Origin of the sequence: Amycolatopsis sp. NPDC051373 (assembly GCF_040689465.1) — a bacterium.
Lineage (GTDB): Bacteria > Actinomycetota > Actinomycetes > Mycobacteriales > Pseudonocardiaceae > Amycolatopsis.
In genome coordinates, this window is record NZ_JBFBAE010000008.1 from 1 (window position 1) to 57227 (window position 57227).

The 57227-nt window shown below is 68.1% G+C and carries 53 protein-coding genes, 3 tRNA genes and 2 pseudogenes (1 of these 58 running past the window's edge); 24 read left to right on the forward strand and 34 right to left on the reverse strand.

The features are described 5' to 3' along the window. Positions 1 to 388: 388 nt before the first annotated feature. Positions 389 to 592 (forward strand): hypothetical protein, encoded by a 204-nt coding sequence (locus tag AB0383_RS16085; protein ID WP_366187653.1) that lies wholly within the window; start codon positions 389 to 391, stop codon positions 590 to 592. Between the two features lie 196 nt (positions 593 to 788). Here the strand turns inward: AB0383_RS16085 and AB0383_RS16090 are convergent. From AB0383_RS16090 to AB0383_RS16105, 4 genes are all read right to left on the reverse strand, one after another. Then, a tRNA-Phe gene (locus AB0383_RS16090) sits at positions 789 to 862 on the reverse strand. A 31-nt stretch (positions 863 to 893) separates the two neighbouring features. Beyond that, positions 894 to 967 (reverse strand) — tRNA-Asp (locus tag AB0383_RS16095). A gap of 23 nt (positions 968 to 990) precedes the next feature. Then, positions 991 to 1063, reverse strand: a tRNA-Glu gene (locus tag AB0383_RS16100). A 349-nt stretch (positions 1064 to 1412) separates the two neighbouring features. After that, a complete protein-coding gene (locus tag AB0383_RS16105) occupies positions 1413 to 1667 on the reverse strand; it encodes a hypothetical protein (RefSeq protein WP_354873124.1) in 255 nt (84 codons plus the stop codon). A 485-nt stretch (positions 1668 to 2152) separates the two neighbouring features. On the opposite strand from AB0383_RS16105, the gene AB0383_RS16110 reads away from it, so the two are divergent. Beyond that, positions 2153 to 2572 (forward strand): hypothetical protein, encoded by a 420-nt coding sequence (locus tag AB0383_RS16110; RefSeq protein WP_364171729.1) that lies wholly within the window; start codon positions 2153 to 2155, stop codon positions 2570 to 2572. 207 nt (positions 2573 to 2779) lie between these two features. On the opposite strand, the gene AB0383_RS16115 is transcribed toward AB0383_RS16110, so the two are convergent. Beyond that, entirely contained in the window at positions 2780 to 2983 is a 204-nt protein-coding gene (locus AB0383_RS16115; protein ID WP_020669570.1) for a cold-shock protein, read from the reverse strand. A 460-nt stretch (positions 2984 to 3443) separates the two neighbouring features. Between AB0383_RS16115 and AB0383_RS16120 the strand changes: the two genes are divergently transcribed. From AB0383_RS16120 to AB0383_RS16135, 4 genes are all read left to right on the forward strand, one after another. Then, positions 3444 to 4643, forward strand: coding sequence for an Ig-like domain-containing protein (locus tag AB0383_RS16120; protein ID WP_364171731.1), 1200 nt, complete (start codon positions 3444 to 3446; stop codon positions 4641 to 4643). Between the two features lie 1207 nt (positions 4644 to 5850). Next, entirely contained in the window at positions 5851 to 6171 is a 321-nt protein-coding gene (locus AB0383_RS16125; protein ID WP_364171733.1) for a hypothetical protein, read from the forward strand. An 8-nt stretch (positions 6172 to 6179) separates the two neighbouring features. Then, positions 6180 to 6725: a SigE family RNA polymerase sigma factor gene (locus AB0383_RS16130; protein WP_366187654.1), complete on the forward strand. Its 546-nt coding sequence runs from the start codon at positions 6180 to 6182 to the stop codon at positions 6723 to 6725. A gap of 233 nt (positions 6726 to 6958) precedes the next feature. Then, positions 6959 to 7510: a hypothetical protein gene (locus AB0383_RS16135; protein ID WP_366187655.1), complete on the forward strand. Its 552-nt coding sequence runs from the start codon at positions 6959 to 6961 to the stop codon at positions 7508 to 7510. A gap of 1175 nt (positions 7511 to 8685) precedes the next feature. On the opposite strand, the gene AB0383_RS16140 is transcribed toward AB0383_RS16135, so the two are convergent. Beyond that, positions 8686 to 10044 (reverse strand): MFS transporter, encoded by a 1359-nt coding sequence (locus AB0383_RS16140; protein WP_364171739.1) that lies wholly within the window; start codon positions 10042 to 10044, stop codon positions 8686 to 8688. A gap of 202 nt (positions 10045 to 10246) precedes the next feature. On the opposite strand from AB0383_RS16140, the gene AB0383_RS16145 reads away from it, so the two are divergent. Then, on the forward strand, positions 10247 to 10840 hold the full coding sequence (locus tag AB0383_RS16145) for a PaaI family thioesterase (RefSeq protein ID WP_366187656.1): 594 nt from the start codon (positions 10247 to 10249) through the stop codon (positions 10838 to 10840). Here the strand turns inward: AB0383_RS16145 and AB0383_RS16150 are convergent. Further along, entirely contained in the window at positions 10830 to 11552 is a 723-nt protein-coding gene (locus AB0383_RS16150) for a helix-turn-helix domain-containing protein (RefSeq protein WP_366187657.1), read from the reverse strand. The genes AB0383_RS16145 and AB0383_RS16150 overlap by 11 nt on opposite strands. Before the next feature lie 216 nt (positions 11553 to 11768). On the opposite strand from AB0383_RS16150, the gene AB0383_RS16155 reads away from it, so the two are divergent. Next, positions 11769 to 12434, forward strand: a complete 666-nt coding sequence (locus tag AB0383_RS16155) for a DUF4097 family beta strand repeat-containing protein (RefSeq protein WP_366187658.1) — start codon at positions 11769 to 11771, stop codon at positions 12432 to 12434. Positions 12435 to 12977: 543 nt separating this feature from the next. On the opposite strand, the gene AB0383_RS16160 is transcribed toward AB0383_RS16155, so the two are convergent. The 10 genes and pseudogenes from AB0383_RS16160 to AB0383_RS16205 form a co-directional block, all read right to left on the reverse strand. Further along, the gene (locus AB0383_RS16160; RefSeq protein WP_364172004.1) at positions 12978 to 15305 is read right to left on the reverse strand and encodes a tetratricopeptide repeat protein; all 2328 of its coding nucleotides are present in this window, start codon (positions 15303 to 15305) and stop codon (positions 12978 to 12980) included. A 1990-nt stretch (positions 15306 to 17295) separates the two neighbouring features. Next, positions 17296 to 18264: a glutamate ABC transporter substrate-binding protein gene (locus tag AB0383_RS16165; RefSeq protein ID WP_364171743.1), complete on the reverse strand. Its 969-nt coding sequence runs from the start codon at positions 18262 to 18264 to the stop codon at positions 17296 to 17298. Between the two features lie 148 nt (positions 18265 to 18412). Beyond that, positions 18413 to 19825, reverse strand: coding sequence for a hypothetical protein (locus tag AB0383_RS16170; RefSeq protein WP_364171744.1), 1413 nt, complete (start codon positions 19823 to 19825; stop codon positions 18413 to 18415). Between the two features lie 95 nt (positions 19826 to 19920). After that, entirely contained in the window at positions 19921 to 20232 is a 312-nt protein-coding gene (locus AB0383_RS16175) for a DUF397 domain-containing protein (RefSeq protein WP_364171746.1), read from the reverse strand. Positions 20233 to 20327: 95 nt separating this feature from the next. Then, entirely contained in the window at positions 20328 to 21092 is a 765-nt protein-coding gene (locus tag AB0383_RS16180; protein WP_366187659.1) for a helix-turn-helix transcriptional regulator, read from the reverse strand. A 121-nt stretch (positions 21093 to 21213) separates the two neighbouring features. Continuing rightward, a pseudogene (locus tag AB0383_RS16185) lies at positions 21214 to 22460 on the reverse strand (GAF domain-containing protein). Between the two features lie 265 nt (positions 22461 to 22725). Beyond that, complete coding sequence (locus AB0383_RS16190) at positions 22726 to 23868, reverse strand: acetoin dehydrogenase dihydrolipoyllysine-residue acetyltransferase subunit (RefSeq protein WP_366187660.1); 1143 nt, start codon at positions 23866 to 23868, stop codon at positions 22726 to 22728. Beyond that, on the reverse strand, positions 23868 to 24881 hold the full coding sequence (locus AB0383_RS16195; RefSeq protein ID WP_366187661.1) for an alpha-ketoacid dehydrogenase subunit beta: 1014 nt from the start codon (positions 24879 to 24881) through the stop codon (positions 23868 to 23870). The genes AB0383_RS16190 and AB0383_RS16195 overlap by 1 nt, the downstream gene beginning before the upstream one ends. Before the next feature lie 14 nt (positions 24882 to 24895). Further along, positions 24896 to 25852, reverse strand: coding sequence for a thiamine pyrophosphate-dependent dehydrogenase E1 component subunit alpha (locus tag AB0383_RS16200; protein WP_364171753.1), 957 nt, complete (start codon positions 25850 to 25852; stop codon positions 24896 to 24898). Further along, positions 25849 to 26898 (reverse strand): NAD(+)/NADH kinase, encoded by a 1050-nt coding sequence (locus AB0383_RS16205; protein WP_366187662.1) that lies wholly within the window; start codon positions 26896 to 26898, stop codon positions 25849 to 25851. The genes AB0383_RS16200 and AB0383_RS16205 overlap by 4 nt, the downstream gene beginning before the upstream one ends. 248 nt (positions 26899 to 27146) lie before the next feature. Between AB0383_RS16205 and AB0383_RS16210 the strand changes: the two genes are divergently transcribed. Further along, complete coding sequence (locus AB0383_RS16210; RefSeq protein ID WP_366187663.1) at positions 27147 to 27905, forward strand: LLM class flavin-dependent oxidoreductase; 759 nt, start codon at positions 27147 to 27149, stop codon at positions 27903 to 27905. A gap of 80 nt (positions 27906 to 27985) precedes the next feature. Here the strand turns inward: AB0383_RS16210 and AB0383_RS16215 are convergent, their stop codons facing one another. From AB0383_RS16215 to AB0383_RS16230, 4 genes are all read right to left on the reverse strand, one after another. Then, entirely contained in the window at positions 27986 to 28207 is a 222-nt protein-coding gene (locus AB0383_RS16215; protein ID WP_366187664.1) for a heavy-metal-associated domain-containing protein, read from the reverse strand. Between the two features lie 220 nt (positions 28208 to 28427). After that, a complete protein-coding gene (locus AB0383_RS16220) occupies positions 28428 to 28631 on the reverse strand; it encodes a cold-shock protein (RefSeq protein ID WP_013222289.1) in 204 nt (67 codons plus the stop codon). 224 nt (positions 28632 to 28855) lie between these two features. Further along, entirely contained in the window at positions 28856 to 29086 is a 231-nt protein-coding gene (locus tag AB0383_RS16225; protein WP_364171759.1) for a hypothetical protein, read from the reverse strand. A 279-nt stretch (positions 29087 to 29365) separates the two neighbouring features. Beyond that, positions 29366 to 31027, reverse strand: a complete 1662-nt coding sequence (locus AB0383_RS16230; protein WP_366187888.1) for a thiamine pyrophosphate-dependent enzyme — start codon at positions 31025 to 31027, stop codon at positions 29366 to 29368. Positions 31028 to 31144: 117 nt separating this feature from the next. On the opposite strand from AB0383_RS16230, the gene AB0383_RS16235 reads away from it, so the two are divergent. The 4 genes from AB0383_RS16235 to AB0383_RS16250 all read left to right on the forward strand — a co-directional run bounded on the left by AB0383_RS16235 (position 31145) and on the right by AB0383_RS16250 (position 34977). Further along, positions 31145 to 32425, forward strand: a complete 1281-nt coding sequence (locus tag AB0383_RS16235; protein ID WP_366187889.1) for a hydroxyacid-oxoacid transhydrogenase — start codon at positions 31145 to 31147, stop codon at positions 32423 to 32425. Beyond that, positions 32419 to 32832 (forward strand): thioesterase family protein, encoded by a 414-nt coding sequence (locus tag AB0383_RS16240; protein ID WP_364171761.1) that lies wholly within the window; start codon positions 32419 to 32421, stop codon positions 32830 to 32832. Before AB0383_RS16235 ends, AB0383_RS16240 begins: the two co-directional genes overlap by 7 nt. 88 nt (positions 32833 to 32920) lie before the next feature. Further along, positions 32921 to 33544, forward strand: a complete 624-nt coding sequence (locus tag AB0383_RS16245) for an isochorismatase family cysteine hydrolase (RefSeq protein ID WP_366187665.1) — start codon at positions 32921 to 32923, stop codon at positions 33542 to 33544. A 218-nt stretch (positions 33545 to 33762) separates the two neighbouring features. Further along, positions 33763 to 34977: a cytochrome P450 gene (locus AB0383_RS16250; protein ID WP_366187666.1), complete on the forward strand. Its 1215-nt coding sequence runs from the start codon at positions 33763 to 33765 to the stop codon at positions 34975 to 34977. Here AB0383_RS16250 and AB0383_RS16255 read toward each other — a convergent pair whose 3' ends face one another. The 8 genes and pseudogenes from AB0383_RS16255 to AB0383_RS16290 form a co-directional block, all read right to left on the reverse strand. Further along, positions 34978 to 36228, reverse strand: a complete 1251-nt coding sequence (locus AB0383_RS16255; RefSeq protein ID WP_366187667.1) for a cytochrome P450 — start codon at positions 36226 to 36228, stop codon at positions 34978 to 34980. After that, positions 36225 to 36755: an ATP/GTP-binding protein gene (locus tag AB0383_RS16260; protein ID WP_364172009.1), complete on the reverse strand. Its 531-nt coding sequence runs from the start codon at positions 36753 to 36755 to the stop codon at positions 36225 to 36227. Before AB0383_RS16260 ends, AB0383_RS16255 begins: the two co-directional genes overlap by 4 nt. A gap of 52 nt (positions 36756 to 36807) precedes the next feature. Continuing rightward, positions 36808 to 37167 (reverse strand): DUF742 domain-containing protein, encoded by a 360-nt coding sequence (locus AB0383_RS16265; protein ID WP_220245825.1) that lies wholly within the window; start codon positions 37165 to 37167, stop codon positions 36808 to 36810. After that, on the reverse strand, positions 37164 to 37577 hold the full coding sequence (locus AB0383_RS16270) for a roadblock/LC7 domain-containing protein (protein ID WP_364171770.1): 414 nt from the start codon (positions 37575 to 37577) through the stop codon (positions 37164 to 37166). Before AB0383_RS16270 ends, AB0383_RS16265 begins: the two co-directional genes overlap by 4 nt. A gap of 67 nt (positions 37578 to 37644) precedes the next feature. After that, entirely contained in the window at positions 37645 to 39096 is a 1452-nt protein-coding gene (locus AB0383_RS16275) for an ATP-binding protein (RefSeq protein ID WP_366187668.1), read from the reverse strand. 535 nt (positions 39097 to 39631) lie between these two features. Further along, positions 39632 to 40411 carry a glycosyltransferase 87 family protein gene (locus AB0383_RS16280; RefSeq protein ID WP_366187669.1) on the reverse strand — a complete coding sequence of 260 codons (780 nt, stop codon included), beginning with the start codon at positions 40409 to 40411 and terminating at the stop codon, positions 39632 to 39634. 98 nt (positions 40412 to 40509) lie between these two features. Next, a pseudogene (locus tag AB0383_RS16285) lies at positions 40510 to 40809 on the reverse strand (hypothetical protein); the annotation flags it as partial. 149 nt (positions 40810 to 40958) lie between these two features. Next, complete coding sequence (locus AB0383_RS16290; protein ID WP_366187670.1) at positions 40959 to 41669, reverse strand: LysR substrate-binding domain-containing protein; 711 nt, start codon at positions 41667 to 41669, stop codon at positions 40959 to 40961. Positions 41670 to 41706: 37 nt separating this feature from the next. On the opposite strand from AB0383_RS16290, the gene AB0383_RS16295 reads away from it, so the two are divergent. From AB0383_RS16295 to AB0383_RS16310, 4 genes are all read left to right on the forward strand, one after another. Continuing rightward, positions 41707 to 42078: a DUF5997 family protein gene (locus tag AB0383_RS16295; protein WP_364171778.1), complete on the forward strand. Its 372-nt coding sequence runs from the start codon at positions 41707 to 41709 to the stop codon at positions 42076 to 42078. A 126-nt stretch (positions 42079 to 42204) separates the two neighbouring features. Continuing rightward, a complete protein-coding gene (locus tag AB0383_RS16300) occupies positions 42205 to 43011 on the forward strand; it encodes a metalloregulator ArsR/SmtB family transcription factor (protein ID WP_364171780.1) in 807 nt (268 codons plus the stop codon). Continuing rightward, positions 43008 to 43595, forward strand: coding sequence for a dihydrofolate reductase family protein (locus AB0383_RS16305; protein ID WP_366187671.1), 588 nt, complete (start codon positions 43008 to 43010; stop codon positions 43593 to 43595). Before AB0383_RS16300 ends, AB0383_RS16305 begins: the two co-directional genes overlap by 4 nt. A gap of 536 nt (positions 43596 to 44131) precedes the next feature. After that, on the forward strand, positions 44132 to 45196 hold the full coding sequence (locus AB0383_RS16310; protein WP_366187672.1) for a hypothetical protein: 1065 nt from the start codon (positions 44132 to 44134) through the stop codon (positions 45194 to 45196). A 426-nt stretch (positions 45197 to 45622) separates the two neighbouring features. On the opposite strand, the gene AB0383_RS16315 is transcribed toward AB0383_RS16310, so the two are convergent. Genes AB0383_RS16315 through AB0383_RS16325 form a run of 3 tightly spaced genes read right to left on the reverse strand, consistent with a single transcriptional unit; the run spans position 45623 to position 48515 of the window. Continuing rightward, positions 45623 to 47350, reverse strand: a complete 1728-nt coding sequence (locus AB0383_RS16315; protein WP_366187673.1) for a DUF2326 domain-containing protein — start codon at positions 47348 to 47350, stop codon at positions 45623 to 45625. Then, on the reverse strand, positions 47347 to 47595 hold the full coding sequence (locus AB0383_RS16320; RefSeq protein WP_366187674.1) for an ABC-three component system middle component 6: 249 nt from the start codon (positions 47593 to 47595) through the stop codon (positions 47347 to 47349). Before AB0383_RS16320 ends, AB0383_RS16315 begins: the two co-directional genes overlap by 4 nt. Beyond that, positions 47592 to 48515, reverse strand: a complete 924-nt coding sequence (locus AB0383_RS16325; protein ID WP_366187675.1) for an ABC-three component system protein — start codon at positions 48513 to 48515, stop codon at positions 47592 to 47594. Before AB0383_RS16325 ends, AB0383_RS16320 begins: the two co-directional genes overlap by 4 nt. 242 nt (positions 48516 to 48757) lie before the next feature. Between AB0383_RS16325 and AB0383_RS16330 the strand changes: the two genes are divergently transcribed. Further along, a complete protein-coding gene (locus tag AB0383_RS16330; protein ID WP_366187676.1) occupies positions 48758 to 49279 on the forward strand; it encodes a hypothetical protein in 522 nt (173 codons plus the stop codon). Between the two features lie 25 nt (positions 49280 to 49304). On the opposite strand, the gene AB0383_RS16335 is transcribed toward AB0383_RS16330, so the two are convergent. After that, on the reverse strand, positions 49305 to 49751 hold the full coding sequence (locus AB0383_RS16335) for a hypothetical protein (RefSeq protein WP_366187677.1): 447 nt from the start codon (positions 49749 to 49751) through the stop codon (positions 49305 to 49307). 121 nt (positions 49752 to 49872) lie between these two features. On the opposite strand from AB0383_RS16335, the gene AB0383_RS16340 reads away from it, so the two are divergent. Beyond that, entirely contained in the window at positions 49873 to 50013 is a 141-nt protein-coding gene (locus AB0383_RS16340) for a hypothetical protein (protein ID WP_366187678.1), read from the forward strand. A 101-nt stretch (positions 50014 to 50114) separates the two neighbouring features. Further along, on the forward strand, positions 50115 to 50588 hold the full coding sequence (locus tag AB0383_RS16345) for a DUF3800 domain-containing protein (protein ID WP_366187679.1): 474 nt from the start codon (positions 50115 to 50117) through the stop codon (positions 50586 to 50588). Between the two features lie 443 nt (positions 50589 to 51031). On the opposite strand, the gene AB0383_RS16350 is transcribed toward AB0383_RS16345, so the two are convergent. Then, entirely contained in the window at positions 51032 to 52297 is a 1266-nt protein-coding gene (locus tag AB0383_RS16350; protein WP_366187680.1) for an ATP-binding protein, read from the reverse strand. A 326-nt stretch (positions 52298 to 52623) separates the two neighbouring features. Between AB0383_RS16350 and AB0383_RS16355 the strand changes: the two genes are divergently transcribed. The 4 genes from AB0383_RS16355 to AB0383_RS16370 all read left to right on the forward strand — a co-directional run. Further along, positions 52624 to 53169, forward strand: a complete 546-nt coding sequence (locus AB0383_RS16355) for a hypothetical protein (RefSeq protein ID WP_366187681.1) — start codon at positions 52624 to 52626, stop codon at positions 53167 to 53169. Between the two features lie 86 nt (positions 53170 to 53255). Continuing rightward, positions 53256 to 54830, forward strand: a complete 1575-nt coding sequence (locus tag AB0383_RS16360; RefSeq protein ID WP_366187682.1) for a class I SAM-dependent DNA methyltransferase — start codon at positions 53256 to 53258, stop codon at positions 54828 to 54830. Beyond that, the gene (locus AB0383_RS16365; protein ID WP_366187683.1) at positions 54823 to 56010 is read left to right on the forward strand and encodes a restriction endonuclease subunit S; all 1188 of its coding nucleotides are present in this window, start codon (positions 54823 to 54825) and stop codon (positions 56008 to 56010) included. The genes AB0383_RS16360 and AB0383_RS16365 overlap by 8 nt, the downstream gene beginning before the upstream one ends. A gap of 4 nt (positions 56011 to 56014) precedes the next feature. Further along, positions 56015 to 57227: the start of an HsdR family type I site-specific deoxyribonuclease gene (locus AB0383_RS16370; RefSeq protein ID WP_366187684.1), read on the forward strand. It continues 1868 nt past the right edge of the window; only the first 1213 of its 3081 coding nucleotides appear in the window; it begins with the start codon at positions 56015 to 56017; its stop codon lies beyond the right edge, outside the window.

Sequence of the window (57227 nt, forward strand, 5' to 3'; positions counted from 1 at the left end):
ACCGGCCCGGCTCGATTCCGAAACCCTGAAGCCATGAACAACCCCTGATCACTCAGGTGTTGCAACGACCCCTAGAAACCGCCGGAGGGCGGGGGGCGTCCCCGATCCCATTCTACCGAGGTGAGGGGCCAAAAATCGGCGTCAGCCGGATCTGTGGACAACTCCGGTCGCAGAGGGCCGAGTGTGGATGGATCGCAGAAGTTCGCGACGTTACGGCAGTCGACCTGGTACCCCCGGACCGCCTGCGCACCTCAAGTGGTTCCAGCGCAAGCCTGCCCCATTCAGGCTCGGCTGATCACCACGTACCGCTCGTCGTCGATCTCCGCGCCCCACAGCGCCGGGTCGTCCAGCTGCCGAACGTGCGCCTCTCGCCGGTGGGCCAGCACCAGTGCCCGGCACTGCGCCGCCGTCAACCCGGCCCCGGTGGACCACCGCCTACTGCCTCAGCAAGGACAACGGCACCGCGATCACGGTCGCCGTGCCGAGCCACGGTGTAACTCGCATCGCCATGTTCTCCTTGGCCGCGCCCGTCAACGACAGTTACCGCGACGGCTACGTGACCTTGGCAAAAACCCTCGCCGACCGGCTGTGATCACCACAACGCCGGAGGCCGGACCGAAACGCAGCCAGTAGCACGATCATCGGGGATGTCGCGTCCCGTCGGGGCAGCACAAGCCGCTTCCACCGCGACATCCCCGCGATCGTCGACCTAGCGTTGGTGCCGCGCGCCGAGTTCACCCCAAACACGAGAAAACCGCCCCGACCTAAGTCGAGGCGGTTCTGGGCTGTGGCCAGGGCCGGGGTCGAACCGGCGACCTTCCGCTTTTCAGGCGGACGCTCGTACCAACTGAGCTACCTGGCCGGGAACGCCGGCTAGTAGCCGAACGATCTTGCGACCCTGACGGGACTCGAACCCGCGACCTTCGCCGTGACAGGGCGACGCGCTAACCAACTGCGCCACAGGGCCTTACTGGTACTGCGTTTACTGCGTACTCCCAACGGGATTCGAACCCGCGTTGCCGCCTTGAAAGGGCGGAGTCCTAGGCCACTGAACGATGGGAGCCCAGCCGGTTTCGGCGAACCGACCAGCTGCGCTCTCAGGTTCCCCCGGGAGCGATTACAAGCATAGGGCACGCCCCCACCGCTTTACACCGGGGGGTGACTAACTCTCCGGCAAGCTCATGACCTGCAACAACAGTGATCCTACGCGTCGGCGAGGCGGCCGAGCCGAACGTCGGCCCCGCCGGGGGTCGATCAAGCCCTCGGCGGCCGCGAAGCAGGCGAAGCGATCAACCCCGGGCCCTCGGGTGCCGAAGAGCCGGCGTCTCGAGAACCGTCAACAAGTCACACGACAGCCCACGCCGAGCCACCGAGTCACTCCGAGCAACCCCGACCCCAACCGACGACGGACCTCAGCGCTGAACCGGCGCCTGTCCACCCTCGTCGAGATCGAGGCCGAGCATCTCCAACAGCTGGGAGCAGTCCTCGACCCCCAGTGCGCCGTTGGCGACGGCAAGGCGGGCTCGCCGCACTTGATCGTCGGAGACGCGTTGGCCGTCGGTGGCCCCGCGTTGCGTCGGCACGCCGCCGCCGGTCAGCGACGTGCTTCCGCCATCGGCACCTTCGTACCGAAGGAGGAACTGTCGAACTTCCACAGACCCGCTCATGGCCCCTCCGCCCGGTTCTGAACAACTGGCCGCGAGGCTAGCCAGAGCGAAGCGCCACAGGCAGCCCCCCGGAGAGTGAACCTGGGAACACTCTCCGCACAACCCTGCGCAATCGCCGAACACATTCACAAGATCGTGAATGTGAACCGGAGTGTGGATTTCTCACAGGTTCCACTCGCCCAAGCCCGGAACTCGTGCAACAATCGATGGTGCTGACACACCCCCGGTCAGCGCCTGTGGAGATCCCCTCCGACCCCCGCGTTCCTCCCCCTGGCGCGGGGGTCTCTCCATTTCCGCACTTTTGTGTGACGACCTGCTGAAACTCGCCTTGCGCGAGGCGTGAACAGCACATCCACAGACGGTCATTGAACAGCGTTTACCACTGGGCTGATCAGGTGATCGAATAGGCTCAATGAGCGACTGAATTGCTTGTGTCGTGTCTCACAGTCGATTGTTTGCCGAGACCCAACCGTTATCGTGTCCGGGTGCCTCTTCCCTCACTCGGCCGCCTCGGCAGCCGTACGAACCTCAAGGCCGTCTCGTCCGGACGGCACCGCAACGCCGCCAAGTCGGCGGGCGAAGAAGTCGTCGAGGACAAGGAGCTCACCAGCTACCTCGCGGCTCTCGCTCCGGACTCCGACCCCGAAAGCACCGGGACCGGCAAGCGCTTCGGCGAAGCGCAGGTCTACCAGCTGCGCATGAACCTCATCGCGAGCCAGCAGCTCAAGGACATCGCCAACGAGCGCGACATTTCCCCTCAGGCGCTGGCGATGGAGTGGATCCTGGAACGCCTCTCCTGGGAGGGCCAGGCCGCGTCGGCGCAGGAACGCCGGCACTCCGACGCCATGACCGACGAGTTCAGCTTCCCCCAGGGCTCCTTCGACGAACCGCTTCTCCCCCGCTGATCGAAGCGCAACGAACGCAGGCGAGAAAGCCCCCGGTGCACCAGTGCCGGGGGCTTTTCCATGATCGGAAGTCACGCTGCGTCAGTGAAACCACGCTGTGTCAACAAAACGGTGTCACACAACAACTTGTCACGAAAAAAGGAACTCCCGGCGAGTGACTCACCGGGAGTTCCTTACTCAGGCCTGAGCAAACGCGTTGGGCTTGTCTCAGATCGGGCGGACCTTCTGGGCCTGCGGGCCCTTCTGGCCCTGGCCAACCTCGAACTCCACTCGCTGGTTCTCCTCGAGGGTGCGGAAGCCGCGCCCGTCGATCTCCGAGTAGTGCACGAACACGTCACCCTCACCGCCGTCCTGAGCGATGAAGCCGAAGCCCTTCTCCGCGTTGAACCACTTCACAGTGCCTTGCGCCACCGCTGTACTCCTCGTAACAGATCCGCTTCGAATGCCACCGAAGCGGCACCCCAGGCCGTCCCGGGCGGTTCCAACGAGTCGAGCGAAGAGCTGTCGGGCCCCACGGCTCGCGTCAGAAGTTCCGCGAGTGTGAAGCCACGAACACGCAAAACGACGGCCTGCTCAGCAGCCTACCGAGATCTGGCCAAATCTGAAGCCCGTGATCTCGCAGATCGGTTCACAGACTCGCACGTCACCGGAACGTCGTATTGCCGCCTACGGAGCGCGGTCGGTCCATCCGGTTAGGCTGACCGCGCACGGCCGCGCCGGACATCACCGTGCACGTCTTGAAGTCGCCTGGGCCCCGTACGTGAGCTTCGCGAGGGTTGGTGTGACATTGGTCACTACCCAATCGATCAACGTTCGGGCTCTTCGGGACGTCTGGGTGGTTGGGGTTGTCCAGGGGAGATTGGGGATCGGTGTGACTATCCGACACTTCGCGCGCCGTAGAGCGGGCATCGCGGTTCTGGGGGTCGTCGCCGCGCTCACGCTCGGTGCGTGCAGTAGCGATCCGACCACCGTGAGCGCCAGCGGCAACACGGGCGGGGGCCCGACGAAGGCCGCGCCGGTCGCCAAGCCGGCCACCCTCACGCTCGCACCCGCGGCGAACGCCAAGGACGTGGCGCCGGGTGACCCGGTGAAGGTGACCGTCACGGACGGCACGCTCGACTCCGTCACGCTGACGAACCCGGACGGCAAGCAGGTGCAGGGCCAGCCGTCGGCGGACAAGAAGAGCTGGGCCACCACCGAGGACCTCGGCTACAGCAAGACGTACACGTGGTCCGGCCAGGCGACCGGCAGTGACGGCAAGCCGGTGCAGATCAGCGGCGCCTTCACCACCGTGAAGCCGCGCCGGCAGATGGCCGGCAGCCTGAACGTCGGCGACGGCCAGACGTACGGCATCGCGATGCCGATCGCGCTGACGTTCCCGAGCGCCGTGAAGGACAAGGCGGCCGTGGAGAAGGCGCTGTCGGTGGAGACCACGCCGAAAACCGAGGGCTCGTGGGCCTGGCTCAACGGCGACACCTCCGTGCACTGGCGGCCGAAGGAGTACTTCGCGCCGGGCACCGAGGTGAAGGTCAACGCGAACATCTACGGCGTGTCCATGGGCAGCGGCACGTACGGGCGCCAGGACCTCTCCGCGAGCTTCAAGATCGGGCGCTCGCAGATCGTCAAGGGCAACACCACGCAGCACCGCATGCAGGTCATCCGCGACGGCAAGCAGGTGATGGACTTCCCGGTCAGCTACGGCCTCGACTCCGACCCGGGCCGCGTCACCCACAGCGGCGTGCACGTGGTGATGTCGAAGCACGCCACCTACTCGATGAGCAACCCGCGCTACGGCTACACCGACGTGAACGTCCCGTGGGCCGTCCGCATCTCCAACAACGGCGAGTTCATCCACGGCCTCGCGGGCTCCATCTGGGCGCAGGGCAAGAAGAACATCTCCCACGGCTGCCTCAACCTGTCCCCGGCGAACGCGAAGATCTACTACGACAGCGTGCTGCCGGGCGACCCGGTGGAGATCACGGGCAGCACCCAGACGCTCACGTCGAAGGACGGCGACTACAGCGACTGGACTTATGACTGGGCTTCGTGGAGCAAGTTGTCCGCGGTGTGAGTTCGAGTCGTGCGGTGAACGGCCGGGGGTTGGTGCCTCCGGCCGTTTGTCGTTGATGGGGGTTGTCTGGTGGGGCGCAAGCGTTTGCGGTCTGGCCGGGGTGGGCGGGTCAGGCCCGGTTCGCAGGTCGGCGCCGGGCACTCGGCTGCGAGTCACAGCGAAGCGGGGGTGGACCTCTGGCAGAGCCTTGTAACCCAGCGAGGCGCCCGGTCCTGCTGCCGGCCCCGGGGCGGGTCGCATTTGGTTCGACCACGATGGCCAGCGAGGCAGCGGGTGTCGGCGGCCAAGTCGCATTGGTTGTGCTCCGGCCGAGCCTCACGGCAGAGGCACGGCGCCAATCCACGAAGCCGCGACCCCCTCCGAGACCCGCAGCCAGGCCGCGCGTGGTTCGACCACGGTGGCCAGCGGGGTAGTAGGTGTCGGAGGACAGCTCACATGGGTTGTGCTCCGGCCGAGCCTCACGGCGCAGGCACGGCGCCAATCCACGAAGCCGCGCCTCTGCGAAACTCGCGGCCACGCCGCGTGGGTTCGACCACCGCGCCCGGCGGGACAGCGCGCAGCGGCCGCCAGCTGGCACGGTTTGCGCTCCGGGTCGAGCCGCATGGCGGAGGCGCGGCGGCGATCCGCGAAGCCGCGACCCCCTCCGAGACTCGCAGCCAGGCCGTGCGTGGTTCGACCACGGTGGCCAGCGGGATAGTGGGTGTCGGCGGCCAGCTCGCAACGGATTGTGCTCCGGTCGAGCCTCACGGCAGAGGCACGGCGCCAATCCACGAAGCCGCCCCCTCGGAGGCTCGCGGCCAGGCTGCGTTTGGTTCGACCATGGGGCCCGGCGAAACAGCGCAGCGGCGGCCAACTCACATGGGTTCCGCTCCGGGCCGAGTCTCATGGCGCAGGCACGGCGCCGATCCGCGAAGCCGCGCCCCTTCGAGACTCGCGGTCAGGCCGCGCCGGCTGGGCTCCGGGGCGGGCCGCGGTCGACCCCGGCGACCGGCGGAACATGTGTCGGCGGGCAGCGTGGGCGTCAGGCTTGGTGGGGCGTCGGTGAGGGCAGGGCGTTGGCGGGGTGGACGTGGGATGGGCCCGAACGCCGGCGTGGGATGCGGGAAAAACTTGGCGAACTCGATGCAACCCGGTGCGACACCGGCGGCATGACTAGGGGCAGAAGAGGCGCCGCCGACCGGGGTGCTCGTGAGTCTGAGGAGCTGTTTTGCGTATTCGTTTCGCGTTGAGTGTCGGTGCGTTGCTGCTGGTCGGGGGTGCCGTGACGGGTGGGGCGGTGGCGTTCGCGCAGCCGGCGCCGCCGAGCGCCGCGACGCAGCCGACGGTGCCGGCCCAGGAGCCGCCGTCGGCTACGACGCGGCCGACCTTGCCGGCGCAGCGTCCGACCGAGGTGGCGCCTCCGACCGCAGTGCCGACGCGGATGCCGGCGCAGGCTCCGGGTGTGCGGGCGCCGAGCGGCGTGCGCGTGCCGACGGCGATCCCCGCGGGGCCGACCGGCGACCTGAACCTGCCGGACATCTGGGGCTGATCGCGCAGGTGATCTCCCGCTCCCGTCCGGTGTCCGGGCCGAGCTCGCCGTGGGACGGCGAGTTCGCCCAGTACTTCGGCGAGCGCGCGCACAGCCTGCGCGCCACGGCATACCTGCTGTGCGGCGACTGGCATCGCGCCGAGGACCTCACGCAGGCCGCGCTGCTGAAGCTGTACCTCGCGTGGCCGCGCCTGTCGCGGCACGACAGTCTGGACGCGTACGCGCGCAAGATCGTGCTGCGCACGTTCCTCGCCGAGAACCGCCGCAGCCGCTGGAAGCGGGAGCGCCTGACCGACGCTCCACCCGACGTCCCCACCACGGACGCCGAAACCGAACACGACATGCAGGTGCGCCAGGCCCTCGCGGTGCTGGCGCCCCGTCAACGCGCCGTGCTGGTGCTGCGGTACTTCGAGGACCTGTCCGTCGACGAGACGGCCGCCGCCCTCGGCTGCAGCACCGGCACGGTGAAGAGCCAGGCCGCCCGCGGCTTGGCCACTTTGCGCAACCGGCTGGGGCCGCACTTCGTGGCTGTGGCTGTTCCTGGAGGGAGGTGACTGTTCCGGTGAACCGTGATTTTGGTGGTGTTGACGGCTTTGGGCGAAGGCCGGGGTCGGGAGGCTCTGACGGCTTTGGCCCGGGCCCAGGCTCGGGCGACTTCGGCTCGCGCTCGGGCGGGTCTGGCGGCTACGGCGGTGACTCGAAAGGCTCGGGCGGCTGTGGCTCGGGCGGCTCTGGCTCTGGCGGCTCTGGCTCTGGCTCTGGCTCTGGCCGCGACTTCGACTCGAGCTTGGATCGCGACTTCGGCTCGGGCTCTGACCGCGACTTCGCCCTCGGCTCGGATCCCAACACCAGCTCCGACGCCGACCCGACCTCCAGCACCGACATCCGCGCCCTGTTCTCCACCCTCCCGGACGGCCCGCCTCTCACCCTCTCGGCCGCCGACATCATCAACGACGGCGCCCGCATCCGACGCCGCCGCAAACGCTTGGCCGTGGCCGGCACCTCCGGGGCCACCGCGGCGGTCCTCGTGGTGGCCGGCCTGGCCGTGAGCTTCGCCGCCGGCCACCACGGCCCGCCGACGCCCGTCCAGCCCGCCGGCCCCGGCTTGTCGACCATCGCGCCGACCCCTTCGCCGTCGAGCTCCCTGCCGACCACCGCACCCACCGCCGACACGACCGCTCCGCCCGGAAACCCGACGCCGACCCGCTCGGCGGTCCAGGCACCGGGCAAGCCGCCGGAGTCCCTTCCGTCTTTCCCCCGCACGCCGGTCCGTCTGCCCCCGTCGGCCACCACGATCCCCACGCACGCAAGCGCCCCACCGATCGCCACAACGCGCTGAGACACCGCCACCCCGCGCGAGTGGACCGCTGGGCCTGGCAGATCCGCGCGACTGGCCCTTGGAACCGCGCCCGTCGCACGAGGGGACCCATCGAGCCACCACCGCTGCACGAGTCGACCACTCGCGCACAGCTCCCAGCGCCAACGCACCCGCCGCGCGACCCGGCGCGCGACCCGGCGCGCGACCCGGCGCGCGACCCGGCGCGAACGGACCAGCAGAGCCACAGCCACCGCGCGACCGGCCACTTCGTGCCGCGCCCGTCGCACGGAAGGCCCCATCGAGCCCGAGCCACCACCGCTGCACGAGTGGACCACTCGCGCACGACTCCCCGCCCCAACGGACCCGCCACACGGCACGGCACGAACGGACCCGTCGAGCCGACAACCACCACACGATGGGCGCTTTCGAACCGCGCCCGCCGCACGAAGGGACCCATCGAGCCACCACCGCTGCACGAGCGGATCAGTCGTGCAGGGCTCGCAGCGCCAACGGACGTGTCACGCGGCCCGGCACGAACGGACCGGTCGAGCCACAACCACCACACGACAGGACCATTCGAACCGCGTTCGCGCCGCGACTGGACTGGTCGAACCATGTCAGCGCCGCGAGGGGCCCGGTCGCGGCGTGCGGTGCGAGCGGACCGGTCGCGCCGAGCCGAGCGGTGCGGTGCCGTGCGATGCGAGGGGACCCGTCGCGCCAGCAGGCGAGGCGGCGGGAGGCAAAAGCCGAGCCACCAGCGCCCCAAACCTCTCACTCAGTGAGGCACCAATCCCCTGTTCAGACCACAGTTACCGCCCCACAACCAGGGTGGCCGACGTCACCCCAGCTAAGTGGGTTTTCGGCGAAATATCCGGGCGCCTTGTGGCGATGTTTCCTGTGGTGGTCGACGAAGGCCGCCGACATCCGTGCTCAGCCGGTCGAACAAGAGCGAGCCGGCCCGAGAACTCGAGGAGGAAGCAAAAATGGTGTTCGCCGCACTCGTGATCGAAACCGTAGTAGCTGTTGTGGTCGCCGGTGGGTTGGCGACTTGGGCGCGCAAGCGTTTCGCTGCTCCTCGCCCGGTCGAGGTCGCCGAGGTTCGCTGAGCGGAGCAGCCCACGGGCTGTCCACAGTAGACATAAAGCGGCCCGTCCCCCAGTACAAGGGGGACGGGCCGCGAACCAATAGACCCGAACTCAGCGAGCAGCACCCGCCAGCTTGCCACCCGTGTCCGCGGTGTCGATCTGCTCGATCGGCACCTGCGAAGTCTCCGGGATCTTGAAGATCGGCACCAGCGCGATCACGGCGGCGATCATCAGGTAGTACGCCGGCCAGTCCTTGTTGCCCGTGCTCTGGATCAGGGCCGTCACGACGACACCACATGTACCACCGAACAGCGACGTCGAGATGTTGTAGCCGATCGCGAACGAGCCGTAGCGCACGCGGGTCGGGAACATCGCCGGGAAGGTCGAGCCGATCACGGCCAGCATCAGCACCAGCAGGAACGCGACGATGCCGAACCCGACGATCAGCCACAGGATGCTGCCCGACTGCATCAGCTTGATGCTCGGCCAGCTCAGCACCAGGAACCCGATCGCGGCCGTGATCAGCAACGGTTTTCGCCCGATGCGGTCGGACAAAGCGCCCAGCGGCAGGATGATCGCGGCCTGCACGATCTCCACGCCGATGATGATCAACGTGGACGTGTTGTCGTTGATCTTCAACGTATCCGTGAAGTACGTCGGCATGGTCGTGAGCAGCATGTAGTCCGCGATGTTCAGCAGCAGCACGATGCCGATGAGGTTGAGGATCATCCGCCAGTTGCGGGTGAAGGTCTCCTTCAGCGGCGCCTTCTTCGGCTTGTTGCCCGAAGCCTCGAGCCGTTTGAACTCCGGCGTGTCCTCGAGCCTCGAGCGCAGGTACAGACCGATGAGGCCCAGCGGCAGCGCGACGAAGAACGGGATCCGCCACGCCCACGCCTCGACCTGGTCGGCCGGCAAGGAAAGCGTGACCGCGAGCACGACGACGTTGCCCAGCACGTAGCCGCTCAGGGTCCCCAGTTCCAGGAACGATCCGAAGAAACCACGGCGTTTCGTCGGCGCGTACTCGGCGATGAACGTCGCCGCGCCGCCGTACTCACCGCCCGTGGAGAAGCCCTGGATCAAGCGCAGCAACAAGATCGCGATCGGTGCCGCGATGCCCATGCTGTACGGGCCCGCGTACGTCGGCAGCACGCCGACCAGGAAAGTACAGCCCGACATCAGCAGAATGGTGATCGCGAGGACCTTCTGCCGCCCCAGTTTGTCGCCCAACGGGCCGAAGAACGCCCCGCCGAACGGCCGCACGATGAACCCGACGGCCACCAGCGCGAGCGACTTCAGCACCGCGTTGCCCTCGCCGGGGAAGAAGACCGTGCCGATGCTCGTGGCGATGGCGCCCGAGGTGAAGACGCCGTAGTCGTACCACTCGGTGGCGTTACCCATCGCCGACGCGAGGACCGCCCGTTTGACGGTTCTCGGGTCCACGTCCGGTGTTTTCGCCGTTGCCTCGCTCATCCCCGCGACGACCTCCTCGTACGCGACCCAGTAGCTCCGATGCAGCTCATTTCCCGAGTGTTGCCCCGCTGGGATTAATCGGCAGTGTGAGTCGCGAAAGTTCTACCGTACGGAATTTTCCGACTACTGTGCGCTTAGGAAAACGCGCGCCGCAGGTCAGGCCGCGTACCGCGAACGGCTACTCGCGGGTTAACGTCAGCGCATGAGTCGTGTTTCTGGACCGTGGCCGCCGGTGTCCGTGGAGCCACCCGCCGTGCACCCGAAGGCCCCCGCTCCCGGCACCGAGCTCGGCGTGCATTTCGACGAGTGTTTCGGCTGCGGCGACGAGGTGGACGCGGGCCTGCGCCTGCGTTCGGCCGTCGGCGAGGGGCACACGGTGCTCTCGAAGTTTACCGTCACGCCCGCTCACCAGGGCGCGCCCGGCCTCGCGCACGGCGGGCTGCTGGCGTGCGCGTTCGACGAGGCGCTGGGCAGCGCGGTCGGCAACCTGCTGCGGCGCCCGGCCGTGACCGGCAAGCTCGAGACGGACTTCCGCCGGCCCGTGCCCGTCGGCTCGACGCTGCATATCGAGACCCGTTTGGACGGCACGGCTGGGCGCAAGATCTACGTTTCCGCTGATGGTCACCTCGACGCGCCCGACGGGCCGGTCGCCGTGACCGCGCGCGCCCTGTTCGTGGCGGTCGGGTTCGAGCACTTCACCACGCACGGTGACCCGGCAGCGTTGCAGAAGCTGGCCGACGCGCGCGAGAAGCAGCGGCGCGCGCAGGACGGTCAGGAGTGGGAGATCAATCCCTGACCTCGGGTTTCGCGTAAAGGATCTCGCGGGCCTGCTCCGCGGCGCGGGCGATGCTCTCGCCGACGAAATCGACAAACCGGGCAATGTTCTCCAGGCGCGCGGCCGCGGGAGTGTCGCGGCCGAGGATCGCGACGCCCTGGCGAGCGGTCTCGGCGAGCTGGGCGTTGGCGCGCGCGCCGGCGAGGACGGACTGGTACCAAACGTCGTTGTCGGCCACGTAGCGCTCGCGGCGGCGCTCGTCGCGCTCTCTGCTGAGCAGACCCAGGCCATCGAGGAGTGAGACGGCCTTGGAGACCGACGCCGGGCTGACCCGCAGGTGGCGGACGAGCTCGGCGGCGGTGACGCTGCCGTCGTCGCTGATGTAGAGGCAGGTCAGGACGCGGGCGGCCATCCGGGGGAGGCCGGATTGCATGAGGAGGACGGTGAAGGTCTCCTCGTACTCGCGGACTGCTTCGGCGTCGCGGCCGTGGGGTTGCGGGGCTTCTTGGCTCAGGGGTGCTGCTGTCTTCTTCCGGCGCCGGGTGCGGTGCTCGGTGGCGTGGTGAGCCAGATCGGCGCGATATGAGGTGGGGCCGCCGTTGCGCATGACCTCGCGGGTGATGGTCGACGTGGGGCGGTCGAGACGCCGGGCGATTTCCGCGTAGGCGAGGCTGTCGGCAAGACCCAAGGCGATCTGCTGGCGCTCTTGCTGGGTGAGTCGGCCGCCGGGCATCTCTTCTCCCTCGGGGTTGCTTGCTGGGTCTTCAGCGTAGCGTTTTGCTGTGGCTCATTGCAACGGCCGTGTTGCGTTAGATTTTGCTCCATTGCAATGATTGCGAGCCTCTGAACTGGTATTTTGCAGTTACTGTGCAACGTTCTTGTTGCCTGATTTTTGAACGCAACGTAGCGTTTCTCATGTCAGAAACAACGAGCACAGGAGCTGATCCAGATGCAGAAGTTCACCACCACCGCCCCGATCTCCGCCTTCGTCACCATCCCCGCGGGGCGCGTTCAGTTCATCGCCGCGGACCGCGGCGACACCGCCGTCGAGGTCCAGCCGGCGGACGCTTCGAAGGCCCGCGACGTGAAGGTCGCGGAGCAGACCACGGTCTCCTTCGCGGACGGCGTGCTGCGGATCGAGGCCACGGCGAAGAACCAGATGCTCGGCGCGTCGGGCTCGATCGAGGTGACGGTGCAACTGCCCGCCGACTCGCGCGTCTCCGCCTCGGCCGCGAGCGCCGACTTCCGCGGCGTGGGCCGGCTGGGCCAAGTTTCGTTCGAGGGCTCGCACGGCGCGATCAAGGTCGACGAGGCGGCCGGCCTGCGTCTGTCCACTCAGGCCGGTGATGTGTCTGTCGGCCGGCTCAACGGCCCGGCTTCGATCACGACGGGCAAGGGAAACATCGACATCGCGGAGGCCGTGCGCGGGTCGGTTGTGCTCCGGACGGCGGCCGGCGACGTGTCGGTGGGTGCCGCTCCGGGCGTCTCGGCTTCACTGGACGCGGGGACGTCGTATGGGCGAGTCCGGAACTCGCTGCAGAACGCCGGCGGTCTGGCGGACCTGACCATCGAGGCGACGACGGAGTACGGGGACATCAACGCGCGCAGCCTGTGACTGCAGGGTTGGTGCTGGGGATGGCGGGGGGCTGGAGTGGAGCCGGACGGTTGGGTCGGCTCTGCTCCTTTGCCATATGCCCTTAGGCCCGGCCTGGACAGGCCCCCGCCCTCCCGAGGGGGGCGTCCCCGAGTCCATTCTATCGACCCCCACCGACAAAAAGCCTGGTGAGACCCGGTTTAGGGGTAGTTGTCCACAACCCGGACGAGTGAATGAAGTCAGCGTAGGGCGAGCGAATGCCGAGGTCGGGTGGGTCTGCGATGGGGGGCTGAAACCGACCTGGCCGGCGGGCTGTCGCAGGCCGAGTAGCCGACAGACGCCTACGCGAGGGAACCGAACCTGCGTAGCGCGGCTCAGCGCGAACTCAGTGCACGTCCAGGTGGCCGGGACCCGAAGCGCGCAGCCCAGCCCAAACTCAGCCCACACCCAAGCGGCCTGAACCCCAAGCGCACAGCCCAGCCCAAACTCAGCGCACACCCAAGCGGCCTGGACCCGAACCCGCAAGCACGCAGCCGAAACCCACAACACGACCCCGAGAACGACCTACGTGAACGTCCGCGGACGGATCGAGTTGGCTCGGTCCACCAGCGCTACCCGGTCCTCCGTAGTCCCCGCCAAGCGAGCCAAAGTGCGGTAACACCGCTCCAAACCGAACCGCACATCGCGCTCCTCCAGGGCGTACCCGAGGACTTTCGAGGTCTCGGCCGGGGAAGGCGCGGAGGGCGTGCGAAGCCAGTCGTACGCGGCTTCGAGGACTTCGGCGGACAGGCGGGTTCGGCGTTCGGCGTCGAGGTTGAGGCGTTCGAGGCGCAGGGAGGCGTCGAGGAGGTCCTGTTCGGAGATGCGGGACTGCTCCGTGGCGGCGCTGGATTGGGTTTTGATCTTGATGGCGGCGACCTGGGCGTCGATGTAGTGCGTGGAGGTGGCGGGGACCATCTCCAAGACCTCGACGGCGCCGGCTCGGGCGCCCTGGGCCAGGTAGACGCGGGCGAGGCCGAAGGCGGCGCTCACGTAGGTGCGGTCGGTGCGCCAGACCAGTTCGTAGTAGCGCGCGGCGCCGAAGTAGTCGCCGACGCCCTCAGCGCTGACAGCCAAAGCGAGTTTGGGCGCGATTTCGCCGGGGAGGTCGTCGTACACGGCTTCGAAGGCGACGTGGGCGACGCGCGGGCGGGCGCCGGCCAGCTCGATCAGGCCGCGGTACCAGTCGATGCGCCAGTCGTGCGGGAAACCGTTGCGAATGGCCAGGTACTGGGCCGCCTGGAGCTGGCGCTGGGCTTCGACGAACTCGCCCAGCTCGATGCGCGCGCGGACGATGCGCAGGCGCACCTCGATGGACTCGCGCGGCGCGCCGGCGAGGGCTTCGATGGCTTCGCGCGGGTCGAGCGCGGTGGTGGTCGCCAGGACGCCGGCCGCGGGGTCGTCCGTGTCGACCTGCGGGATCGGCAGGCCGGCGACGACCTCGGCGGGCTCGGGCAGCGGCACGGTCGTGCCGGCTTCGGGGACGACGAGGTGCACGCCGAACGTCCGGCTCTCCGGCCCGAAGACCGTCGACGCGGCGGGCCGCGGTTTGCCCGTACCGAGCGCCATGATCTCGCGCAGCACGCCCGTGAGCTGGTCGGCCATGTCCTCGGCGGCGAGGAAGCGGCGGTCCGGGTCGACGTGCGTCGCGCGCTTGAGGAAGCGGTAATACGAACCGAAAAGCGCGAACAGCGGCACGGCGTCAGGGCCGGGCAGCGTCGACTTGAACTTCGTGGTGTAGCCCTGGAACTCGAAGCTCAGCACGGCGAGCGTGCGGCCGACGGTGTAGAGGTCGCTCGAAATCGACGCACCCTGCGTCGCCAGCTCGGGCGCGCTGTAGCCGGTGGTGAAGAACAGCGGGCTCTCGTAGTCGTCGAGCCGCCGGACGGCACCCAGGTCGATCAGCTTGAGCTGCTCGTGGGTCTGGATGACGTTGTCGGGCTTGAGGTCGCAGTAGAGCAGGCCCTGACTGTGGAGGTAGCCGAGGGCCGGGAGGATCTCGAGGCCGTACGCGATGACCTGCCCGATCGGCAACGGCTCGGGCCGCTTGCTCTCCCGGTGGTGCTGCAGGGCGAGCTGGCGCAGCGACTGGCCGCCGACGTACTCCATCACGATGTAGCCGACGGACGTGCCGGTCTGCGCGTCCGGGTGCTGCACGAAGTTGTGGATCTTGACGATGTTCGGGTGCTCGACCTCGGCGAGGAACCGCATCTCGTTGGCGGCGGCGGCCATGGCGGTCGCGTCGCCCGTGTCGATCAGGCCCTTGAGGACGACCCACCGGTCGGAGACGTTGTGGTCCTGCGCGAGGTAGATCCAGCCGAGGCCGCCGTACGCGAGGGCGCCGAGCACCTCGTACTGGCCACCGACGAGCTCGTGGGGCTGCAGCTTCGGCAGAAACGAGAAGGACGTGCCGCAGTTGTCGCACTTGCCTTCGGGGGTGGCAGGTTTGCCGTCCTTGGCGCGGCCGACTTTCGAGCCGCAGTTGCCGCAGAAGCGCTTTTCCTCGGAGACGACGGGGTTCGCGAGCACGGCCGTCGCGGGGTCGCGGTACGGCACGGGCGGGACGTCGATGAGGCCGGCGCCGAGGCGGCCGCGACGGGAGCGTCGGCTGGAGGTGCGGGAGCCGGTGCGCCGGGAGGTGCCGGGGAACGAGCCGGTGCCGCTGCCCTGGGAGCCGCTGCCGGTGCCGGTTCCTTCGCTGCGGGTGCCCGTGCCGTGGCCTTCGCTGCGGCTCGCGGCGACGACGCTGTCCGTGCCCGGGTCCGGCAGGGATTCCTGCGGCTGGAGGCGCGGCGACGGCGGCATGATGCTCTGCGTACCGGGGCTCGGGTTCGCGAGGACGCTGGTGGGCATCGGCGCGGCGGGGTCGACGGGGGCGACCGGCTGCTGGGACTGCGGGAGGATGACCGGAGCCAGGTCGCCCGGGGGGCGGGTGGGGTCTTCTGGCTTGGCTTCGGCGTTTTCCGCGCGGGCCGGGTCTTGTAGCTGCGCGGGGTCTCGTTGCTGTGCCGGGTCTTGTTGCTGTGCCGGGTCGTCGGTTGCGGTCGGTTCGGCTACGCGGTTGGCCTGCTCGGAGGGCTGGCGGCCGGTGAAGGTGGTCTGGTTCGGGTCGGTGGCTTCGCTGCCGCGGTTTCCGGGCTGGGTCTCGGAAGACTGCTGGGCGGAGCCGGCCTGGTTCGGGGTGTCGGACTCGGGGGCGCGAGTTCCGGGCTGGACTTGCTTCCAGGGAATCGCGGTGGAGTCGGGGGTGCGGCTGGGCTGCGCGGAAGTGCCTGGGTTCGGGCCAAGCTCGGCCGGGCGGCCGGGCTGCGCGGAGGTGCCCGGGGTTTGGACGCCGGTCGCGCTCGGGTCAGCGGCGCGGTTCGGCTGCGCGGAAGTGCCCTGGTTCGGGGTGCCGGTCGCACCTGGGTCGGCCGGGCGGCCGGGCTGGGGCGAGGTGCCGGGGTTCGAGCCGGGCTCGGCGACGCGGTTGGGCTGCTCGGGGGCCGGGCGGCCGGGGGCGTACTGGGAGCCGGGGTAGGGCTGGCCCTGGGTGCCGGGCCGGGCGGGGTGGCGTTGCTGGCCCGTGTGGGACGGGGGCGGGTAGCCCGGAGTCTGCGGGTACGCGCGGGATGGGGACTGCGGGTGAGGCGGGTAGGGCTGGCCTTGTGACGGGGGCTGCTGGCCGTAGGGAGGCTGGGGGTAGCCGTGTTGGCCCTGCTGGCCTGGACCCTGCTGGCCGGGAGCGCCCTGCGGCTGGCCCTGCATCTGCTGGCCTGAACCAGGTTGACCCTGGCCGCCCTGAGGCGGCTGGCCCGGACCAGCTTGGTACGGCTGGCCCGGGTACTGCGGCTGCTGCGCACCTTGCGCCGGAGTCTGCTGACGGTAGACCGGGGTGTTGATCACGGTCGGCGACTCGGGGTCCGGCCGAGCGGCCGGGTCGAGGCGCCCGGGCACCGACGGCTCCGGCGTGTCCCAGCGGACCGGCGGCGGCGGAGTCCACGAGGGCGTCTCGGCGCCCGCGTTCTCGTCCGGCGCGGCGTGCCGAGGACGGCGCGGCTCCTCCGACACAACTACCTCCCGAGATCCCCGCGGAAAAAGTCCCTCATTGATCCTAGTCGGGCACCACGACGCGGGGGTCCAGACGCCTCAGGTCCGCCCGAAGGGACCTGCCGCGCGCCGGCGCTTGGCCGACGGAACCGGCTGCGGAGCTGGGAACCGGCGCGACTGGACGATTCGCGCACGGATTCGGGACCGCCGGTCCACTCGCGCGCGCCGCCGCGAACGGTCGAGTCGCGCGGCCGCCGCGGTGCGAGAGGTCCAGTCGCACGGCCGAACCGGTGCAAGCGGTCCCCTCGCACACCGGCATTGGTGTGAGAGGGCCAGTCGCGAGGCTAGAGCGGCCGAGCGGTCCCCTCGCACTGCCGAACCGATGCGAGAGGTCCAGTCGCGCAGCGGCGGTGGTCCGAACGGTCCCCTCGCCAGGCTAGAGCGGCGCGAGCAGTCCCCTCGCACGACCGAACCGATGCAAGCGGTCCCCTCACGCACCGACACCGATGCGAGAGGGCCAGTCGCACGGCCGAACCGGTGCAAGCGGTCCCCTCGCGCACCGGCTGATGCGAGAGGGCCAGTCGTGCGGCCGCCGCGGTGCGAGAGGGCCAGTCGCGCAGCGGCGGCGGTCCGAACGGTCCCCTCGCGAGGCTAGAGCGGCACGAGCAGTCCCATCGCGAGGTGAGAGCGGCACGAGAGGTCCAGTCGCGCGGGCACGAGAGCGGCGCGAGAGGTCCAGTCGTGCGGGGTGCGCGGCGCCAAGGGGCCGTTCGGGCGAGGGGCCGTGGCGGAGGGGTGCGCGAAGCGCATCGGGCTACTTGTACGTCGGCGAAGGGGGCGTGGCCGGGCCGAGGCGGGCGCCGACCCATTTCTGGTAGCTGGAGGACCACGTGCCGTCGGTGCGGGTGGTTTCGAGGACCGAGTTGACGTAGCGGACGAGGTCCGGTTGGTCCTTGGGGATGCCGATGCCGTAGTTCTCGGTGGTCATGGGCGCGCCGGCGACCTTGACGGTGGGGTCTTGGGCGGCCATGCCCGCGAGGATGGTGTCGTCGGTGGAGACGGCGTCGACCTGGTGTTGCTGGAGCATGATGAGGCAGTCGGACCAGTTGTCGACCGAAACGGCTGTGGGGTGGGCCGGGTCGGTGGCGATTTTGGCCAACGAAGTCGACTGTTTGGTGGCGCAGACGCGTTTGCCCTTCAAATCAGACAGGGATTCGGCGTTGGAGGCTTTGGGGACCAGGATCTTCTGGCCGGCGACGTAGTACACCGACGAGAAGGCCACGTCCTTCAGGCGCGCACACGTGATCGAGTAGGTGCGGACGACGATGTCGACCTGGTGGTCCTTCAGCACCTGCTCACGTTGCGACGACGCGATCGCCCGGAACTGCACGTGGCCCTCGGCCGAGCCGAAGATCGCGGCGGCGATCTGGTTGACCATGTCGATGTCGAAGCCCTCGAGGTTGCCCGACTTCGGATTCCGGAAGCCGAACAGGTACGTGGTCTGGTCGACGCCCGCGATGAGCTTGCCGCGGGCCTTGATCTTCGCGACCGAAGGCGAGCTGACCGAAGCGCCGGCGGGAGAAAGGCTGGCCGTCGGGTCGCAGCTGGAGTCGGACGAGCCACCGGCGGAGGCGTCGGGGCCGCCGACGTCCGCGGGCATCGGCCAGGCCGCGTCACTCACCGGGGCCGGGTCGATCGGCTGGGGTGCCGAGCCGCACGCGGTGGCCAATACCGCGACCACCGCCAGTGCGGCCGCCCGGAACAAGTGACGCGACCGAATCACCGGGACTCCCTCAATCTCCGCCGTCCGCAGGTCACGATGCCCGCAGTCGCCGATCTCCATCTCACGCCGTCAGCCCACGCCGAACCCCGCCGAGCGCACGACACGGCAGCCGCCGGCCGTGCGGAGGACGTCGGGGAGGGAGCCGGGGTCACCGGTACTCCCTCAGGCGTTCGCGGACGCCGACCGTCACGCCGCCGGCGGCGAGCACCGCGAGGAAGCCCACGCCGGGGGCCAACGCCGTCAACGCGTTGTCGCCGGCCTGGGTGTCGTCCAGGAATTCCTGGCGGCAGACTTCGATGGCGTCCTGGAGGTTGGCGTCGAGGCGGGCGAAGGCGGCCGCGGCGCTGCCCTGGCTGACGGAAGTCGCGAAGTCGACGGCCTGCTGGTACTGGCCGGAGTCGTCGAGTTTGCGGACTTCCAGGTGGGCCAGGGACCACTCGCGGGCGGCTTCTTCGGCAGCCTCGATCTTCTGCTGGCCGGGGGTGCCGGCGGCGAGGTCACGGGCCTGGCCCAGCAGGCCGCCCGCGCCGTCGGCGCCGACCAGCTTCTCGGCGAGCTTGATGAACTGCTGTTCGTACGTGCCGCCGTCGCCGCGGGCGACCAGGGTCAACGTCTCGTCGGCGCGGGCCTGCAGGGCGGCGATGCGCGCGCGGGCGAGCACGTCGACCTGCGAGCTGCCGTCGGTCTTGCCCGCGCCGACCAGGCTGCCCTGCACGATGAGCGCCACGGCGCCCCACAGCATCGACAGCACGATGCACGCCGTCGCCACCAGCAGGCCGATGTTGACCACGCGGTTGGTCTTGCGCGTGAGGTACACCTGCGTGACGACCAGCGCAGCCACCAGCGCGAGCAACAGCGCGACGGCCGCCCACGGAAAACCGGTGCTGTCGTCCTGCTCGGCGGAGAGCTTGTCGGTGTCCGCGCGGTACAGCGCTTCCGCCGCGGGCAGGATCGTCGTCCGCATCAGCTGCGAAGCCTCGCGAAGGTACGAAGCACCCGAAGGGAAGCCCTGACGGTTGTTCGCGCGCGCCGTCTCGACGATCCCGGTGTACACGGGGATCTTCTGGTTCAGGATGTCCACCTGGTGAGCGGCGTCACCCACATCGGCGGTGTCCGACGCGGCCTTCGCCAGCGCCGAACCCGCCTCCGCGATGTCCTGCTCGTACTTCTTGCGAAGCTCCGGCGGCTCGGTGCCCACCGATAGGAACGTGGTCGCCGCCGTCGCGTCCGCGTCGGACAGCGAGCGGAACACCTGCTGCGCCGCCGATGCCAGCGGTTCGCGGTAGCTGATCAGTCCACCGATGGTGTCGTCTTTGTCCTGTGCCGACAGCGTGCCCACAAGCCCCGCCACCAGCGACAGCAACACCAAGCCCACGGCGATCACCGAAAGACGGCCCGGCGTCGTCGCCGCCGATCTCACGATCGCGCGCACCGCCTGGCCCGGCAGCTCCAGCAAGCCCGCGATGCCGCTGCGGCCTTCCGGTTCCTCAGGCGGGGGCGCGGAAGCACCCGTACCGCCAGCGCCCGCAGACGTCTCCGGCCGCGTCACCGTGCTGGTCATCCCCGATCCTCCCCGTACGCCACCCGCAGAAGGTAGCCGGTCGCGGAGAGCCGGGCGAACCTCACCCGGAAGGTGTCACCAGCACGTGATCTCGATCAGCGCCCGGCAGGGGCGGCTGCAGAGGCGAGGAACGCGGTCCAGGCTTCAGCCGAAACGGTGAGGTGACCCGCGCCACGGTCCTTCGTGTCTCGCACCCCGATCTCGACCGACGGGGTGGCAATCACCTCAACGCAGTTCGCCTGGGTGGAGCTGTGGGAGCTCTTGTTCCACGCGCCGACCTCCACACAGTTGGACTCGGAGGTGCTGTACGAGCTCTTGTGCCAGGCACCAACCTCGACACAGTTGGCCTCGGTGGAGCTGTAGGAACTCTTCCGCCAAGCGGCCTGGACGGGATCGGTGGCGATCATGGTTCGGGCTCCTCGGTCGCGTTGAGATTGCCGATCAATCTGGCAATCAGACTAGCGGAGTCCGCCGGTGACAAGGCGCAGCGAAGTAGGCCACGTCAGGCATGCTGAACGCGAGCCATGGAGGCTTCGTCCTCCAGAAAGCTGCTGGCTCCGCGAGTTTCCGCGTAGGCGAGAGTGGGCTGCGCGGCGAAGTCGAGCAGGACCAAGGGCCCTTCCAGCCCGGGGTGGCCGCCGACCGAGAACGGCACGACTTGGATGGTGACATTCGAGCGATTCGCCATCAGCTGCAAGTGTTGCAGCTGCCCGCGCATCACTTCTGGACCACCAACCAATCGCCGCAACACACCCTCTTCGATCAGCAGGTGCACGACAGGACCGTTCAACCGGCCGAGCACAAGCTGGCGGCTCACCCGCGCAGCGATCAGCTTCTCGACATCGAGCTCCTCCAACCGCCGATCGATGCTCTGCATCAAGGCGCGCGTGTACTCGGGAGTCTGCGCGAGGCCTGGAATCAAGAGTGGCTCGTAGTTTTTGATTCCAGCTGCTTCGTCCTCGAAGCGGATCAGCTGCTTCCAATTGGGTGGCAACTTGCCGTGGATCTCGTGCCAGTTCCGCTCTTCCCCTTCGCGCAGCAGGGTCAGCAGCTCCTGGCGTTTCTCCGTTGGAGCGTGCAGGAACCCGAGGATCGCGGAGACGTCGTCGACGTAGAGGCCGCGGTCGCCGGTCTCCATGCGGCTGATCTTGCTCTCCGAGAAGCCGAGGCCCTCGGAAACCTCTCGGCACGTGAGGTTCGCCTTGATCCGCAAGGCCCGCAGCTCGGCGGAGACCCGGCGCTGCCGCACCGAAGTTCGCTTGGTCATGGTGCACACCATCGCCGCTTGCCACGCGGGCAAGAAAGATCACTCACACCAATGGTGGTTGCGCGTACGCGGGGCAACCCGCGCGTGCCGTTGCTTCGCAAGGCAAAACTAGCCCGCAGCGTCAACCAGCGATGGCCGAACCGTGCACGACGACTTCGAGGTTGTCGGCGAAGCGATAGGGGCGGCCGACGATGATCCCGCCGACGATCCGCCGCAGCCGGGAAACCTCGGCGCGGACGGTGACCGTGCGCGTCGCGTCGCCGAACAACACCGAGGACAATTGTGAAGCGCTGCAGCCGTTTCGGTGGGCGGCGAGGGCGTACAGCAGCTGCGCGTGACGCGGGGAGACGCGGTGGGTCCATTCGCCCGCGGAGCCGTAAACCGTGAGCAGCGGTTCGCCAGGGATGCGCAGGTCCAGGGAAACCCGAGTCGGTGGAGCAGCTTCGGAGTCGGTCAAGCGAATGAGCCGCCGCCGGGCAGTGGTTCGACCACGCAGTGGCCGTGGGCGGGCAGCCACAGCGGGCCGGGGCCGACGGACGCGGGCAACGGCAGGCGGCCGGCGGGCGCGAGGCCGGTGGCGGCAGAGATCGCGGAGGGAGTGGTGGTGGCGATCCAGCCGTGCTGATCGGTGACCAGCACGCGGCCGGAAACCTTGGCCAGCAAAGGAACCGCGATGCCGCGCAGCCGTTCGAGGTCGGTCAGGTGCGTGGTGCGCAGCTGGGATTCGGCGAGGCGGCCGACGGCGTCGACGAGGGCGAGGGTGGTGGCGTGGACCGTCGAGGCGGGGCCGGAGAGGTCGACGACGCCGAGGAGCCGGCCGTCGCGGGGGTCGTGCAGCGGGGCGGCGGCACAGGTCCAGTCGTGCTGGGCGCGGACGTAGTGCTCGGCGGAGTAGACCTGCACCGGGCGCCGAGCCACGAGCGCCGTGCCGATGGCGTTGGTGCCGACGGCTTCCTCCTGCCAGTCGACGCCCTCGACGAACCCGAGGCGGTCGGCACGGCGGCGGACGTGGACCGAGCCGTCGCGCCAGAGGACGTGGCCGGCGGCGTCGACGATCACCATGATGTGCGCGGCCTGCTCGGCCAGGCTGAGCTGGCCGCCGCGCAGTATCGGCAGCAGCGGGGTGAGGCCGCTTTCGCGGCGGCGTTCTTCGAGCTCGGCGGCGTCGAGGATCGGCGAGGACGCGCCGCGGTCCGGGTCGATGCCGAGCCGCCGCACGCGGGACCAGGACTCGCTGATCACCGAGCGCGGAGCGCTGGGCAACGCTTCGCCCGCGATGGCGGCTTCGTGGACGCGGGCGAGAGCGCGCGCGTGCCGCCGGGGGTCAACCCCGACCGGCAACGCTGCCTCGAGGTGCTGCTGGCCCAACAACCACCCGCTCCTAGTCCGACTCCCCCACCGTGGCGTTCGGTGCTCCATCCATGCCCCCGCCACCACCCTCAACGGAGACGCTGCGCGCCCACGCCCCATTCCACGCAACGAATGCCGCGTTGGGGTGCTCCTCACCCGGCCTCCGGTGCCAGTGTGCCGGTGGCTGGGCCGTGATCGGAAGGGGCGGTGACTTCACCGACAGAGTCGAGCAAGGGTCGAGCAGTGGTCGAGGAAGGGTCGAGGAAGGCCGTAACGGCGTCGGTCAAGGCCGTGCCGAGCTCTCCGTCGCCCCGGCAACCACCTCGACCACCACCTCGACAACAGCCGACGGTTTCTCCAAGTGGACCAGGTGGCCGGCGCCGTCGACGGAGTGGACGTCCGGGAGGCCTGCCGCGTTTTCGGGTGGGAGGACGGCGTCTTCGCTGCCCCAGACCACGGTGACCGGGCCTTCGTACTGGGCCAGGAGCGGGGCGATGTGCAGGGCCGGGGTGTCGTCGTCTTCGAGCAGGGTGCCGAGGAGTTTCTCCAGGACTCGGTCGACGCCGTCGAGGCGTTTGTACTTGAGGAGGTCGTCGGCGAGGCGGCGCGTGACCAGGTCCGGGTCGGCGAAGAGGGCGCTGAGGTGGGGCTTCAGCTCTCTCCTCGACGTGGCGGTGGCGAAGCCGCGCAGGTAACAGGCGTTGATGCGGTCGCCGAAGCCGGCCGGGGCCACCAGCGTGAGCGAAGAGACCTTCGCGGGTTGCGCCGCGGCGGCGGCCACGACGACGGCGCCGCCGAGCGAGTGGCCGACTAGGTGCGCCTTGGTGACGTTGAGTGTTTCGAGGAAACCGAGGACGGCGTTGGCAAGGGTGGTGAGGGAGCCGTCGCCGACGTCCTTGGTGGACTCGCCGTGACCGGGGAGGTCGAGGGCGTGGACGGTGCGGCCGTCGGCGAGCGGCTCCTGGACGAAGAGCCAGGAATTCTTGTCGCCGCCGTAGCCGTGGACGAGCACCACCACTTCGCCATCAGAACCGCCGGCGTCACCGAGCGTGGCGTAGCTGAGGGTGCGGCCGTCGACCTCGACGGTGCCGGTGGCCGGTCCCGCCGCCTCCTCGACCACGCCTTCGGCCAGCTCCCGCAACGCGGTTTCGGCGGCTTCGTCGACCTCGGCGTCGGCGACGGATGCGGGAGCGACCAGGGCGATCGTCGCGCCGACGGGTACGTCCTCCCCCGCCGGAGCGATCACCCGGCGCAGCACGCCGGAGCCCGGAGACTCCAGCGTGCCGGTGATCTTGTCGGTGTCGATGTCGACGAGGTCGTCACCCTCGGTGATCTCGTCGCCTTCGGTGGCGAGCCAGTCGGTGATGCGGCCCGTCTTCATCGACAGGCCCCACTTGGGCATGGTCACGCGCTGGATCTCGGCCATCACCGAGTCCAGCCGACCACGGCTTTCGCCGCGTTGACCACCTGCTGGGGGCCGGGGATGTAGAGGTCTTCGAGCGCGTCGGAGAAGGGCACGGGCGTGTGCGGCGGCGTGACCATCTCGATGGGTGCATGCAGGGACGCGAACCCTTCGCGGGCGACGAGCGCGGAGATGTCGGTGGCGAGGTTGCAGCGCGGGGAAGCCTCGTCGACGATCACGAGCCGGCCGGTGTTCTCGACGCTTTCGAGGATCGTCTCGGTGTCGAGCGGACTGGTCGTGCGCGGGTCGATCACCTCGGCCTCGACCCCGGTCGAGGCCAGCTCGCGCGCGGCTTCCTCGGCGACGCCGACCATGCGGCCGATGGCGACGATGGTGACGTCCTCGCCGTCGCGGACGACGTTCGCTTCGCCGAAGGGAATGGTGTAGCTGTCTTCGGGGACTTCGCCGGAGGTGTCGTAGAGGGCCTTGTGCTCGCAGAAGATCACGGGGTCGTCGTCGCGAATGGACTGGATGAGCAGGCCCTTGGCCTCGTACGGGCTGGAGGGCACCACGACCTTGAGGCCCGGGATGTGCGTGAAGATCGGGTACAGGCACTGGGAATGCTGGGCGGCGGCCCGCAGACCCGCTCCGTACATCGTGCGGATCACCACGGGCGTGCGCGCGTTGCCGCCGAACATGTAGCGGAACTTGGCCGCCTGGTTGAAGATCTGGTCGAAGCAGACGCCCATGAAGTCGATGAACATCAGCTCGGCCACGGGCCGCTGGCCGGCCGTCGCGGCGCCGATGGCCGCGCCGATGAAGGCCGATTCGGAGATCGGTGTATCGAGCACCCGGCCGGGGAAACGGTGGAAAAGTCCTTTGGTGACACCGAGAACGCCGCCCCACGCGTCGTCCTCGCCGGGGCTGCCCGCGCCGCCGGCGTTGTCCTCGCCCATCACGATCACCGACTCGTCGCGCTGCATCTCCTGCGCGAGGGCCTCGTTGATCGCTTCGCGGTAGCTGATCGTGCGTGCCATGACTCGCGCTCCCTTCAGTACGAGACGTAGACGTCGGTCTCCAGGTCGGCTCGGGTGGGTTTGGGTGCGGCTTTGGCTTCCGCCACGGCTTCTTCGACAAGTTTCGCGACTTCGGTGTCGACCTTGTCGAGGCTTTCCTCGGACAGCTCGCCGCTTTCGACCACGCGCGTGCGGAAGCGCTTGAGGCAGTCGAGGTTTTCGCGGGCGTGAGCGACCTCGTCGGCGCGGTAGGCCTGCTGGTCGCCCTCGAAGTGGCCGAAATAGCGCGTGAACTTCATTTCCAGGAGCGTGGGACCGCCGCCGGCGCGGGCGCGGTCGATGGCCTCACCGGCGGCTTCGGTCACGGCGAAGAAGTCGTAGCCGTCGACGATCACGCCCGGCATGCCGAAGCCGGCGGCACGGTCGGCGATGTTGTCCGAAGCAACGGACCAGGTACTGGAGGTGGCTTCGGCGTAGCCGTTGTTCTCGGCGACGAAGACCGCGGGCAGGTTCCAGACGGAAGCGAGGTTGAGGGCTTCGAGCGTGGTGCCCTGGTTGCTGGCGCCGTCGCCGAAGAAGGCGACGCCGACGCCACCGGTGCCCTGCTGCTTCGCGGCGAGCGCGGTGCCGCAGATGAGCGGCGGGCCGCCGCCGACGATGCCGTTGGCGCCGAGCATGCCCTTCGACAGGTCGGCGATGTGCATCGAGCCGCCCTTGCCGTGGCAAGATCCTGTGGTGCGGCCGTAGATCTCGGCCATCATGGCCTTCACGTCCACGCCCTTGGCGATGCAGTGGCCATGGCCGCGGTGGGTGCTGGCGATGGTGTCGCGGCGGTCGAGGTGGCTGCAGACGCCGGTGGCCGAGGCCTCCTCGCCCGCGTAGAGGTGGACGAAGCCGGGGATGTCGCCGGTGGCGAACTCCTCGTGCACGCGTTCCTCGAACGCGCGGATCGTGCGCATGGTGCGATAGGCCTCCAGCAAGGTCTCCGTCATCGTCGACGCTCCTTTCCCTTCGTAGGCGCACCGCCTTCGGTGGATGTGGTGCGCAACAACCCTCGTTGGGCCGCTTCGGCCATCACCGCGCGCACGTCGACGCACCACGGCCCGTCGGACCGGAGCTCGACGTACGCGCTCTCCCCTGGCTTGAGCTCGAGCTCGCGTTCACCGTCGACGGCGATCACGCCACCGCCCGCGGCGAGGTCCACGCGCATGCCCTGCTGGAGCACGCCCCAGCCGCGCACGCCGACGGCTTTCACCAGGCCGGGGGCGATGGGCGCGTGGACCACGTGCGGGGTGACGCCGACGGGCCCGAGCTTGAGGGCGACACCGTCGGCGCTGGAGCGCGGGCTCGGGCAGAGCTGGCCCGCGATGCTGGAGAGGCCGATGCCGTCGGGCTCGGCGAAGGTGCAGTAGAGCTCGGTCAGCGACGCCGGGTCCCACAGCGCCTTCGCGCCGACGTGCTTGCTCAGGGTCACCGCGACGTCCACCAAGGCGATCTCGCGCCGCGCCTTGGTGACGACTTCGAGCTTGCTCACGCGGTGGGTGACCAGGTCGGGGTCGATCTGACCGCTCGCGATGAAGCCGGCGGCGAGACCAGCGACGGTCGCTTCGCGCATCTGCGGGAAGGCGTTGTTGGTTCCGGTCGACAGCGCCAGCAGCGGCACCTCGCCGCACGCCTTCGCGGCGACGCGGGCCGTGCCGTCGCCACCGAGACAGACGATCACGCCGGCCCCCGCATCGACCATCCGGCGCACGGCGTTGATCGTGTCCTGCGCGGTGCCCGTGAGCGGGTCTTTGTCGCAGAACTCGACACCCGGCAGCGGCTCGCGGCCCAGCCGTCGGTGCACAGCCGCGGAAATGCCGCCGAGGTCGGTGGAAACGAGCGTTCTCTCGACGCCCGTGATGGCGAACGCGGCCAGCACGCGCTGGACCATGTTGGCCTTCTCGGCCGTCGGGAACACAGACGCCTGCGCCACCAGCCGCCGGATGTCCCGCCCCGACGCCGGGTTGGCGACGATGCCCGCCACACCTGGGCCCACCACAGATCTCCTTGTCCTGCTTGTGCCGGTTCAGCAGACCGTGTAATGCCGGATAGGGGAAGGGTTGCGGAGGGTTGCAGCTCGATTGCTCACCCGGACGGCCCAGTCCCTCGGCCGGGGGAATCACCCACCCGAGGCAGGCACGAAGGGGCACACCGTGCGGCACGACGTGCGCCGATCCGGTGACGAGCCCCGGCGAACGGGTCGATCGTGTCAGACCGGCGGGTAAATCCCTTCCCCGGAAAGCGGTGCGCGACGTTCGCCCGCAGGTCATCCCCGAGTGGGCGGCGCAGGCCGAGGAGGCCGGCTTTTCCTCGTTGGGCACCGTCGGCCGGATCGCCTACCCCGGCGTGATGGACACGGTGGCGCTGGCCGCGGCGGCCGGCGCGACCAAGTCGATCGGGCTCGTGAGCGGTGTCCTGCTGGCGACGGTGTGGCCGGCGCCGTTGTTTGCCACGGAGCTCGCGGGCATCGACGGTGTGTCCGGTGGCCGACTGTCGGTCGGCTTCGGAATCGGCGTGCGCCCGGACGACTTCGTCGTGGACGGGCTCGGCGCCAAGGGCCTCGGGGCGCGCATCGACCGTGACCTCGACACGTACCGTTCGATGTGGACGGGGCAGCCCGTCGGCGGCGGCGACAACCCGGGCGTGCCGGCCGGGACCCGCGAGGTGCCGATGTTCTTCGGCGGCATGGCGCCGGCGTCGTTCACGCGCATGGCGAAGTGGGGTCAGGGCTACGTCGGCGGCTCGGCCCCGGCGCAGTTCGTGGCCGGCCACTTCGAGCAGGCGCGCGCCGCGTGGAAGGACTCCGGCCGCGCCGGTGACCCCTACCTGGTGGCGCTCGCGTACGTCGCGCTCGGCGACATCGACAAGGGCCGCGCCAACGTGGGTGACTACTACGCCGGCGCGGGCGAATTCACCGACCTCGCCGTGTCCGGCGTGTGCGGGACGCCCGAGAAGCTGAAGGCGACCATGGCGTCGTTCGCGGACCTCGGGTGGACGAGCTGATCTTCAACCCGGGCACCGACGACGTCGACGACATCAAGCGGCTCGCGGACGCAGTGCTCTGATCCGCGGGTTCTGACCCGCTAGACGAGTGCCACGGTGCCTTCGTAGGTGTAACCCGCTTCTTCGACGGCACCGCGGACGGCGTCCTCGGTGAGCTCTTCGGCGCTGCGCACGACGACGCGGCCGGTTTCGACGTCGACCTCGACGCTTTCGACGCCCGGAAGTTCGGTGATTTCCTCGGTGACCGACTGTGCACAGTGGCCGCAGGACATCCCGGAGACGGTGTAGCCGTTCTCGATCATGGCGCGCAGCCTACGAGGTCCACCTCGGACACGATCGGGTGATAGCGGGGTGACCTGGAGGCACGGAAGTCGTTGTCCGGCAAGGGAAACCAGATCGTGAGACAGCCCGCAAAAGAACACGACAGCGTTGCCACGCGCCAGCGCTCGCAACGACAGCGCTGGTAACGAAAGAGGGCCGCCACCCGTAGCGCGGGTGGCGGCCCCTTCACGAAGGTCTAGGTCAGATGACGGTGACCGACGTGGCCTGCGGGCCCTTCTGGCCCTGGCCGATCTCGAACTCCACGCGAGCGTTCTCTTCGAGGCTCTTGAAGCCGTTACCCTGGATCTCGCTGTAGTGAACGAAGACGTCGCCGCCACCGTTGTCGGGGGTGATGAAGCCGAACCCCTTCTCGGAGTTGAACCACTTCACAGTGCCCTGAGTCATTAAATATCTCCATACATAACACCAAACGGGAAGCCACATCAGCACCCCGAGTCAAACCCGGGCGGTTTGCTTCCTCGAGTGAGGAGACACTACGCCCGCTGATATCTGCGAGCGTAACTCACAAAAATCGAGACCATCGAAAGTAAAGCACAGCTTGTGGCACGTGGACAACCCGAGCCACCCGGACTCACCCTGGTGAACAGGCGTGAGCCAGGCCGGGTGAGCTATTCGCCACTCGCCGGACGCAGACCGCCGCCGAACGGCGAACGCCAGCCGGTGTCCTGGTCACCGACCACGACGGCCACGTCGTGGGCCTCCGCGACGGCGCTGAACAGCACCGGCACGACACCCGAGGTCTCGCGGACCTGCTCCGTCGCCGTGCGCGCCCCGGCGGCACGCGCCGCCGCGGTGCGGGCAGACGAACCACGCGAAACCGTGGTCTTTTCGTCGGCCATGTTGAAGCTCCCCTCGTTCCCACCCGCCTCCCAGCGGGCGATGCCGTGATGATGTCACCCGGCACCGACAGAAACCGGCCGTTCCCGTCCGGACCAGACCACTGAATCGGTAACCCTCGCACTGTGGAAGCGTGCGCGGCGCGTCCCGATGTGACTCTGCATGTGACTGCCGGATCCCGGTTCTCCCGCGAACCCCTGGGAACACCGTCAGGCTACCGGAGCCACCCCCCTGCGGCCACTGAACTTTCCCGGCGTTTCCCGTGGCGCGCCGGAGAAAAATCACTGCCCGGGTGATTGCGGGCGAACCGCGCTCAGCAAGGTGCTCAGGCGGACGTCGGGCGTTACGACATCCGGGTCCGTCCTCACATCGATCACACACGGACGCTGGCGCACCAACGCACTCGCGACGATCGCCTCGAGCTCTTCGCGATCGTCCACCGTGTACCCGGCGGCGCCGAGCCCGCGGGCCCACGACGCGAAGTCCGTGAGCGGGATGGTGACACCCGAGAGCCGGCCGTGCGCGCGGGCCTGGTGCATGGCCAATGCCCCGTGGACGCCGTTCTGAAACACGACCACCATCACGGGCGCGCGATAGCGGACGGCGGTCTCGATCTCCTGGCCCGTCATGAGCGTGCCGGCGTCGCCGACCATCGCGACGACGGCGCGGCGCGGTTCGGCGAGCTTGGCCGCGATGGCGGCGGGCACGGCGTAGCCCATGGCCGCGTTGCTCGGGCCGAGCTGGCTGCGCGGCGCGGTGAAGCACCAGTAGCGGTGCATGAACTGCGCGAAGTTGCCCGCGTCACTGGTCACGATCGTGTCCTCGGGCGCGAGCTTGCGCAGGGCGCGGATCACATCGACGGGGTGCACACGCGTGTTGCCGCTCGTGTCGGGCGGGGTCATGAAGGTGTGCACGGCGGCGTTGGCGGCCGACGCGCGGCGCGTGCGCGGGGTCGCGATCGAGCGCAGCTCGCGCAGGAACGGTTCGACCTCGGAGTCGACGCGGAAGGTGAGGCCGCGGCGGCGCTGCTCGTCGATGCCGGTGCCGACCAGCACGAGCGTCTGCTGCGACGTCGGGTAGCGGTAACCCTGGGTGGTCACCTCGTCGAGCTGGGTGCCGAGGGCGAGCACGAGGTCGGCGCGTTCGAGGGCGTCGAGCTGGCGCGCGGGGATGCCGAGGCCGAGGTGGCCGGCGTAGCGCGCGTGCGTCTCGGGGAAGGCGTCCTGGCGGCGGAAGGCGTTGTAGACGGGCAGGGCGAGCTCGTCGGCGACGGCGATCAGCTCGTCTCGCGCCGAGCGCGCGCGGCCGCCGACGATGACCACCGGGTAGCGGGCCTCGTCGACGAGCCCGGCGACGGCTTCGGCCGAACGGCCCAGCGTCCCGGTGACCGGCGGGCGCACCTTGGCCACCGGCTTGGCCGAGTCGTACGGGACTCCCCACGCGTCGCTGGGCACGCCGAGCACAACCGGTCCCGGACGGCCTTCGCGACAGCGCGTGAGCGCTTCGGCAAGCAGGCCCGGCACCGCGTCGGGGTCTTCGGCGCGTACGCACCACTTCGCGATGGACTCGAACATGGCCGTGAGGTCGGAGGTCGGCAGCTCACCGGTGATCGCGCGGTCGAGCGCCGGCGTCTCGAGGAGGACGACCATCGGCGTCTCGTCCTGGTAGGCCGTTTGCACGCCGATGGCGAGGTTCGCGGCGCCCGGACCACGGCTCGCGAGCAGCACGGCGGGGCGCTCGGTGAGCTTGCCCTCGGCTTCGGCCATGAACGCGGCGCCCGAATCGTGGCGCGCGGAGACGAGAGTCACTTCGCGCTCGCGCTGCAACGCGTCGAGCAGCTCCAGGAACGCTTCGCCGACGACCGCGTACACCCGGCGGACCTGGGCCTCGGTCAGGATGCGCACGGCCGTCTGGGCGACGGTCGCTCCTACTTGGTATCTAATGAGGAGAGCTTAGGGCGGCACGGTTCACCGCAGTCAAGTGATCTTCGGGGAATGACCGCGAAAATGGGACGAATGTCCGCTTTGACCGCCCGCTGGCAGGAAGCGAGGACCCAGGCCTTGACGTCCACCGAGCATGAAACCGTTTTCACCTATGGCGCGCCCGCGTTGAAGTACGGCACGGGATCCAGCGACGAGATCGGTTACGACCTCACGCAGTACGGCGTTCGCCGGGTACTCGTGGTCACGGATCCGACCGTCGCCGCGACGGGATGGCCGGCGCGGATCGCCTCGGGGATCGAGTCGTACGGGATCGCGACGGAAGTCTTCGACGGCGTCCACGTGGAGCCGACGGACGTGAGCATGCAGAAGGCCGTGGACTTCGCGCGCGGGAGCGGGCCGTACGACGCGTTCGTGGCCGTGGGTGGCGGGTCGAGCATCGACACCGCGAAGGCGGCGAACCTGCTGACGTCCAACGAGGGCTCGTTGATGGACTACGTCAACGCGCCGGTGGGCGGCGGGCGGGCGCCGGCGAACCCGTTGAAGCCGCTCGTGGCCGTGCCGACCACGACGGGGACCGGGTCGGAGAGCACGACGGTGTGTGTGCTCGATGTGTTGTCACTGCGGGTGAAGAGTGGGATCAGCCACCTGCGGCTGCGGCCGACGCTGGCGGTGGTGGACCCGCGGCTGACGGTGACGCAGCCGGCCGGGGTGACGGCCGCGTCCGGGATGGACATCCTCTGCCACGCGGCGGAGAGCTACACGGCGAAGCCGTACACGTCGTTCGACCGGAAGAAGCCCGAGCAGCGGGTGCCGTACTGCGGGTCCAACCCGTTGGCGGACATGTTCGCGGAGAAGTCGTTGTCATTGCTGTCGTGGGCGTTGCCCAGGGCGGTGCGCGACGGTTCGGACCTGGAGGCGCGCGAGGCGATGGCGCTGGCCGCGACGTTCGCGGGGCTGGGGTTCGGCAACGCCGGGGTGCACATCCCGCACGCGAACGCGTACCCGATCGCGGGGCAGGTGCGGGAGTTCCACCCGGACGGCTACCCGGGCGACGAGGCGATGGTGCCGCACGGGATGGCGGTGTCGCTGACAGCGCCCGAGGCGTTCCGGTTCACGTTCTCCGCCGCGCCGGAGCGGCACCTGCGGGTGGCACGGCTGCTGGCGCCGGACTTCGAGTGGGCCGGGGACTTCGAGGACCACCTGCCGGCGGTGCTGGTGAACCTGATGCGGGAGATCGGGATTCCCGCGGGAATCGGCGCGGTGGGGTATGCGGAGTCCGATGTGGACTCGTTGGTCTCCGGCACGGTGAAGCAGCAGCGGTTGCTGGCGACGGCGCCGCGGGAGGCTTCCGAGGAAGACTTGGCCGGGATCCTGCGGGCTTCGGTGCACCTGTGGTGAGTTACCCGTTCTGGCAGACGGTTCCGTTGCGGTGGAAGGACAACGACATCTACGGCCACGTGAACAACGTGGTGCACTACTCGTTGATGGACACGGTGATCAACACGTGGCTGATCGATCGCGGCGGGCTGGACATCGAAGCCGGCGAGGTGATCGGGCTGTGCGTGGAATCGCGGTGCCAGTACCACGCTTCGGTGTCGTTCCCGGGGTCGTTGCGGGTGGGGCTGCGGGTGGCGCACCTCGGGCGGTCGAGCGTGCGGTACGAGATCGGGATGTACACCGCCGCCGAGGTGCTGGTGGCGGAGGGGCAGTTCGTGCACGTGTTCGTGGACCGGGAGTCGCGGCGGCCGGTCGAGGTGACCGGGAAGCTGCGGGAAGCGCTGGCCGAACTGGTCACGGCCGATTGATTTCAGCCAGTGGAAACCCTCCTGGTGACCGCGTGGTCCAGCCGGTAGGTTTCCCGTCTCCCGAAGCGGCTCGACCAAGGTGGCGACTGTGCGATTCGACGAGGAAAAGCTGAACCCCGCCAAGGCAGCCGTCGTGGTGGTGGACGTGCAGAACGACTACTGCCATCCCGACGGCGCGTGCGCCCGGCGTGGCGAGGACGTGAGCGCGGCCAAGGAGATGGTTTCCCGGCTGCAGGCTCTACTGGCCGGCGCGCGGGCGCACGACGTGCCGGTCGTGTTCGTGCAGACGGCACACGAGAAAGCGACCGACTCGGCGGCGTTGACCGCGCGGTCCGGTGGCCGCTCCGGCGTGGTCTGCCGGGCGGGGACGTGGGGCGCGGAGTCGTTCGAGGTGGCGCCGCTGCCAGGGGAACCCGTCGTGCTGAAGCACCGGTACAGCGGGTTCGTGAACACCCGGCTGGATTCGGTGCTGCGCACGCTGAGGGCCGAGACGCTGGTGATGGCCGGCGTGAGCACGAACGTGTGCGTGGAATCGACCGCGCGGCACGGTTACATGCTCGATTACCACATCGCGTTCATGGGCGACTGCTGCGCGGCTTTCACGCAGGCCGAGCACGACGCCGCACTGGTGAACATCGACAAGTACTTCGGTGCGGTGATGGACGTCGATCAGCTGCTCGGCACGTGGGATTCGATCGCGCCGAGGGGCTGAGCGCCGGCTGGATCGGCACTTCCCGAGGCGGTAATCCCGCTGACCGGAAAAACTCTAGAGAGTGACGCGAGGTCCCTGATCACTACGCGCAGACACCGAACGAGGTTCGGCTGGTAATCCATCTGGATCAGTGGTCTGCTCCAATGGCCTTAATTTTCCCCGCACACGCAACGTCCGTCGATAACGTGGTTACTCCACCGCCCGAGCGAGGGAGCTCCATGACCACGGCACGTCACGCGCCGGACATCCTTTCCGCCGAATTCGCAGCCGACCCGTATTCCGCGTACGACATCATGTTGGAAGACGAGCCCATCGTCTGGCATGAAGGCATGCAGAGCTACATCGTTTCCCGCTACGACGACGTCGCCAGAGCGTTTCGGGAGCCCGTGTTCACCACGGACAACTACAGCTGGCAGCTGGAACCCGCGCACGGGCGCACGATCCTGCAGATGAGCGGGCGCGAGCACTCGATCCGGCGGGCGCTGGTGGTGCCGGCGTTCCGCGGCAACGAACTGGAGCAGAAGTTCCGGCCCGTGATCGAGCGTAACTCGCAGCAGCTGATCGACGGCTTCCGCGGCCGCGGCGAAGCCGACCTGGTGCAGGACTACGCGCGCCACTTCCCGATCAATGTGATCGTGGACATGCTTGGTCTGGACCAGAGCGACCACGAGCGGTTCCAGCGCTGGTACACCGCGATCATCGGCTTCCTCGGCAACCTCAGCCAGGACCCGGACGTGGCCGCGGCCGGCGTGCGCACGCGCGAGGAGCTGGCGGAGTACCTGATCCCGATCATCCGGGCCCGCCGCGAAAACCTCGGCGACGACCTGCTTTCCACGCTGTGCTCGGCCGAGGTCGACGGCACGCGGATGAGCGACGAGGACATCAAGGCGTTCTGCAGCCTGCTGCTCGCCGCCGGTGGGGAGACCACCGACAAGGCGATCGCCAGTGTGTTCAAGAACCTGCTGGAAAACCCGGCGCAGCTCGAAGCCGTGCAAGCCGACCACGGGCTGATCCCGAAGGCGTTCGCAGAGACGCTGCGCTACACGCCGCCGGTGCACATGATCATGCGCCAGCCCGCCGAGGACATCGAGATCGCGGGCGAGCGCGTGCCGGCCGGCAGCACCGTGACCTGCCTGATCGGTGCGGCCAACCGCGACCCGCGTCGGTTCGAGAACCCGAACGAGTTCGACATCTTCCGCACGGACCTGCCGACGGAGACCGCGTTCTCGGCGGCCGCGAACCACCTGTCGTTCGCGCTGGGCCGCCACTTCTGCGTCGGCGCGCTGCTGGCGAAGACGGAGATCGAGGTCGGCGTGGCTCAGCTGCTCGACGCGATGCCGAACGTGCGGCTCGCCGACGACGCGGACACCCACGAAGCGGGGGTGTTCACGCGTGGGCCGTCGGCGTTGCCGGTGCGGTTCAGCGCCAACTGATCAGCCCCAGCTGGCGGCGTGGCTCGCGACGTAAGTCGGCGTGAACGTGACGGGCAGCGACTCCAGCCCGCGCATCCACATCGACCGCTGCCACTTCAAGGCCTCGTCCGGCACCGAAAGCGACAGGTCGGGCAGCCGGTCGAGCAGCACCTCGACGGTCGTGCGGGCGATGACCTCCGCGACCTCGGGCGCGGGGTGCGGGCAGCCGTGCTCGCCGTGGCCGAACGACATGTGCGCGTGGTTCCCGACGGCGCCGCCGGCGAGGTCGGGGCGCACGTGCGGGTCGGCGTTCGCGGCGGCGAGACCGAGCACGAGCAGGTCGCCGGTGCGGATGCGGCGGCCGCCGAGCTGCGTGTCACGCGTGGCGAAGCGGCCGATGAAGTTCTGGGTGGGCGTGTCGTGCCAGAGGACCTCGTTGAGGGCCTCGCCGACACTGCCGCGGCCGCCCGAGAGCGTCATCGCGAAGCGGTCGTCGGTGAGCATCAGCCGGATGGTGTTGCCGATCCAGTTGGCCGTCGGCTGCTGCGCGGCGGCCGTGACCACCAGCAGGTCCTGCACGATCTCGGCGTCGGTGAGCCCCGCGGGGTTGTGGGCCATGTGCGAAGGAACGTCGTGGCCGGGCTGGCGGTGCTTGAGCGCCAGCAGCCGGCCCATGGCCTCCTGCACGCGCCCGTACGCCGGGATCGCGTCGGGGCCGACGTCGAGAGAGATCGCGACGTCGCGCACCAGCGCCGGAGTCTCGGCCTCGGGCATGCCGTACATCTTCGCGATGGCCAGCAAGGGAATCTGCATCGCGAACTGCGTGATGAGGTCGGCCTCGCCGGTGCCGGCGAACGTGTCGATCAGCCGGTCGGCGATCTGCTCGCAGTGCGCACCCAGGTCGAACTGGTCCACTGCGGACAGTGCGTCGCCGATCGCGCCGGCGCGGCGGCGGTGTTCCAAAGCCTCGGTGAACATCACCGACGGGTTGTGCGCCACGTAGGGCAGCAGCGGCCAGTCGGCCGGCACGTTCTCCCACTGGTTCCAGCGGCGCGTGTCGCGGGCGAACAGCTGGGAATCGCTGGTGACCTGGTGCAGCTCGCGGTAGCCGCAGACCAGCCACGCGGGGACGTCGCCGTCGAGCAGCACCGGGGCGACACCGCCGTACTCCTGGCGGATCCGGCCGTAGAGGGTGGCCGGATCCTCCTGGAACTGCGCGCCGTAGAGCTTGACGAAGTCCTCTGTGGACACTTCAGGCCGGTGTTCGGTCACGGCTGGTTCTCCCGGGCGGTGGACAACGAGTAGAGGTGGTCGACGAGCGAGATCAGCACCTGCTTCGACGAGTCGCGGCGGCGCGCGTCGCAGTCGATCAGGGGCACGTCGGGTGAGAGGTCGAGCGCGTCGCGGACCTGGCCGAGATCATGGGCCGGCGGCTCGAAGTTGTTGCGCGCCACGATGAACGGCGTGCCGTGATGCTCGAGCCGGTCGATCGCGTACCACGAGTCGGCCAGGCGCCGGGTGTCGACGAGGACCACCGCGCCGAGCGTGCCGGAGAACAGCCGGTCCCACAGGAACCAGAAACGCTCCTGGCCGGGCGCGCCGAACAAGTACAGCACCATGCGCTCGTCAAGGCTGATGCGGCCGAAGTCGAACGCGACCGTGGTCGTGGTTTTCCCTTGCAGGCCCTGGTCGATGCCGACGCCGGCCTGCGTCATCGTCTCCTCGGTGCTCAGCGGCCGGATCTCGCTGACCGACCGGACCATCGTGGTCTTGCCGACGCCGAAGCCCCCGACGATCACGATCTTCAGCCCGTCGGCTGCCGTGGCGGCCAGCGGAGCGCGATTGGTGCGTTCAGAGATTGCGGAGTCCAACGAGCACCTTCTTGAGGAATTCGGAGTCGGGGATGGACGCGCGCTGCAGCGCCGAAGAGGGGTGACGGGCCGAGACCTTGCCGCTGTCGAGCAGATCCGTGACCAGGATCTTCACGACGCTCACCGGCAGCGAGAGCTCCGAGGAGAGCTCGACGACCGACGTCGGGTGCAGGGCGATCCGCAGAATCCTCACGTGCTCGGACTGCATCCCGGCCGACGGCGCCGACTCGGCGACGATGATCGTGACGAGGTCGAGCTCGAGGTCTTCCGTGCGGCTGCGCCCGCCGGTGAGCGTGTAGAGGCGGTCGGGGTCCTCTTCCTCGACAGCGCGGCGGATCATGCCGTCGGACCGGCCTGCGCGTAGCGCGGAGCGGCGGTCAGGAACGAGCCGATCTGCTCGACCAGCTCGTCCATGTTGTGGCCGATCAGGCCGACGTCGGCGTCTTCGGCCGCGATCACCGCGAGGTGCGCGCCGATGCCGGCCTCGACGATGAACAGGATGCCGCCGTGGAACTCGGTCATCGAGTTGCGAATGCCGCCGCTGCCGTCACCGAACTCGGCCGACGCGCCGTGCGAGAGCGCCTGCACGCCGGCGGCGATCGCGGCCAGCTGGTCGGCCTTGTCGGCGGTGAGGCCGGCGGTGTGGCAGAGCTTGAGGCCGTCCTTCGACAGCACCAGCGCGTGGACGGCTCCCGGCGTGTTGCCGACGAGGTTCTCCAGGAGCCATTCGAGGTTCGAGTTCTGGGTCATCGAGGATCCGGGGGCGGAAAACGCGCGCCCCCTCACTCCAATCTGGGGGTTCCGGTGCGGCAGGGACTCAGTCGTTGTCATCGGCGTCCGCCTGCGACTCGGCCGGACTGGCGGCGACCCTGCGGGTGCGGCTCTGCTGGAAGGCCCCGAACCGGGCGCCGCTGTCGCCGTGGCTGCGGTTGGTGGGCCGCGGGCCGGGGCTCGGCGCCAGCTGGCGCGACGCGGCAAGTGTCTGCCCGCGCGGGCGCTTCGGCAGGCCGCCCGACTCGCTGAGCACCGGTTCCAGCGTGCCGCGCGTGGACTCGCGTTCTTCGGCGCGCACGGCGCTGACCACCGCTTCGCGGCGCGGCTGGGCGTCGGAGAGGGGGTCCGTGAACGGGTCGGTGCGCGGCTGCGTGATCAGGTGGTTGGGGATGCGCAGGACCACGCCGGTGCCGCCGCGCGAGGACGGGCGGAAGAACACGTGCAGCTGGTGCTTGCGGGCGAGCTGGCCGACGACGGCGAGGCCGAGGCGCGTGCCGGAGATCGTGGTGAGGTCGAGCTTTTCGTTCTGCGCCACGGCGATCTCGGCTCGCGTGAGCGCCTGCGGCTTCATGCCGAGGCCACCGTCTTCGATGGTGATCACGGCGCCGTTGTGGAGGTCTTCGACGTAGACGTGGACCTCTTCCGACGGCGCGGAGAACTTGGTGGCGTTGTCCATCAGCTCGGCCAGCGCGTGCATCACGTCTTCGGCGGCGTACCCGGCGATGGCGCTGCCGCTGGTGGAGTGGATGCGCACCCGCGTGTACGCGCCGATGCGGCCCATGGCGCCGCGCAGGATGCTCTCCATGCGGATCGGCTTCGCCCAGCGGCGGCCCGAGCGCGCGCCCGTGAGCACCGCGATGGAGTCGGCGAGGCGGCCGGCCTGGGCGGTGCTGTGGTCGACCTTGAGGACCTCGCCGAGCATGTCCTCGGGGCAGTGGTTCTCCATCTCGCGCAGGTCGGCGAGGATGCTGGTGGACAGCGCCTGCACGCGGCCGGCGGCGTTCGCGCACGCGGCCGTGGCGGCGGCGCGGCGGCGCTCACCCTGGGCGACCTCGTCGATGAACAGGCGCATGATCCGGTTCTGGAACGGGTCTTCCGGCAGCTGCGTGGAGTTGTAGATGTCGGCGGCGCTCGTGCCGTCGCGCAGACGGTTGACCACGGCCGGAAGGGTCTGGTCGACCATCATGGAGAGCTCGAGGTTGACGGCCGTCATCTGCCGGGTCTCGACCTGCGCCCGGTGCTCGGCGTGGCGGGCACGCTCCTCGGCGCCGGTGAGCGCCGACGACCCGCGCGTGGCGAGGTAGACGGCGACGACGAGGGCGACCCAGGTGACGGCCGCGACGACCGCGACGAGCACCCGGCTCTGCTCGGGCACCTCCAACGTCACCCACGCCCACAGCGCACCGGCGACGACCGCCGTCACCGGGACCGCGACCGCGGCCGGGACGGCGCGCCCGCGCTGCTGCGCGTGGCGGGCGGGCAGTTGTTCCGACATGGCTTCAAGTCCTCGCGTCCGGTTGGTGGCAGGCCGTGCGCCGGGTTGGTGGTCTCGCTCGTTGATCTGGCTCGTTGTTCGGGCTCTTCGCTGGTTCACGGCTTTCGGCGAAGCGCGGTTTTCGCTTCCCGCCGGTGGCGCCGCTCCCCCATGTCTGGATGGCGGGACCCGGATATTAGCGCCATCACATCCGGGCTGCGAGCACCAGTGCCCTGGCGGGGTGCTAATAGGGCTCCGCGCCAGGGGTTTGACGAGGGATTTCCGGCGGATCGCCACTCTTCGCGTTTCCCGATGTGACGCTGCGTGTGATCACGGCGCGCCGCGGGGACCTTTCGCGCGGGCGGGCGTTGCGCGTGGCAATTCCCCCGAACAGAGCAGTGCGTTCAGCAACTCAGCCCTAGGGGGCTCGCGGCGGGGTGACCGATTGTTTGGCGCAGTCACTCGACGGGGAGATGAATTGTTGTGTTTTGGCGATCGCGATTATGAATTCTGTTCGATGAGTGGGGAAATGCGTCCGGTGGCGCGTGGATGGGCCTCAGCGGGCGGCGAGTGCCGGTTCTTCGAGGCGCACCGAGGCCGGTTGCGTGACGACCAGCAGCCAGGTGAGGAAGCCGAGGGCGAGCAGGAGGTAGGAGTCGCCGACGACGTGCTGCCAGGGCGTCCACGCGAGTTCGCGCATGTCGCTGTTCGGCAGGAAGGCGTGGGGCGCGGCGATGAACACGCCCGCGCCGGCGGCGAGGGCCGCGCCTTGGCGGGTGGTACGGACACGGGTGGCCAGGATGACCAGCGCGGGGGCGAGCGAAACCCAGTGGTGGGACCAGGAAATCGGTGAGAGGACGAGGACGGCCGTCGCGTTGACCACGAAGGCGAGCGGCGGGTCCACTCGGCGCATCACGACCACGGCGGCCGCGATGACGAAGGCGGAGATGCCCAGCCACAGCACGTGGTACGGCAGCGGCGGCAGGTTGAGGCGGTGGAGCGCGCCTTCGATGGTCTGGTTGGTGGCGTAGGGCGAGCCGCTGAGGCCGGCCGCCCCGGTGAGGCCGCCGCCGAAGAAGTACTTCGCGGAGGCGGCCGGGGCGACGAGGAAACCGAGGCCGGTGGCCGCGGCGCCGGCTTTCAGGGCGTTGCGGGCGGAGCGGAAGTCCTTGGTGAGCAAGAAGAACAGCAGGAAGCCCGCCGGGGTGACCTTGATGGCGGCCGCGATGCCGACGCCGATGCCGCGGGGCCAGCGCGGGTGGGGCATGAGGATGTCGACGGCGACGAGGGCCATGAGGACGAGGTTGATCTGTCCGAAGGAGAGCGTGGAGCGCACGGGCTCGAAGGCCAGCGCGGCGACGGTGAGCGCGGTGGAGGGAGCGCGGCCCGCCAGGTCGGCTTCAGGCGGCGGACGGTCGCGTAGAGGGTGACCCAGAGGGCGGCGAGGGAGACGAGGTCCATCAGCACGGCCGAGACGGCGAGCGGTGGGAGCGTCATGACCGCGAAGACGACGGCCGCGAACGGTGGGTAGATGAAGGGCAGGGGGAAACCGGAGGTGGTGGCGGGCAACTGGCCGTAGAGGTCGCCGCCGTTTAGGACGGCGTCGGCGCCGAAGCGGTAGACCTGCAGGTCGACGGGACCGAAGCTGCCGACGATGGCGAGCACTCCCCCGACGATCACCGTCGCGGCCGCGGCGAAGAGCAGTTTTCGCTTGGTCGGTTGTTCTTGCAGCATGTCCCCAGCCACCTCGTGCTCCGGTGTGCTTGATCCGGAGTCCGAGCCTGCTGGGAACGGCGTTTTTGTTGATCATCTGGACGGCCGGGGCGGGCTGGCCGTTCGGCTGGGGTTCGGGGGTGAGGTTCGGCCGAATGGCCGAGGTGGGGTCAGCCGCGGCGGCGGGGTTTGCCGCGCTTAGGGGGATGCTGGGGTTTCTTGGGGCTCTTGGTTTTCGGCTGGGCCTTGGCTTTGGGCTTCGGTTCCGGCGCCTTGCCGCGGGTGCTGTTGACCGTGCGGCCGCGGACGATGCCGATGAACTGTTCCATCAGGTCGGTGGTCTCGTCTTCGAGCCAGGACAGCGCGACCTGGGATTCCGGAACGTCCGCGAGAGGCCGGTAGGTGAGGTCGCGGCGGTGGTGCAACCGGGCGAGCGACTGCGGCACCACGAGCAGCCCGACGCCGGTGGCGACGAGCTCGATCGCGTCGGCGGTCGTGTCCGGCCGGTGTTCGGCGAGTTTGCCGGGCGGGTGGGGCCAGCCGAGGGTGTCGTCGTGGGGGTGGAGGAAGAGCTCGTCGGCGAGGTCCGGGAGCGTGACCTCGTCGGCGGCCGCGACGACGTGGTCCTTCGGCACGACGACCACGGTGGTCTCGATGTAGAGCGGGATCGCGTGCAGCCCGGTGCGGTCGATGGGCAGGCGGAGCAGCGCGGCGTCGACTTCGCGCTCGTGGATCTTCGCGGTGGCTTCGCGCGGGTCGATCGTGCTGAGGACCAGCGGCACTCGCGGCAGGCGCTCTTGCCAGGTGCGGACCCACTTGCCGGGCGTCACGCCCGGGACGTAGCCGAGCGTGAACGAGGGCGGTGCGTCCGGGCCGGTCACGCAGGCCAGGTTACCGACGGTGGTTACCCTGGGCCCCATGACCTCGCGCAAGACCCCTCAGACGATGAAGCCCGCCACCGCCGCGAAGAAGCTCGGCGTGTACCTGGAGGCGACCCCCTCGTCGTTCCAGGAGGGCGCCGTGTCGCGCGACGAGCTCAACACCCTGCAGACCGACCCGCCCGAATGGCTCCGCGACCTGCGGCGCAACGGCCCCCACCCGCGTCCGGTGGTGGCGGCGAAGCTGGGGATCTCCATCGGCGGCCTGTCGCGGGCGGGCTTGACCGAGCCGCTGACGACGGCGGAGATCGAGGAGATCAAGGCCGCGGGGCCGGAGTGGCTGGAGCGAGAGCGGGCCACGCAGGCCGAGGTGCGCCGGGAGGCTGCGAAGGTGAAGGGGTCGGAAGGCTGATCCTGGGCCTGATCGATCTCGGGGCTTCTGCCGGCTGATCCAATTTTCTTGGTTGACTCGCAGGTCAGAGGATTGTTCCCTTATATTCCTTGACAAGAATATTCTGGTCGGGGAATACTTCTCCTCATGAACGAGATCGCAGCGGCGCTGGGTGACGGGGCGCGGTGGCGCATCGTCGAGTTGCTGGCGGGGCGGCCGAGGTCCGTGGGGGAGCTTGCGGAGCTCGCGGGGCTGCGCCAGCCGCAGACGACGAAGCACCTGCAGGCGCTCGCGAAGGTCGGGGTGGTGTCCGTGACGCCGCTCGGGCAGAGGCGGGTGTACGCGATCGACGCCGTGCCGTTGAGAGCGTTCGCGGATCGGCTGGAGATCATCCTCGACAAGGTCGAGGCGCACGCCGGCGACCGGGACGTGCTGGAGCGGTACCAGGCGGCCGTCGAGACCGAGACGGCGGCCGCGGATCGGGAAGGATGGGCGGACGGGCGGGAGTTCTCGTTCGAGCGCCTGGTGCCCGCGCCGCCGGACGTGGTGTGGCGGTACTGGGTGGAGCCGGAGAAGCTGGCCGACTGGTGGGCGCCGCCGGCGTTCTCGGTGGTGGAGGTCGTGCTCGACCCGCACCCGCACGGCGAGGCGGTGGTCGAGTTCCGCGACGCCGAGGCCAGCTACCGGTCCGAGGGCCACGTGCAGGCAGCCACCGAGAACGAGCGGCTCGTGTTCGACCTGGCCGTGCTGGGCGAAGCGTCGTTCACGACCGAGTACGACCTGGAACTCGACGAAGTCGCCGAAGGCACCCACCTGAGGCTCGGGCTGCGCATCACCGACACGACCGTCGAGGCGGCGCCGCACATCGCCGGCATCGCGACCGGCTGGGGCCAGGTCCTCGACAACCTCATGGACACCATCAAGATCGACACCACCAAGGGGGCACAGAAATGACCCGCACGGTTTCCGCCAACATCAGCATCACTCTCGACGGCCGCTACCACGGCCCGGGCGGCCCCGACGACCTCGCCGCGATCGTCCCGTACGCCATGACGGAGGTCGCCCGCAACCACCTCGCCCGACTCCACGACGGTGCCACCACGGCCGTCCTCGGCCGCGTCAACGCCGAAGGCTTCCTGGGCTTCTGGCCGACCGTCATCGACAACGAGGACGCCGACCCCCGCGACCGCGGCTACGCGAAGTGGCTGGTGGACACGGAAAAGGTCGTCCTGTCGACCACGCTCACCGAGGCGCCGTGGACCCACGCGCGCATCGCCAACGCCCCCGCGGCCGACGTGATCACCGACCTGAAGGCCAGCGGCGAGGGCGACATTCTGGTCAACAACAGCACCACCGTGATCAAGGCGCTGCTGCAAGCCGACCTCCTGGACCGCCTCTACCTCATGATCACCCCCGAAATCGCGGGCGGCGGCGAGCGCCTCTTCGACGACGGCCTGCCCGCCACGAAGTGGCAGCTGTCCCTGCACGAAACCGGCGACCTCGGCGAGATGGCGATGGTCTACGACCGGGCCCGGTGAGCCCTTGTCCATTGTGGAATCCCCGGCCGGGTCCGGCCCCACCGGCGAGGTGACGAGGATCAAGGCCCACCCTGCTGGTGACACGGCGGGCGCCCGCTAAACTGAGCCCGCGGGCCGCTAGCTCAGTTGGTAGAGCAGGAGACTTTTAATCCCCGGGTTTGCCGTGTCAAAGAGTGTCACATAGTGATGCCCAGGGTTGATCTGTGCAGGTCAGGCGGCAATTTTCGCGGGCGTTAATGCCGGGCAGTGTCGCGGCGTATCGGGTGCTCTGTGAGCAACGGAGCCCAATCGGAGACCGACATCGGCCCGCACGCGTCCCCCAGACGCCAGCTCAAATATGCCGCGCAACCCCGTGCTAGCATTCGGCCCGCGTCGAGCGCACGCTGCGTCGGAACCGTCATCGCCCGGCAACACGACGGTGCCCCACGGAACGGCTGAACAGCCAAGGCTGCTCGCGTTCACTCATTCGTGGTGTCGCAGTCGTAAGTCGACCGACCTTGGTTCGCCGCGCCGGGCAGGCAGAACGAGGTGTTGTTGTGTCTTGGGAAATCGATCTCGTCGAGCGCCGCCGCACACGGACAGGTGAGTCGTTCCAAAAGGCCAAGGATCAGCTGATTGCTGGGGCATCCGGATTGTCCGCAGACGAACGATCCGATCTTCGCACGCTCGCGACGGCGACGATGATGCCGGCGCCTTTCGGGCCCGAGGTTGACGTTCCCCCGGCGGTACGCAATGCCGCGCTTCCTGACGCAGCCACGAACGCTCAGATCGAGCTCGAGTCAGGCGTCCTTGATGCTGTCACCCGAGCGGTCAACCACCTGCACACCCACCCCGAGGGAGGGCTGACACGGCCGGCCGTGGTGCTGCAGTCGGTCACACCGCTGCGCGACCGACTGCAGATCCGTGTCGATCCAATCGCTGTCGCACCGCTACTGTACGAGATCTTGCCCTCCGAATTCGAGGGGGAGGTGTCAGGAGTCAAGGGCCTACGGGTCCGGCTGCACAGGCGATCGATGGAACTCTTCCTGATCGATTTCCCGGACGCTGTCGTCGAGCTTGTCGGAACGGCCCGGCAAGCATGGCATGCGGCCGAGGCATACCGGGCTGTGCGCAATCGAGACGAGTTGGCTACCGACGTGCGCCTGTACCGTGCGGCGCCGGACACGCTGACGCAGGTCGAGACACAGGCACTCGATTCCTACGGCCGGGCGTTCGGCCCCGCCGAGGTCGCGAGCGGACTCCTTCGGCGCATCGCCTTGCTGCGCGACGCGCTGTGGATCCGGACCTGGCCGACCGGGTGCGCTCACTTCAACGTGGAATGGCCGGGCGACAACCCTCGCCGTTCTGAGGCCGCACTCGCCCTCGCCGATCCGCTGTTCGGATTACCTGGCGCCGAAATCGAGACCCAAGCGATGATGCAGATCCCAGCACGCCGTGTTTCGTGCGGCCACGGCGACCAGTGCAACACCCATCATCTCCGGTTCCGATTCACGGAGTTGCCAGACTCCAACCAGTCGGGTTCGGCTCTCTCTGCACTCCAGGCCTATGCCCGGCCCGAGTGGGACGCCTGGCAGCGGGCCTTGGGCAAGAGCACCGAGTAGCTGTGTGAGCCGTCCGTCGCGAACCGCCGGGCCGATCGGTGCCAAGTTTTTTCGTCAGTGGTTACCGCGAGCTCGAGCTCCCCTCGACTTGTCGGGCGACTTAAGTTGACCTACATGAACGGAATCTTCAGCCCGATCAGTACCGCCGCTCGTGCCGAGACGACCAACAGCCTCGAGGAACTACGAGGTAGGTCATAGCGGCGCCGCCAGATCGAGCGTCACGGCTGGTGGCCGGACGAGGTCAGAATAGTGGGTTCGATTGCTGCCATACCTCAGTTCATCGCGCTGACTTACCGACCGGGCGCTGCGGCCAAGGAGCCGACCTCCGCGCCGGTCTAGCGGTCCATCGAGAAGGGCGTCACCAGCGATGGCTCGCGGCCACGCGCTCCTGCAACTTGAAGGCGGCATCTGACCTCTGGGCGGGAGCTAGAACCGCAGCCCGAAGAGGCCGCCGTCCTCACCGTGGTCGGTCAGGCGTTCGGGTAAGACGAAGTCTTCGAGGACGCGGCCGTCGAGGAGATCTTTCGGAGTCTCGTCACTGTTCAGAGTGACGATGTATTGGAAGCCCTCCGCTGCGGCGTACTCGGCGCCCAGTTGCAGAGCCGAGGCTCGTTGGCGTTCGTCGACACCATCGAACAGGTGACTGTCGTGGACGAGGAAACCGGGGCCGCGCCCCCTACGGGTCCACAGGGTGACCAAGTCGAGGTCGAAGCAGTACACCTGCATGTTGGTGATGCCTTTGCTGCGCCCGCGGGGGATGGTTGCACTGATCTCGGGCCCGTTGTCGGTAGCGTTGACAACCAGGCGGCCGTGTTGCTGGTCGGCGTAGAGGCGTTGGGACAGGCGCTCGAAGATCACGAACGCCGGACGTAGGACCTGTTGGCGTTCAGCCAGGTCGCGAGTGAGGGCGGCGGCGAGCCGTTGCCGTTCGAGCCTGAGTTCGCCTTGCTCCGATTCGAGTGCGACAGCGTTGTTGTAGCGGTGACGGAGCTGTTCGACGCGAACCTGGCGCTTGGCGACGTCGCGCTGCAGTTCGAGCAGGGTTTCGGCGGCGCCGCCGCTCGCGAGCAGGCGCAAGCCGTCCGAGCGCTGCTCGGCGAGGCGGTCACGCTCGGTGGTGTTGGCGGCTAGGCCGGCGGTAATGCGGCGGATCTCAGCGTCGAGGTATTGGCGCCGGTTGGCGATGACGGAGTCGTGGAACGCCTGCACGTCGTCGTAGGCAGCCAGCGCGACGTCGGGGAGCTGAACGTTGGCGGCGGCATAGAGCTCGGCTAGCCCGGTGGGGCGGGTGGTCTGGACTTCGCTGAGATTGCCCTCCAGCTGGGCTAGGTAGTCACGGTCGGAGATGATCTGGTTGTTCAATGCGCGGATCCGCTGTCCAAGGCGGGTGGCCTCGGCCTCCACGACGGTGTAGGTCGGGATGACAGTGAAGTCGGCGACGGATGCGGTCAACGTGGTCAACTCGTCCTCGGCCACAGCGAGTTCGCTGGCCAGCTCGCCGGAGTTACCCACGATGTCGCTCAGGGCACCACCCTGGGCGGCCTTGCGGAGAGTCTCCATCTGCTTTTCGCGTTCTCGAACCCGCTGCCAGGCACGGGCTAGTTCGACGTCCAGACCGAGCAAAAAAGATAGGTTGACTTGGATGTCCCACGTCATCTGCTGATTGAAATGCTTGGTCGGGGTCTGGAACCCGCCTGCCGACTGCCTGCGCAGGAAGTAGCTGATGCAGGAGCGGACGGAGGGGACCCAGTCACCCTCTTCGGTGAGGCCGAATAGCTCTGTGGCGAGTCGCCGTTTCCACTGCTCGTTGGAGATGATCTCCTCGTCAGCCACTGCTCCGTCATCAGTGAACGTGGTGACGGTGACCTTGCCAGGTGTGGCACCTTCCCGTTGCACCCGGACCAGCTGGTCGCCCAGGTCGAACGTCATAGCGAACCAGTGCTCGTCCAAGGGCTGCTGCCGAAACATGCTCTTGGTATCGGCCTTACCGCCAAGCAGGTGGTGCAGGATTTCGATCAGGCTGCTCTTGCCGCTGCCGTTGCGAGTGTCGGTCTGGGTGGACTTGTCGGTGCGGTCAGCGAGCACGACATTCAGGCCCTGGGTGAAGCGCAGGGTCTTGAATTTGGGCAGGCTGCTGGTGACTTCGTGGATCACCGCTTGTCCGCCTTGGCGAGCAGGCCGTCCCGCAGTCGAACGGTACCCAGGGCACGTAGCAGGTCCAGGGCGAGGATGAACCAGTCGAAGGTGATGGTGGCGTCCTGTCCTTCGCGCTCACGGCGTCCGGCCAGGGCCTCCCAAGCTGCGCTGACGGTGGTGGGTTCGTCAAGGTCGGCGAGGATCTGTCCGCCCAGGTAAAGCAGGGATCGCTCGGGGCGCACGCCCTTGGTAGGGGTGATCATGCTGCCGTTCCCGTCCAGCCGACAGGCGGATTGCCGAAGATATCGCAGGACTCGAACAGGTAGGCCAACAGTGCGAGCGAGGCCGTGGCCTCGCGTGAGCCTTCGGCGTTGGCCGCCACGCGCGCGTAGAGGGCATGGAAAGCCTCGTCCCCGGCGTTGCCGTGGCGCTGAAGGTTGAGCCACTCGACCTTCATCAGCATCCCGGCGCGGTCGCGAAGGGTGGGGTCGGGATTGTTGTCGAAGTAACCCTCGACCATGCCTGCTTGAGCGATGCCAGCGGTGATGAGCCGGCGGGGGTATTCGGAGAGCTGGTTGTAGTCCAGCTTGCGTGGATCCACGACCGGCAGGTCGGCCGCGTCGGGTGTCCAAGAAATGCTTTCCAGGGCAAGCCCGGCGACGGCTTCGGCGATGTCGCCCCGATCAAGGATGCGCATCTCCTGCTCACGCGGCGGATGTCCGAACACCCGCACGAGACGGTCCTCGGATAGGTCAGCGGTCATCTCCAGCAGGTGGGTGGGCGGCCACTGTTCGATGACTAGGTCGGGGTGGTCGGTCTTGAGCTTCAGCAGCGCCTGTGCCACATCGGCGGGCAGCCCGTCGTGCTGGTTATGCACGAACGTCCACGACCGCATCATGCTCCACTGCGCCTTGGCACCGGTGAAATCCTCGTCGACCTTGTTCACCCACGAGGACAACTTGACCACGGTCGGCGCGTAGACCTGGAACACTGTGTCGTCGGACTGCAGATAACCGTCGCACTTGCGGTCCCCGGTGTTCCCGGCGGGGCGGACCCGGATGAAGTCTGGGCCGTGGACAGCCTCCATCACGTCGTTGAAGTGGTCCTGGAAGGCGGTGGCTTTGTGCTTGTGCAGCGCCAACTCTGCCTGTGAACGGAACCAGACGTAAGCAAGCCGGTCCACGCGACCACCACTTCCTCCCCGTGGACGTCGCCTGACAACCGTCCCTGATCAGCGCCATTCTGCCAGGCCAGACACCTAGAGTCGTCGCGACTCGACGAGCCCGCGTCATCGACAAGATCGGATAAGGCTCGCCGACTGTTACGGACCGCGCCGCGCTCTGGCACGCTGGCGCCGCCGCGACCACCCGCACCGAGCACCTGCCCAGCCTCGCGATCGGGCACAACGCCCCAGCGTGACCCGGAATGACCGCGGTCGAACTCGCCGCAGCAGACCTCTGGGGCACCGGCATCACCCCCGGCCAGCACCCAGCCGCGTTCATCCGCGCCCACCTCGACAAGCTCGGCGCGATCCCCGCCGCCCAACTGCTCGACATCCCCGACGGCACCCGGATCAAAGTCGGCGGCGCCGTCACCCACCGCCAACGCCCCGCCACCGCCGGCGGAATCACCTTCCTCAACCTCGAAGACGAAACCGGCCTCGTCAACATCATCGTGTCACCCGGCCTCTGGAAGATTGCCCGCCAGCGATGGCTGGCCAGCCCCAGCGCTGCTCGTGCGCGGCATCGCCCAAGTCGGACAAGGCACCGTATCCCTCGTCGCCGACCACGTCACCCCACTCGACCTCAAGAACCTCGCGAGCGGTTCGCGGGACTTCCGATGAACGCACGGCCCCCTGGGTCCTCATGTAGGGGTCTCGCGGCTGATGTCGCAATCTCACGAGCGATGTCGTACTCATGTCGTGTGCTACATCGCGGTGAGATTTGACCAGGCTCAACTTGTCTCGCCCGGCTCAATAACGGCCACTGGCAATCCCAGAGTCACGGGTCAAGAGGTCGAGGATGCCGAATCGTTGGTCGCGCCAGATCGTGCGAGAACGCGCTTCGGGGTATCCGGAGACAGTGGGCGCGGTGTCGTAGACGCGGGTGGCGCGTCTGTGCGGTTCGTAGCGTGCCCAGCCGGGGTCTCCCGTGGCGGCGAAGGACAGGTGCTCGGACCGGATCAGCTCCGAAAGCCGCCGAGCCTGCGCCATGACGTCCGGCCCGGCTTCGGTGAGCCCGGTGTCGATGTGGGTGGTGCCGATGTGGGTGGTGCCGAACACGAGCAGGGCGTCCAGACCATGGGAAGCACCGGCCGGTCCGAATCTCCAGCGAAGCTCGTAGAGCCACACCTGAGCCCCTCCTGCATGTGCTGCCTCGGCGAGGTGGAGGGTGGGCATCCGGAACAGCCAGTCCGACAAAGCCGCTCCTCAGGGCCGCACCTCGAGTAACGCGCGTGGGGATAGCACTGCCATGGCGGAGTTTCCGCTGGTGTAAGGGCCAGCGACACTGTTCGGCGCTTCAGTCGGATTTACTAGGCGCATGGCTCACTTGGTGTACATCGACGAGACGGGCTCGGTTGGGAAAGGCGCTAAGAAGCAGGCGCTGCTGACGCTGGCCGCTGTGCTCGTCCACGAGGACAAGGTCCAGCCCCTCGCGGAGGCGTTTCGCGAGGTGGCGTGAAAGCACCTGGGGTGGCTGCACGCCGAATTCGAGCTTCACGGGAACGAGATCTGGAACGGCAGTGGCCATTGGGATTCCCGGACGCCAGGGAGTTGATCGCCGTGTACGAGGACGCGATCGCGGTCCTCAACGATCTCGACATCGGCGTGTCCTACGCCAGCATCCACAAGGAGCGCCTGCACAACCGGTACCAGGGAAGCGCCGACGAGAACGCCTACCTCCTGGCCTTGCAGTTCCTGCTCGAAAAGGTCGACAAAACCGCAGGGAAGAAGATCCTCATCGCGGACGAGCAAAAGGAGCATCAGCTGCGAGCGGTGAAGATGGTCGCTGATCTCCAGGAATGGGGAGGAGGTCAAGTTCCCGGGACCAAGCTCAAGTCCATCATCGACTCCATGCACTTCGTGAGTTCGCACACGAGTCATGGGGTGCAACTGGCTGACCTCGTGGCCTATGCGCTGCAGCGTAAGTGGAACGCTTGGGACAGCCATCCGGAGGCCAAAGCGGCAATCGACAGGATTTCTGCCGTGATCTCCGAGCGCACCCTCACCTGGCGGGCGACCTGGCCAACCTACTGATCATCGCGAGGGCTGAGGAGTTGTGGGGCCAGGTGATCACGCCACTAGGGCCCCGCCGACCGGATCACGCCGGGAGGCTCAGCGTGTCCGTCCGCACGGCGGCCAGCGGTCACTGTGCTGTGCGTGTGTCGTGGTTGGGCGGCGGAGACCGCCGACGCGCGGCTGAGCGTGCGGGCTCGGAACGGACCGCGTTGTGGGAGGTGGCGCTCACGGCAGGACGTGACTTGCTTCCCACTGTGGCGGTGCTGGTTTGCAGTAGCGATGATCCGATGCTGGTCGGCTTGGCCCCGATCCTGACGCCGGAGAACCGCGACGCGCGCGACCAGGCAGCACGGCGCCGCTCTGAGACTGGACCGTAGCCTCGTCCAAACGGCGTAATTCTCGGTAGCAGCAGCTCCCGTGGTCTGGACAGGACTGAAGCCGATCTACGCGGCGACGCTGGGTCACTCGTTCTGCACGTCACACGCGAAATTGGCAGCGAAGTCTTGCTCGGCTCCCAGGGCTCGCACGAACTTGTACATCAGCCTGCCGACCACAGGCCCTGGAGCTTCCTGCAGCTCGCCTGTGCCGGCCGAGGTCCCTTGCACGTACCGATCGGCGCTGTACCGCAGAAGCTGGTGAGGGTCCCTCACGGTGTTGAGAGTCTTGCTGTCGACCAAGCCATTGAGGTTGGTCAACCCGACGGCGATCTCCCACTGCCCGCGGTAACCGAACCTCGTCCCCACCGCACCAGCCAGGGTGACCAGAGCCCGCACCAATCCGACAGCCTGTGCGGTATGGACGTAGCTTTGCCGAACATCGCGCGTGAAACCGATCGCGGTTTCGCCCACCAACGCTGATGCGAACAACGCGATGTTGCCGTTGTCGGAGACTTCTAGGTCAGCCTGGATGCGCTTCTTGCCGACGGCATCCGGCGAGAGGATGCGGGAGTGCAGGTCGTAGGTGTGCCAGCCGCGCCCGGCCGCCCGGGGTTCGTTGTACGCAGTCAAGGGACCCAGCCAATTACCTGCGTAAGGCGTTGCTGCGGCCTGGGTGACCAAGAGCTGCAACTCCTCGCCCATCAGGTGTGGGGTCAGCAGTTCGGGTGGGCTGGCGATCGGGTGGGCGACCGCGTAGAGGCGAACGTCCTCATCGCGTTCGTCTGCGATGGGGTCGCGGGCGATCTCGGCGGCGATCAGCTGCTCGGCGGTGACCTGCCGGGCCGCGCGGACCGCGAACAAGCGCTCCACAGCCCGATCGTCCAGGCGGTGCTTGGTCTTGTCGCCGCGGCCGTGGTACTGGCCATCAACCATGTGTGGCGCCAACGGGCTCGGCGGGATCTCCACCACCAGGTAGCCGTTCTCCGCATCTTCCGGGGACGCCGGGATCGGATGGCACTGCACGAACAACGGCGGATCGCAGCGCTCATGCAGGACCTGCTCGATGGTCTCGGCCAAGCCGGCCAGCCGTGTCGGCACCAACGTGAGCTTCCCTGTCGGCTTGTCCTCCAGGACTCCGATCACGTAGACGCCGCCGTCGTTGGCGAACGACGCTGCGTCGCGGGCGAGTTCCACCTTGTCGTGCTTGTCATGGTTGAGCTTGAGTTTGACGTCGAGCCAATGCCGTTCTTCCAGCGCGCCGTTGTCGATGGCGTTCTGGATGTCTGCGGCGGTGGTCGGTTGCCATCGCTGGATCGCGGGTCCCAGGTAAAGCTGTGGTGGCTGACTCATCGCCCCATCTTCCTCGCGCCTGCGACCGACCGAGGCCAGCCACGCGGGTCGGCAACGCGGCGACAACACCGCAGGGCGGCAAATCACCCCTTACGATGATCACGCGGGCCCGGCGCGCCCCCCTCCCCTTTGGACGCGCCGGACTCGTGCGTTTCGGGCGGGCGCACAACCCCGCGCCGGCGCCAAAGCGCGCAGTGGAACCGATGAGAGGGCCGGTGCGGCACTGCAGGTCGACGAAAAGACCACTCATCGTCACAACGCTGTCACTTTCCGTCGAACATCCAGTTTTGTCGGTGGGTCGAGGCATCCTGGTGCGAGGAGGGGTGATGACCGACAGCATTGCGATCTCGAACGGATCTGCGGTCGTGGGCGCGTTGCTTGAAGGCGAGCCGCGCGCGCTGCGGCTACAGGTACAGGTACAGGGCGGGAAGCGAGCTCAGGTCGTCAAGGTGCTTCACGAGCGGAGAATCGCCCATGAGCTGGTCCGTCAGCAGTGCTACGGGCGGTATCCGTTCGAGCTGTTGCAAACCGTCAACCATGCATCGGGAGACGTCGCGGGCGCGCGACGCGTCCGCCTCGTGCTGACGGAAACCGCGCTGATCATCGCCAACATGGGTTGGGGCTTCGGTGAGAGTGAGGTACGGGCAGTGGCCGGCCTCAACGGGTCGTCAAAGGATCCGCGCAAGTCCATCGGCTATAAGGGCCTCGGGTTCAAGGCGATCGGGGAAATCACCGACCTGCCGCAGATCTTCTCACCTCCGCACTGCTTCGGGTTCGACGCCGGACACGCCCTCGAAGTCGTGCACGACGCGCCCGGACAAGGCGGGTGTATGGGCCGTGACGTTGCGGGCAGGAGACACCAGCGTGCGTGAGCAAGACACGCCCGAAATAGGGTGACCAGCAAGAACACCATGACCTTCGGGTCGCCACCCTTTGACGAGCAAGGACACCCCGACTGATGGCAGTGACCCAGCAGGAGATCGAGAGCCGACTGTGGGATGCCGCCGACGAGCTGCGCGTGGCGATGCCCGAAGCGCAGTACTCCTCGGTCATCTTCCCGCTGATGTTCTGGAAGTACCTGTCAGACACCTGGGAACACCAGCACCAGCAGTTCCTGGCTGAGAACAAGGGCATAGACAACCTCTCGGCCGAAGAAGCCCACGAGATCGAGTACCGGGATTACCAGTCGTTCGAGATCCCGTACATCCACCCCGGCACCGTTCGAGAACGTCGCGCCTCCTGGTCGTCCATCCTCGCCACCATCACGCAACCCGGCCTCGGTAAGAGGGTCCGGACATCCTTGCAAGCTATCGAGACCGCCAACCCTGACAAGTTCTCCCGCTTGTTCGGGTCCATGACTTGGACCTCCGAAGAAGTGCTGTCGGGGGAAGTGTTGGCATCGGTCATGCAGGCCATGGATCGCACGCCGAAGATGCACGAGGGCAACATGTCCCACGACGTGCTCGGTGGGGCCTACGAGTACCTGCTGAAGCGCTTCTCTGACGGGTCGGGCACCCGAGCTGGCCAGTTCTTCACGCCGCGCGAGGTTGTCGAGTTGATCGTCGAGCTCCTGAACCCGAAGGCCTTCGAATCGGTGTATGACCCGACCTGCGGGTCCGGCGGCATGCTCATCGCCTCCGCAAACCTGCTGAAGGCTCGCGGCGGGCGTGGCTACACGCTCAAGCTGAACGGACAGGAGGCCGTACTGGACACCGCGGGCGTGGCACGCATGAACCTCTTCATGCACAACCTCACCCAGTTTCAGATCGAGGTCGGCGACACGCTGAAAGACCCACGCTTCAAGAAACCGGACGGCTCGATCGCACAGTTCGACGTGATCCTGGCCAATCCTCCCTACAGCCTGAAGTGGAAGCCCTGGACCAAAGATCCGCGCGTCATCGGCGGGGTCGCCCCACAGTCGTCGGCGGACTGGGCGTTCGTGCAGCACATGATCGCCAGCATGGGCACGAAGAAGGGCCGTGCCGGCGTCGTGCTACCCCATGGCGTCCTCTTCCGCGGGGGCCAGGAAGCAGCCATCCGCCGGCGCGTCTTGGACGACGACCTTCTGGAAGCCGTGATCGGTCTGCCCGCGAACCTCTTCTATTCGACTTCCATCCCGACCTGCATCCTCGTGTTCCGTGCTTCCGGCACCAAGGCCGAGGAGCGTCGGAACGGAGTCCTGTTTATTGACGCGTCCATGCGGTTCACCAAGGCCAAGAACCGCAACATCCTAACCGATACGGACATCGCTGATGTCGTGACCGCCTATCACTCGAACTTCAGTTCCGAAAGCAACCCGGTCGATCCTGACGGCGACGGTGGACTCGCGGCGCGGTTCGTCCTCACCACAGAAATCGTGGCGAACGGGTACGACCTCCACATCGGGCGATATATCAAGCAGGCCGCTGCCGCACAGGAAGACCTCGGCACTCTCATCGACGCCTACAACATCGCCCGAGCTGAACGCCAGAAGACTGAGGAGCGCATGCTCGCCGTCCTCGCTGCCGCTGGGATCGAGGGCTTCGATGAGTGACTGGCGGCAGGTCTCGCTGTCGGAAGTCGTCACGCGTGTCACGACGAAGAACGTCGACGGTGCCAACGAGAATGTCTTGACCGTCTCCGCCGGACACGGGCTGATCGCGCAGGAATCGTTCTTTACGAGGAAGATCGCCAGCAAAGACACCTCGGGGTACTACGTTGTCTCGCCGGGGCAGTTCGTCTACAACAAGAGCACGTCGAAGTCGGCCGCCTACGGCACGGTTGCTCGCAACCTTAGCGACGAACCTGGCGTAGTCTCTCCGCTGTACTTCGTGTTCGAGGCCAAGGCTGGGGCTGCGCTTCCCGAGTACCTGGAACTTGCCCTCAACTCGGACCAGTTCTTCGGCTCGCTCGCCGGCACCCTCCGGGAGGGTGCGCGTACTCACGGCCTGCTAAACGTCCGTCTGAAGGAGTTCTACGCCGCGACGGTCACCCTGCCGCCCGTGCCCCTCCAAGAACGGATCGCCGAGGTTATCGGTTCGGTGGACGACCAGATCACCGCACTCGATACTGAGGCAGACGCCTCGGATGCCCTGCTTGCAGGGCGCAAGGAAGAGCTGTTCGCGCACTACGGGACCACCGGGACGACGCTGCAGATCGGCGAAATCCTCGAAGAGATCAAGCGTCCGATCATCGTCGCCCCTGATGCCGAGTACCGACAGATCGGGATCAGGTCCCACGGGCGCGGGCTGTTCACCAAGGAGGCAGTGACTGGGGAATCCCTCGGGTCCAAGAAGGTGTTCTGGATCGAGCCAGGCGACCTGGTCATCAACATCGTCTTCGCCTGGGAGGGCGCGGTCGCCATTGTGCCCCCGGAGATAGAGGGCTACTGCGGATCGCACCGGTTCCCGGCCTACCGTCGACTCGACGGCGGGGACGTTGAGTTCTTCCGACTCTTCTTCTCCACCAAGACAGGCACGCGACTCCTGGCTAGCTGCTCTCCTGGCGGAGCGGGACGCAACCGCACCCTGAACCGCAAGCGTCTGATGCAGTCGCGCGTCGGCATTCCCTCGGCTCAGGAGCAGGAGCGGGCGATCTGCGAGTTGCAGGCGATGGAGGCGGCCGTCATGACCGTGCACGCCGAGGCCGACCGGCTGCGTTCCGTCCGCACCGCCCTCTTGTCTGGTTTGCTGGACCGGACCATCGAAATTGAGTCGGCTGAGTTGGAGGTCTGAGCTCGTGGCGAAGGGTGTTCGGGAGCGTGAGTTTCAAAACCTGATGATCCAGTGGTCCCTCCCGATGGGCTGGGGCTTCACCGCCGGCAGGTCGCTGCCGCGTGAAACGACGCAGACGGTACTTGTCGGCCAGCTGCGGGACGCGATCGTCCAGCTCAACCCTGGGGTGATTGATGGGTTCGACGTGGACGCGGTGGTCGAGGAGATCGTCGCCACGGTCAATGCCGTCGAAGGCGGGCTGGTGCGGGCCAATGAGCAGGTGTTGCACTTGCTGCGCGGTCTCAAGGAGTTTCGCGACAACGACGGCGTGTGGCACGCCCTGAAGGTCCTCGACTTCGAGAACCCTACCTCCAATTCGCTGGTCGTGTCGGACGAGGTGACGATCACCGTCCCCGGCAAAACCTCACGCCGATTCGACCTTGTGTATTGGGTGAACGGGCTACCGCTGGTCGTGGTCGAGGTGAAGTCTCCGACCGCAAAGTCCGGGTGGGTGGAGGCGGCCCGCGAGATCAACGACGTGTACGCCGCAGAGTACCCGTGGTTCTTCACGCCGAACGTCTTCGCGATCGCCTCTGACGGGTTGAAGCTGCGGTTCGGTGCTGTCGGTGCACCTACGAACCTGTGGCAGCCATTCCGGTCCACCGCGGACGACGAGAACCTATCCGGGCATGCGGACGTGCAGCGCTCCGTCGAGTTGCTACTTAACCCGGCGACCCTCCTGGACATCCTCGCCAGCTTCGCTCTCTTCGACACCTCCGGCGGCGGGGTGGACCAGAAGTACCTGCCTCGCTACCCGCAGCGGGAGGCCGCGCACCTGATCCACGAGCGAGTCCTCGATGGCGGCACAAAGGGCCTCGTTTGGCAGCATCAGGGATCGGGGAAGACATTGCTGATGGTCTTCGCCGCTTCGCTGCTGCTGGCCGACACGCGCACCGACTCGCCCACGATAATTCTGCTGTCAGACCGGACGCAACTTGTGCGGCAGACCTCCGGGGTGTTCACCTCCGCAATGGGGGACGCCTACTTCCATCAGCCTGCCACAAGTCAGGAGCTGCGTTCCCTGCTGGCTGATGATGTGCGAGGTGTCATCTCCACGACGGTCCATAAGTTCGCCGACGCCGGCAAGAACCTGTCGGTCCGGAGCAACATCATCGTGTTAGTCGACGAGGCACACCGCACTCAATCACTCGAGCGGGAGTCCCTGGCGGGGCAGATGC

What these genes read in the sequence shown, in the direction of transcription:
- AB0383_RS16220 (WP_013222289.1), bottom strand. Translation starts at nt 28,631, where the DNA reads ATGACTCAGGGCACTGTGAAGTGGTTCAACTCCGAGAAGGGGTTCGGC.
- AB0383_RS16105 (WP_354873124.1), bottom strand. Translation starts at nt 1,667, where the DNA reads ATGAGCGGGTCTGTGGAAGTTCGACAGTTCCTCCTTCGGTACGAAGGT.
- AB0383_RS16340 (WP_366187678.1), top strand. Translation starts at nt 49,873, where the DNA reads ATGGCTCACTTGGTGTACATCGACGAGACGGGCTCGGTTGGGAAAGGC.
- AB0383_RS16295 (WP_364171778.1), top strand. Translation starts at nt 41,707, where the DNA reads ATGACCTCGCGCAAGACCCCTCAGACGATGAAGCCCGCCACCGCCGCG.
- AB0383_RS16305 (WP_366187671.1), top strand. Translation starts at nt 43,008, where the DNA reads ATGACCCGCACGGTTTCCGCCAACATCAGCATCACTCTCGACGGCCGC.
- AB0383_RS16265 (WP_220245825.1), bottom strand. Translation starts at nt 37,167, where the DNA reads ATGATCCGCCGCGCTGTCGAGGAAGAGGACCCCGACCGCCTCTACACG.
- AB0383_RS16195 (WP_366187661.1), bottom strand. Translation starts at nt 24,881, where the DNA reads ATGGCACGCACGATCAGCTACCGCGAAGCGATCAACGAGGCCCTCGCG.
- AB0383_RS16170 (WP_364171744.1), bottom strand. Translation starts at nt 19,825, where the DNA reads ATGACCAGCACGGTGACGCGGCCGGAGACGTCTGCGGGCGCTGGCGGT.
- AB0383_RS16355 (WP_366187681.1), top strand. Translation starts at nt 52,624, where the DNA reads ATGACCGACAGCATTGCGATCTCGAACGGATCTGCGGTCGTGGGCGCG.
- AB0383_RS16365 (WP_366187683.1), top strand. Translation starts at nt 54,823, where the DNA reads ATGAGTGACTGGCGGCAGGTCTCGCTGTCGGAAGTCGTCACGCGTGTC.
- AB0383_RS16250 (WP_366187666.1), top strand. Translation starts at nt 33,763, where the DNA reads ATGACCACGGCACGTCACGCGCCGGACATCCTTTCCGCCGAATTCGCA.
- AB0383_RS16360 (WP_366187682.1), top strand. Translation starts at nt 53,256, where the DNA reads ATGGCAGTGACCCAGCAGGAGATCGAGAGCCGACTGTGGGATGCCGCC.
- AB0383_RS16180 (WP_366187659.1), bottom strand. Translation starts at nt 21,092, where the DNA reads ATGACCAAGCGAACTTCGGTGCGGCAGCGCCGGGTCTCCGCCGAGCTG.
- AB0383_RS16175 (WP_364171746.1), bottom strand. Translation starts at nt 20,232, where the DNA reads ATGATCGCCACCGATCCCGTCCAGGCCGCTTGGCGGAAGAGTTCCTAC.
- AB0383_RS16300 (WP_364171780.1), top strand. Translation starts at nt 42,205, where the DNA reads ATGAACGAGATCGCAGCGGCGCTGGGTGACGGGGCGCGGTGGCGCATC.
- AB0383_RS16215 (WP_366187664.1), bottom strand. Translation starts at nt 28,207, where the DNA reads ATGATCGAGAACGGCTACACCGTCTCCGGGATGTCCTGCGGCCACTGT.
- AB0383_RS16160 (WP_364172004.1), bottom strand. Translation starts at nt 15,305, where the DNA reads ATGCCCACCAGCGTCCTCGCGAACCCGAGCCCCGGTACGCAGAGCATC.
- AB0383_RS16320 (WP_366187674.1), bottom strand. Translation starts at nt 47,595, where the DNA reads ATGATCACCCCTACCAAGGGCGTGCGCCCCGAGCGATCCCTGCTTTAC.
- AB0383_RS16200 (WP_364171753.1), bottom strand. Translation starts at nt 25,852, where the DNA reads ATGACGGAGACCTTGCTGGAGGCCTATCGCACCATGCGCACGATCCGC.
- AB0383_RS16225 (WP_364171759.1), bottom strand. Translation starts at nt 29,086, where the DNA reads ATGGCCGACGAAAAGACCACGGTTTCGCGTGGTTCGTCTGCCCGCACC.
- AB0383_RS16275 (WP_366187668.1), bottom strand. Translation starts at nt 39,096, where the DNA reads ATGTCGGAACAACTGCCCGCCCGCCACGCGCAGCAGCGCGGGCGCGCC.
- AB0383_RS16350 (WP_366187680.1), bottom strand. Translation starts at nt 52,297, where the DNA reads ATGAGTCAGCCACCACAGCTTTACCTGGGACCCGCGATCCAGCGATGG.
- AB0383_RS16270 (WP_364171770.1), bottom strand. Translation starts at nt 37,577, where the DNA reads ATGACCCAGAACTCGAACCTCGAATGGCTCCTGGAGAACCTCGTCGGC.
- AB0383_RS16150 (WP_366187657.1), bottom strand. Translation starts at nt 11,552, where the DNA reads ATGCCCGGCGGCCGACTCACCCAGCAAGAGCGCCAGCAGATCGCCTTG.
- AB0383_RS16155 (WP_366187658.1), top strand. Translation starts at nt 11,769, where the DNA reads ATGCAGAAGTTCACCACCACCGCCCCGATCTCCGCCTTCGTCACCATC.
- AB0383_RS16330 (WP_366187676.1), top strand. Translation starts at nt 48,758, where the DNA reads ATGACCGCGGTCGAACTCGCCGCAGCAGACCTCTGGGGCACCGGCATC.
- AB0383_RS16140 (WP_364171739.1), bottom strand. Translation starts at nt 10,044, where the DNA reads ATGAGCGAGGCAACGGCGAAAACACCGGACGTGGACCCGAGAACCGTC.
- AB0383_RS16145 (WP_366187656.1), top strand. Translation starts at nt 10,247, where the DNA reads ATGAGTCGTGTTTCTGGACCGTGGCCGCCGGTGTCCGTGGAGCCACCC.
- AB0383_RS16190 (WP_366187660.1), bottom strand. Translation starts at nt 23,868, where the DNA reads ATGGCCGAGATCCAGCGCGTGACCATGCCCAAGTGGGGCCTGTCGATG.